The organism is Myroides sp. 1354, from assembly GCF_030324495.1.
Taxonomy (GTDB): Bacteria; Bacteroidota; Bacteroidia; order Flavobacteriales; family Flavobacteriaceae; genus Flavobacterium.
Genome location: NZ_JACAGN010000001.1, coordinates 191,509 through 249,179, shown reverse-complemented (window position 1 = coordinate 249,179; position 57,671 = coordinate 191,509). Strand labels below are relative to the sequence as shown.

The following is a 57,671-nucleotide window of genomic DNA, read 5'->3' as shown; positions in this document are numbered from 1 at the left end:
CAATCCTGAAAATACGACCAATAGTTACAACGGAAAGATTGATACACAAGGAAAATGGGTAAAAATCACTTTAGATTTAAGCGCATTCAACGGAGAATATCACACCGATGGCACCAGAACCTTCATCAGTTTCAAAAATGGAAACAGGGCCAATTACGATTTAGTTATTGATGAGATTCGCTTTGAGGATGGGACACCAGTAGAAGACGATGGTGGACCAGTTGATCCGGAACCAGAGCCAGAACCAGCTCCTGCAGATATCGTGGCCAATTTCAACAATTGGGAGGAGTTTACCAGTAAACTAAGCACACATGGTTTAAAACCCTATGCTACGCATGCGCCTGGACAGGGAAGAAACGGAAAGGATGCAATGAAACTTTCCGGAACAACAACAGCCAATGATTTTGTCTTTACTATCAATGGGAAAGACGCACCAGCAGGAAAGACAAAACTAGTGATCTGGATTAAGGGTACGTCGGACAAAAAATCACTTTCCTTCAACGTCAACAAGCCCGCCGGAGGATATGATCCATTCAATGCAGGAACCGTAACGAATACGAATTTAGATCTTGTTAAATTCACCACCAATCAATACAATGGAACCATTGATACGGGCGGTGAATGGGTGAAATTGACACTCGACTTAAGTGATACAGCCTATAACAGCACAGGCAGTGGAGATGTCTTCTCTTTAAAAACCGGAAGCGCATCTACTTATGAATTACTAATTGACAGTATTTATTTTCAATAAATAAACTACACAACAAATAAAGCTCGGCTAGTCCGAGCTTTTTTCATTTCATCCCTCTCTGCTCTATCTTCTCTCCTCTATCCCATTCTAAAACCCTTCTAAGCCATTTAAAAACAAAAGACAAGACAAACTAACACAAACAAAAAAAGGCGCTTAAAAAGCGCCTTTTTATAAAAGTATAATTTGTTTCGATTAGTTGTTTAATGCTTCTGCACCACCAACAATCTCTAAAATTTCGTTTGTAATCGCAGCCTGACGAGCTTTGTTGTAACTTAACTTCAACTCATTTCTCAATTCTTGTGCGTTATCTGTTGCTTTGTGCATCGCAGTCATACGAGCTCCGTGCTCTGAAGCTACAGAATCAGCAATTGCTTTGAACAATTGTGTTTTTAACGACAGTGGAATTAAAGTTTCGATGATCTCTTCTTTCGAAGGCTCATAGATATAATCAGATGCTGCTGCAGTTGCTTCAGTCTCTATTGGCAATAATGGCAAAAATTGCTCTGTAACTACGATTTGAGTAGCTGCATTTTTAAACTGGTTATATACAATTTGAATAGAATCGTATTTCTCATTCACAAATGCTTCCATTACGTGCTCAGCAATAACTGCTGTGTGATCAAAATCAAAATGATCGTATAATGAACTTTGGTTATCAACAACGTGGAATGATTTTTTAAGGATATCATTTCCTTTTTTTCCAATTGTCAATAAATCAATGTTTGCTCCTTTGAACGTTGTATTCGCTAATACATTAATTTGTTTAATAATGTTGGCATTGAAACCACCACACAAACCTCTGTTTGAAGTTACCGTAATGAACAATACATTTTTTACCTCTCTAACTTGCGAATATACACCTGAATTCTCTCCTTCTAAAGTAGAACTAACATTTTGAATAATCTCAGTTAGCTTCTCTGAATAAGGACGCATAGCTGTAATCGTATCCGTAGCTTTTTTCAATTTTGCTGCAGATACCATTTTCATCGCAGATGTAATCTGCATTGTAGATCCAATAGAAGAAATCCTATTGCGTATTTCTTTAAGATTTGCCATTTGAAAACGTATATAATTCAGAAAGAGAATAAGCTTTTAGGCAAGCTTAAACTCTTTCAAAAAATTCTTAATATTTTGAAGCTAATTCTTTAGCTACTTTCTCTAAAACACTAGTTTGTTCGTCACCGAATTTACCAGCTTTTAATTGATCTAAAACATCTCTGTGACGTGAGTTAAGAGCTTCTAAGAAATCTTTCTCAAACTCTTTTACTTTGTTTACAGGAACATTTCTCAATAAGTTTTTAGATCCAGCATAGATAATAGCTACTTGATCTTCTACTGTATAAGGATCGTTAACTGCTTGTTTCAAGATTTCAACGTTGCGTTGACCTTTTGAAATAACGTTCATTGTAGCTGCATCTAAGTCAGAACCAAATTTCGCGAATGCTTCTAATTCACGGAATTGCGCTTGATCTAATTTCAATGTACCTGCTACTTTTTTCATTGATTTAATTTGAGCAGAACCTCCAACACGAGATACAGAAATACCTACGTTAATTGCAGGACGTACCCCTGAGTTGAACAAGTCAGACTCTAAGAAAATCTGTCCATCTGTAATCGAAATTACGTTTGTTGGAATATAAGCAGAAACGTCACCCGCTTGTGTCTCGATAATAGGTAAAGCTGTTAATGATCCACCACCTTTAACGAAAGGTTTGATTGACTCAGGTAAATCATTCATGTTTTTAGCGATTTCATCATCACCAATAACACGAGCTGCTCTTTCTAATAATCTTGAGTGAAGGTAGAAAACGTCTCCAGGGTAAGCCTCACGTCCCGGTGGTCTTCTTAAGATCAAAGACATCTCACGGTAAGCAACAGCTTGTTTCGATAAATCATCATAAATAATCAAAGCTGGACGACCTGTATCACGGAAGTACTCTCCGATCGCAGCACCTGCCATAGCAGAGTAAACTTGCATTGGAGCAGGATCTGATGCGTTAGCCGCAACGATGATTGTATAATCCATTGCACCTTTTTCTTCTAATGTTTTAGCGATAGCTGCAACAGTTGAAGCTTTTTGTCCAATAGCAACATAGATACAGTAAACTGGTTGACCTGCATCATAGAATTCTTTTTGGTTTAGAATTGTATCGATACAAACCGTAGTTTTTCCAGTTTGACGGTCACCAATAACTAACTCACGTTGACCACGTCCTACAGGGATCATCGCGTCAATCGCTTTAATTCCTGTTTGTAATGGTTCCGTTACTGGTTGACGGTAGATAACACCTGGTGCTTTACGCTCCAATGGCATTTCATATAAATCACCTTCGATAGGACCTTTACCATCAATGGGTTGTCCTAACGTATTTACTACACGTCCTACCATTTTCTCTCCTACGCGTAGAGAAGCGATACGACCTGTTCTTTTCACTGTAGCACCTTCGCTTACACCAACAGAAGAACCTAACAATACAATACCTACGTTATCTTCTTCTAAGTTTTGTACCATTGCCTCTAAACCGTTGTCAAATACAACTAGCTCTCCGTACTCAGCATTTGTCAACCCGTAAACACGAGCAACTCCATCTCCTACTTCTAGTACTGTACCTACTTCTTCTAAAGAAGCCTCAGAGCTAAATCCAGATAATTGTTTCTTTAAAATCGCTGAAATTTCAGCTGGTTTAATGTCCGCCATTTTTATCTATGTTTATACACGAAAATTCGTGCGGTGATTTTTTTTACTTAATTAATTCTCTTTTTAATACTTGTAATTGATTTGCTAAAGAAGCATTGTATTGGATATCTCCAATTTTCAAGATAAATCCTCCTAAGATTGACTCATCTACAATATTTGTAATTACAGCTTCTTTTCCAGGTGCTAAAGCTTTTACTTTTTCAAGTACTTTAGCCTCTATACTAGCATCAATAGGCATTGCTGTAGTAACAGTTACTTTCTCAATACCCTTATACAAATCGTATTGTTTTTGAAACTCTAAAGCGATTGCCTCTAAGATTCCGAATCTACTATTTGCTTTTAATACGTTGAATAATTCTTTTGTCCCTTCTTGAGTAGTTGCAAACACTTCCAATAAAGCGTTTAATTTCAACTGATCTTTAACGATAGGATTCACAAGAAAAGTATTCAACTCCTTGCTTTGAGCGATTGATTGAGAAATAAGGATCATATCCCCATTGATAGCATCAACATTTCCTTTTTCCAAAGAAACCTCAAGCATTGCTTTTGCATAACGTGCCGCAGCTCTTGTGCTTACCATAGTGATATTAGTTTAATTTTACGTCATCTAACATTTTCTCAACCAATTTAGCTTGAGCTTCTTTGTTAGATAATTGATCTTTCAATAATTTTTCAGCGATTTCAATTGAAATAGATGAAACTTGCGTTTTTAAGTCAAGAATAGCCGCAGCTTTCTCGCTTTCAATTGTAGCTTTTGCTTGAGCGATTAATTTTTCACCCTGAGCTTCTGCTTCTGTTTTAGCATCAGCAATCAATTTTTCTTTGATCTCACGAGCTTCTTTTAGTAAAGTATCGCGCTCCGCACGAGCTTCAGCTAATAACTTTTCGTTATCTGCTTTTAAATTAGCCATTTCTCTTTTAGCGTTTTCTGCAGCTGCCAATGCATCAGTAATACCCTCTTCACGAGCTTCTAAAGCATTTACAATTGGTTTCCACGCGAATTTTCCTAAGAGAACAACAATTACTATCATAATAATTAGTTGCCAGAAAAATAGTCCAAAACTGAAATCGTTAATTAACTTATCCATTATCTAAAATTATACTTTTTAATACCTGTTTTGTTTAATTAAAATAAGAAGTTTACCTGTAACCAACCGTTACAGATAAACTCTTTGTACTGACTTGGATTAATTACCTAAGATTAAAGCACCGAATGCTAAACCTTCCAATAAAGCTCCAATGATGATCATTGCAGTTTGGATTTTTCCAGCAGCTTCTGGTTGACGAGCAATAGCGTCCATTGCAGAAGAACCAATTTTACCTAAACCGTAACCAGCTCCGATTACGATTAAACCTGCACCAATGATAGTTGGAATTGTCATAGTATTGAATTTAATATTAATTAAACAAATTTATTTATACTCTAATTTTTATTTTCTCTTTTATTAATGTGCTTCTTCGTGATCATGTTCTGCTACAGCCATTCCAATAAATAATGACGACAACATCGTAAAGATAAACGCTTGTAAGAACGCAACTAAAATTTCCAATACAACTAAGAACGTTGACAAGAAGAATCCGATTCCGATTGCACCACCTGCTCCTAATGCTTCTTTCATTACGAAAATAATTGCAATTAATCCAAATACTACCGAGTGACCTGCTGTAATGTTAGCAAACAAACGCACCATTAAAGAGAATGGCTTAATGATTGCTCCTAAAATCTCAATTGGCATCAACATAATTTTCATTGGAACAGGCACACCTGGCATCCACAACATATGTTTCCAATAGTCTTTGTTTGCAGAAAAATGAACAATTACAAAAGTAAAAATGGCCAAACAAGCTGTTACTGAAATACTACCTGTAACGTTAAATCCTAGTGGAGTTAATCCCAAGATATTCAAAATGAAAATCAAGAAGAATACAGATAACAAATACGGCATAAACTTTTTGTATTTTGCTTTTCCGATATTTGGCACAGCCATCTCATCGCGAACGTAAAGTACTAAAGGCTCTAAACCTCTAGCAATACCTTTCGGCAAATTGTTGGGTCCGTTTTTGTATGTTTTTGCTAATCCTAAGAAAAGGATAAACATTAAAATTGTAGTGAAGATTAAAGAAGCTACGTTCTTTGTAATAGAGAAATCAAGTGGTTTCTCATTGGTAGGGTGGTGTGCTTCATCGTACTCTATTGTACCTTCCGCATCTGTTTTATATATCTTACTGTGATATAACTTGTAGAATTGTCCGTCTTTCTCAACTACTTTTTTTCCGTAGTCAAATTCCGAAGACATGAAGATTTTAAGACCGTTGTCGATTAAGATAACAGGCAACGGAAAACCGTAGTTTTCACCTGTTTCTTCATCCGAAAAGAAAACAAATGAATAATCATCTGCTAAGTGATGCTTAATATGAGCTTGAACTTTCTCAGCTTGAGTCATTTCAGCAGGGTTTTCTATCTTCTCCCCTTCAACGTGCTCCAGGGTTCTTTCAATAGATTGCTCAGCTTCTTGAATTGAGTTTTCAAGCTTTTGAGTAGTAGTTTGCGCGTACGAAAATACCGACGAGGCTGTAAATAAAACAGCTGCTAATAAATTCAGTGATTTCTTGAGAGTCACCATATCTTAACTTCTTGAATATTTTGGTTCCTAAAATTTTGTGCAAAAGTACAATAATTCTTGTATTATCATACCTTTATATCAAACTTTTTTTACTTAGTTTCTTCCGACGTAGTATTCTTATTTAAAATACTATAGGCTACAAATGCGTCCCCGCCAAGGAAAACCAATACAATTGCTAAAAAATTATATTTAAATCCTTCATCTGCCATTTCGTGATTTAATCCATCTTTTGCGAATAAATAACTCGCAATTAATCGCACGGTAATAAATCCTAAAAAGACAAATCCCAAATTATTAGGCAGGCTATTTTTGATTCCGAACATAGCAAAAAAGATGATAATGGAGAAGATAAATTCAAATCCGTAAAACTTTTCTAAACTATATCCGAGTTCGATTAGGGAATTTCCAGCATCGGTAAAAGCCACAACGGCATAATGTAGGGCAAATACCACGACTAATCCAATAAAAAGTTTCAATCCAATTTGTAGGGTTTCCTTGTCCATTTTTTTATTTATTTAACTGATTGACTTGTTTAATTACTTGGTACAAAGCTAAACCTACTCCCAATAAAGTACAAATTTTATTTGCAATTGCGTGTTCAAATCCATACTTATCGTCTAACCAAAGGCCTAATCGGTGTGATAAATAAATAATAATCCCCATCTGGATGGGGATATTTATTAAAGCCAACCACTTATTGGGTGATTTCTTTTGCGTCATTAAGATAATTGTTCATTGCCGACCATTTGGCATTTTACGTCAATCTTTGCTCCGGGTTCAACCGCTAGGCGTCCCACTTTAATGTCACCTTTGATACGAGCAGCAGATTTTACAGTAAGTAAATCATTCACTACAATATTACCTATTATTTCTCCTTCGATCTCACTGTTTTCACAACTGATATTCCCTACAATTCTCGCTATAGGCCCCAACACTAATCGTCCTTTAACAACAACATTCCCCTCAATAACCCCGTCAATTCGAATATCTGCTATCGCTTCAATATCTCCTTTAATCGTTGTTCCTTCAACAATACGATTTGTCTGTCCCAACAAATCTAATCCTGTTCCTTTTGCTTTCTTTTTCGATTTATCAAACATGGTCAACACAATTTAATTAGGGCTCCACACTTCCTGGAGCTTTGTATTCCTGTATATTCTTTTTAATTTGAATCACGCTATAATCCTCTTGCATCACAGGGATATAAGCAGGATCGTCGCCCAAACGGCCAATCATTCGCGTAGCCTCTGCTTTGGATTTAAATCCATGTAAGACATAGAATTTTGTAGTCGTTGTATAATAATCTTCTGTAAACTTCAATCCCGTACCTGCCTCAACACCAGCTAAACGCTGCATATTGGATTTAATCGCTGCAAAATCAGCTATTTTCTCTTTTGGAACTGCTACAATTATTTTCCAATTGTTTGAATCCGCTGTAGCAAACTGTTTGTTTTCTAAAGCAGGAATTACTTGTTCTAACAATTGAGCGGCCTCTCGTCCTTCAGCAGTTGAACTATACGTCAAAGCTAAATAATTCAACGCTTCTTTGTATTTCTTCACCCCCTCTGTTCTGGCAATAATCATCGCATTCAACAACTCAAATTTACTCACGTACGTATCATCGATATTTTCCAAGGCATTTTTCATCAATGCTTTGGCCTCTTCATAGTTCTCGGCTTTGAAGACTTGATAGATGGATGCATACACTTGCTCTGGAGCTAAATCACCATCACTGCCCATACTGAGATTTTGCATCAATTTAGCATATCTAGATTCAGGATAAGTAGCAATAATCTGCGCTTTCATTTGCGCTGCTTTAGCAGGATCAACCTCCTGATACAGTTTATACAACTTGTACATTGTTGGCAAAATCAAACGCTCCTTAGGATCAAACGTCAACAATCGTTCCAATCGATCGATACCCTCCTCAATTTTACCAAATCGTTCACTGTAAATGGCTCCTAATTCAAAATACGCTAAATCCCTATCTTCTTTGAGTTTGGCAATTTGCGTGCTATCTGATGGTATTTTGCCTACATACGTATCCAACTGATAACGCGGATCAACAAAATCGTCCTGTTGTTTTTCTTTTTTCTTTTGATTTTCAGCTAAAGCTTGTTCTTCTTCCTCTTCGTTCATCGTATTTGCAGCCGATTGTACTGCACTCCATCTCCAATTATCACTTAAGGTACGATTACCCCAACGGCGTTTAAAGTCTTGACGCCCTCGTGTTAATGCCTGATTCGAATAAAAATAGAAAGTCGTCTTTCCTCCCATACTTCCGAAATTAGTATCTCCAAAAGATTTTTCTATGGCTTCTCCGAAATTCGCCACATTGAAGAAATCTGCTCCTGAATTATTTTTAGTTCCTAAATTCGCTTGCATTTTTCTAAAATCTTCTTTGCGCAACTGATCGATAAAAGTTTGAAAATAAGCATTTCGCTCTTCTGTTGACAGGGCGACTAAGTTCAAAATACTGTCATTTTTATGGGCAACCACCTCTAAATCGACAACTTCTCGAAGTGATTCTCTTCGTTTGCTAATGCGGAAAGTTTCTTTCGCTTTGGGAGGTAACAACGCTAAAGCACTGTCGTAATATTGTCCTGCAACTGCATAACCCGCTGAATTAAAATAAATATCGGCAATACTCAAAAAATTTCTTGCTTTGAGTTGCTTGTCTTGTTTTCCTTCTTTGGCTGCCGTTTTTAAGTATTCAAGTGCTTTTTCCTGTTGATCAATATCGCGATAAAAAAGTCCAACCTGACGGTTTAACACATCGAGATAAGGTCGATTATCACGATCCTTCAACAAAGTTCTGTATTGTTTTAAAAAGGCTACAGAATCCGTTTTCTTTGCATCTGATAGTTCAAATATTTCAGCATAAGCATGTACTGTATATGTTCTTGGTGCCTTGCGATTCATCGCTATGATATTTTCGAAATAGCGTGTAGCGTCCTCTTTTTTGTCTAAGCGACCGTTTAATTGCCCAAGAATATAATTGTATCTCGCTTTTTCTTCTTGATTAGAAACCAAACCTACTGCGGATTTCAACGCTGTACTTGCGCTGTCTAGTTGTTCGAGATTGATATAGCCTTGTGCGAGCATCGCATAGGCATCCGATTCTACTTGCTTATTCAAACGTCCTTTGCGTTCGCGCAGTAATTCTTTTAAATTTTTGATCGCTAAGTCATCATAACGCAAGCGCAGATTCGTTTTCTCACGCCATACTTTTGCCTCGCCTATCAAATCACTATCTGGGTATTTGTATAAGATATAATTAAAAGCCTCTAGAGCTGGAACAAAACGCCCATCGTAATAACGCGATTTACCCAACAACAAATAGGCATTGGCCATCTGGCTATTGCGTTCTCTTCCTTTGATGTACATGGAGTGTTTTTGAATGGCTTTGACTGCCTTGTTCTCAGAACGTGTAAACCCTTGTCCATCCGTACTTTCAGGATTGCCTAAATCCGTTCCTGCAACAGATAAATTATCTAGAATAGTTCCTTGTTTCGATTCTAAAGACACCCCTTTCTCAAATTCGCGTTCAGGATCTACTTCAATCTGAATGCGTTCAATAGGTAAGATTTCCCAATAATCATCAAAATACCCCTCCTTCAAAGCGTCCAATGCTTCAGTATATGATTCGTTTCCGTGAAATAGGATATTGTACTTTGTCGTCAAAGCATGATATCCTCGATTCAACATCTTATCCTTCTTTACAGAACACGCTATAAAAGATACAATTAGCAGGATGAGTCCTCCTATCCGAATGACAAACTTTGTTTTCAATATCTGGGTTAAACTTTATATAACAACTCTTTTTTGGTGCTAATATTATACACAAGACAGTAAAAATACATCACTTTTTAATACTTTATGCAAATATTGTTAAAAATTACCCGTCTCTCTTTTCTGCTTCAGGAGTTTTCTCCTCCAATTAAAAAACAAAGACAAGAGACCTCTTACTTTTATCTGTGTACTATCTTCTAAAATTAGAAAATAAATCTACGCAAATTACAAAAGAAACAGGGATTATAAATAAATGTTCCTCCTAAATTTACGCAACAAAACACAAAAAAGCAGTGCCCGTTTGACGAACACTGCTACTGCATATAGTGGGACTATTTTTAATTTGCCGTACTAAAAAATCCTTCTAACTCTTGGTATGTTATTTTCTCTGTTAATACATCTTGAACCAACCTGCCTTTTTCAAGAGCGATAATGCGATCCGACACTTCATACGTATGTTGTAAATCGTGACTCGAAATAATAATGGTCATGGTTCTTGTTGCGCGTTTTTTCTTTACCAACTCTTTTAATCGAATTTGGGTAGAAGGGTCTAGATTCGCAAAAGGTTCATCTAGAATAACCAGTTCTGGATTGCCAATAAAAGCTCCTACAATACCGATTTTCTTTTGATTTCCCTTAGAGAAATCGCGAATGTATTTCTTTTGATTGAGTACTTCATCATTAAAAAACGCTTGATGCTCTAAGATAAATTCTTCTACATCTGCTTTAGACCATCCGCGTAAACTCCCTAAAAAGATGAAATATTCTTCTGCAGTTAAGTAACCAATTAAAAAAGTTTCATCTAAAAAAGCAGCCGTATAATTTTTCCATTGCTCTGAAGTGGCAACCAATTGTCCTTTAGAATAAATACTTCCTCCACTAGGTTGAATAAGGTCTAATAACAAACTGAAAAGGGTCGTTTTACCCGCTCCATTATTCCCTACTAAACCAATGCTCTCTCCTTGTCCAATAGTCAAGGTATCTAATTGTAGAACCGTAGTTCCGTTGTATGTTTTACTTAAATTATCTACTTGTATCATAATGTTCACTATTTTTTATAAGCGGCTAAAGCGGCGTATTTTTCACGGGTATAAATTTTTTCAATAAATTGGAAGACATATTGATGCAGGAATATTCCAGCTAATCCAATTAAAATTAGCAAGACAAATCCTCCCCAAAAAGGATAAATCAAGGATCCCACAAAATAGAACAGGATGGGCAATAAAACCTTAGGCAAACTAATCAGCATCACGCGAAGATTAAATGCGTTTTTATCTCCAAACACATTTTTTGCTGCTGTCAGATCCATTGGTGTTTTGAGATAAGCACCTCCCCAAAGCACAAAATATCCATTAATTCCAATATTAAAAATTCCCATGGCAATAATTAAATAAAACAATTGAATATCCACGAAAATATAGAAAAAGCACAACAGTGTAGAAACAAAGGTTCCCAGCGCAATAATCAACCACTTTGACATGAGATAATCGCGGTACAATACATTTTGCGTCATTAATAGAGGGTAATAAGACGAATCCCAACTGGGTACATACTGTCCAAAAAGCATTAAAAACCCACCTGTTGAGAAGAAAGCTAGAAAGACAGAAAATGCCACGGGCATGGCTTCCTTTCCGGATGTATTAAACATAAAAACACCATAAAAAAGAAACAACACACTCATGAGAACCGTTACTCTTGCTCTTTTATTTCTAATGATTAAACGAATATCGTTGCGCAAGAAACTAGCATATCGTCCAAAGCGATCCAGCCAACTCATTTCTAAAACAATTCCTTCTTTAATGTGTACTTTTTCAAGATTATCTAAATATAAACGCTTCACAAAGAAACGATACGTACTCCAAATCAACAATCCCAATACGAGTCCATAAGCAAATATGCTCAGTGGATATTGATAGGCTATTAAATAAAAATATTGTGTATACAGCGTAGGATCGACAATATCGTAATACTGTAAACCGAAACAAAGCACTACAAATCCTATCACACTATAAAAAACAGGGGTATAAGCATTCATTAAAATAGTCACGCAATGCATCATAAACACAATACTGTACACGCCCAATGTCCAAGTCAGGACTGCAAGTACAGGTTCTCCATAAGAGATTGCAACAATAGCAAAGGGAATAAAGAAAAACAATTGAACGATGTTAAAAGCACTCAAAAATGTTTTCCCCACGTAAAAGGTCACAATTTTTGATCGAGGAATATTGAGTATTAAATACGGTTTAATACTTGCCACAGGTCCTTTCTGAAAGAAAAAGCGAAAACTAAGTTCAAATGCAAAATAATAAATCAGATAACGACTGACAATTTCAATCGGGCTTGTATTCGTAAAATACTCTTGAATACCTTGGTATGTTGCAATTCCAGCGAGGAGCATCATACATGCAAAGTAAATAATGGCGAGCCATTTAAACACGAGAACCACAATATCCATATTGCTCTTATTTCCCCTTGCTAAACGCTTCCGCTCTAAGATGAAGAACCAGTTGTACATATACCTGTATTTTTTAGTTGTTACATCATTAGTATAGGTACGTTGCGAAACGTTACACCATTTTTTAAAACTTTCTTTTACAAAAAAACCTTTCACCCTATTGAGTGAAAGGTTCTTTATCAAATCAAAAACCAAAAAACTATCATTATCAACGATTATAATACAAATTTCAGGCCAAACTTTAGGTTGAAAAACAAAAAGTAGAATCGTAGAAATAATTTTATCTTTGCTCAAATTTTATTCGCATGAAAAAAGATATAGAGATACCTCAGGTAACAGAAGTAGAAATTGCAGTGATTAAAGAGTATAACGAAGATTTTTTACAAGATGCTTGGTACGCATATTTATTTAATAATTCAAAAGAGCCTATCGAAGCCATCTTAATTGTATCCAAAGCAGAAGGAGAGTTAAATGGAGAGAAGAAAATTTCTAGTATTTTCAGACATGCATTCCCTAGTTTAGCTGCAGGAGCATCACAAAAAGTAGAACTCTTAGATGAGGCTATTTTTGATTTAGACAATACCTTTATGTTGACTTATTTTCAGGGTAGTAAGTTGTACGATAAAAATTTCGTATTTCCTGCCAAGAGTATTGCAGATGAATCTTTACAAGAGCTTACCTACGCAGATAAAAAAGGAATTACAGCTATAAAATAAGTGTAAACCAAGGAATTACCCCTCTTATTTATACTAATTCCGAATGTTAGTTTTCCTATCTTAGTTCATCAACTAAAACGGTAAAGAGATATGAAACTAAAAAACACTTGTATTGTATTGGGCTTTTTGAGCTTGATGATTAGCTTGCTTTCGTTTAAAAACACAACGACAGTAACCGAAAGTACGGTAGAGCCGACAGAATGGAAAAACCTAACGGTACTTCCAAAAGATATTTCTAAAGAAGATTTAAAGAGTCTCATGAAAGGATACAATGCTGCCTTAGGTGTAAAATGTAGCTATTGTCATGCCGCAGCCGAAGGAGGAGATGGTTTAGATTTTGCCTCAGATGCTAAGAAAGAAAAGGAATTTGCACGACATATGATCGTCATGACACGTAAAATCAATGCTGAAAACTTCAATTGGAACAATGATCCCAATCCGGAGAATATCAATGCGGTAACTTGCAATATGTGTCACAAAGGAAAAGCTAGTCCAAAGAAATAACAATAAAAAAAAGCGACCTGAATTCAGGTCGCTTTTTTTGTGCTCGAATTAGATTTCTTCCTTTTTCTTTGGAGGGAAAAGCAAGGAAAGCACTACCGATAAGGTCAATACACTAGCAATAACAGCCAAAGAAACCAAGGATTCAATATGTACAAAAGGAGAGATAATCATCTTCACTCCGATGAAGGATAAGATAATTGCCAAACCATATTTTAATTTCGAGAATTTATCCATGAAATTAGCTAATAGGAAATACAGCGAACGCAAACCTAAAATAGCGAATATATTCGAAGTATAGAGGATAAATGGATCATCTGGAGCAATAGCAAAAATGGCAGGAATACTATCTACGGCAAAGACTAAATCGGTAAATTCAATAACCATCAACGCTACGAAAAGCGGAGTTACCATTTTTACTCCATTTTTGACCGTAAAAAATTTATCTCCGTCGTATTCATTACTCACTTTAAAGAATTTGTGTACCATACGCACCGCAAAGTTCTTTGTTAAGTCTTGTTCTTCACTGTGATCTTCTTTTGCGAACCACGATTTGATTCCCGATACCAGTAAAAATACACCAAAGATGGTCAAGACAACATTGATTTCCACAACATGACCAAACAATTCAAACGCTGGTAAATAAGTGTGATTAATTAATTCAACTCCTGCGAAAATGAAAATGGCTCTAAACACCAATGCTCCAATAATTCCCCAGAACAATACACGGTGATGAAGTTCTTTGGGCACTTTAAAAAAGGTAAAGACCAAAATAAACACAAAGAGATTGTCAATGGACAAGGCTTTTTCGATCCAATAAGCAGATTGAAAACGCGCAAAATTTTCAAAGTCCATATAGTAATAAATGACACCACTGAACACCATGGCTAAACCAATCCATACTACGGTCCAGATTAAAGCTTCTTTGGTTGAAACGACATGGCTATTTCGATTGAAAACACCTAAATCCAACAAAAGCATAACTAATACTACAATTCCAAAAACAGCCAAAAGGCCAGGGTGATTAATTAAATGATCCATTTTTATTTATTTTTTTAACAGGACAAAACTACTTACTATATTTTCCTCCAAGACAAAACCGCTTAATAGATTCTATGTCAACAATTTACAACTATTTTTCGAAAGGCTTCAAAAACAAAAAAAGCAATACAAACAACTGTTTATCAGTCATTTACATTGCTTTATAATCTCAAAAAACCAACAACGGTCTTTTTTATACTTTTTTTAATCTAATTTTTCTGTCAACTTTCTAAATGTCTTCTTCGGATCCTTTCCATTGTACAAAATATCATACACCGCATTAATAATCGGCGTTTTAGCTCCGTATTTTGCATTGAGTTCATATGCGCTTTTAGTCGCGTAATAACCTTCTGCAATCATATTCATCTCCATTTGAGCTGATTTTACGGTATATCCTTTGCCAATCATATTTCCAAACATGCGGTTGCGGGAAAAAAGAGAATACCCCGTAACTAATAAATCACCTAAATAAGCGGAATTATTGATGTTGCGTTTCATATGGTGCACCTTTTTGATGAATTTCTTCATCTCGCGTATCGCATTACTCATCAATAGGGCTTGAAAGTTATCTCCATACCCCAATCCATGAGCCATTCCGCAGGCAATCGCATAGATATTCTTCAACACAGCGGCATATTCGGTTCCGATAATATCGTCTGTGAGTTTTACTTTGATATAGTGGCTGCTAATGCAACTTTCAATTACTTTGGCATTTTCTTCATTGCGACAAGCTATCGTAAGATAAGACAAGCGTTCTAAAGCGACCTCTTCTGCATGACAAGGTCCTGTAATAACTGCAATATTATCATATGAAACACCATAGGTTTGGTGAAAATGCTCCCCTACAATTAAACTTGTTTCAGGAATAATTCCCTTAATAGCCGAAATGACCACTTTATTTTCTAAACTAACGTATAGTTGTTCCATTTCTTCACTTAAAAAAGCAGAAGGAATGGCGAAAATCACGTAATCCGCGTAAGAAACCGCCTTATTAATATCATTAGTCAGCAACAACTGATTGATGTCAAATTCAACAGAACTCAAATAATTAGGGTTATGATAGTTTACCTTAATTTCTTCTATCGCATTTTCATTTCTCATATACCACGCAATCTGCTGTAGATTTTCACTCAGCATTTTTACGATAGCCGTTGCCCAACTTCCCCCTCCAATTACTGCAAACTTTGGATAATCACTCATAATTTTAGCTTATAACTTGTCAAAAGTAACTAAAAAACTTAATGCAAACAATTGAAAAACTGTAAAACAATACGCCCTAGTTCCAAGACATTTACTTCATTCACTTGTATTCTATGCAAAAATATAGCTTGTAATACTATATTCTAGCAATTCTTTTATAACCTTATACCTTGACGGTATAATAAAGAAAAAAGAGCTGTTGAACAGCCCTTTTTTCCTTTTTTATTTTTTGTAAAAAAGATTGTGATCTATGTATTTCCACACCTCTTTATCTACTAAAGGTTGTACGTTTTTTCCTTCTTTAATAGCATCGCGAATAAAGGTAGCGGATATTTCCATTACTGGTGCATTTTCCACTCGTATGACCTGAGGGTGATGCATCAAAGGACTTTCTTCTGCCCTACTTCGATCCAAACGCGGATAAACATATAGTTTATATTGCTCAAGCAATACCTCGTAATTTTTCCATTTCGGTAAAGAATCTAAGTTGTCCTCTCCCATGATTAAGGCAAACTCGTGTTTGGGAAAGCGCTCGTGCAAATAGGCCATAGTATTGACCGTATAATTGGGTTGAGGCAGATTAAATTCAATATCTGAAGGGCGAATGTAATCGTAATCTGCTGTAGCGAGATTAACCAAGTGTAAACGGTGAAAGTCTTCGAGTAATCCCTTTTTTTTCTTTAGGGGATTATGGGGTGTCACCACCATCCAAACCTCATCTAAATCTGTATATTGAACCAGGTGATTCGCAATCACGATATGTCCTATATGTACGGGATTAAAGGTTCCGAAATACAATCCAATTTTCATTTGCTTTTATTTTACAAAATTGCGTACCAATTGATAAGCCTCTTCTTTAGCTGTATCCAAGTCGTAGTTCTTAATAATCGTATCAAATTGAGGTGCCGTTGCTAATTCTACTGAAGCTTTAGCAATGCGCATATTAATTTTATCCTCACTTTCTGTTGAACGCTTTTTCAAGCGAATTTTCAACTCATCAATACTCGGTGGTTTCACAAAAACAGCAAGGGTTTCATCAGGAAACTTGCGTTTGATACGCAATCCTCCTGCAACATCAATATCAAAGATAACATTCTTTCCTAACGCCCAAATGCGCTCAACCTCCGCCTTTAATGTTCCATAAAAATTATCGCGATACACTTCTTCCCACTCTAAAAAATCATCATTTTTAATGTGTTTTTTAAAGTCTTCCAAAGAAATGAAGTAATAATCTTTTCCGTTTTCCTCTCCTGTTCTAGCCTCACGTGAAGTACATGAAATAGAAAAATCAAGATTTAAATCTCCTTGTTCTAATAAATGGCGTACGATTGTCGTCTTTCCAGAGCCTGAAGGGGCAGAAAAAACGATTAATTTTCCCTTACTCATATTGTGTTTGTGTTGTCTTTATAATACGTTTAATACCTGTTCTTTAATTTTTTCCAATTCGTCTTTCATCTTTACGACAATCTTCTGCATTTCTGCGTGATTTGACTTGGATCCCATGGTATTAATTTCCCTTCCCATCTCTTGTGCAATGAACCCTAATTTTCTTCCATTTGCTTCTGTACCTCCTAACGTTTCTAAGAAGTATTCTAAGTGTTTCGATAAACGCACTTTTTCTTCCGTGATATCTAATTTCTCTAAATAATAAATCACTTCTTGCTCAAATCTATTTTCGTCAATCGTCAACTGCAACTCAGTTAAATTTGCGCGCAAGCGTTCTTTTACGCTTACAATGCGATCTTTATCTAAAAGAGAGACTTGATCCATATACGAAAAGATATTTGCGATACGAGCCCTAAAATCATTTTCTAATGACTTTCCTTCACTAACGCGAAAAGCTTTCATATTTTGAATTGCTTCTTGGATGACCACTTCAATCTCTTTCCATTCTGCTTCGTCAAAATCATTGCGCTCTACTTTCAATGCGTCGGGCATGCGAACAGCCATCTTCATCAACTCCGTTGCATCAGCATTGGGTATAATCGCCTTCATTTGCTCAATGTATGCCAAGACAATAGGTGCGTTTATTTTACTCGATGTTTCCTCTGCCGTAATTTCACAAAACAAAGAAAAATCAACCTTTCCACGTTCTAACTCTAAGGCAATTTGATTGCGCAAAGCCAACTCTTTTTCTCTATAACTCAAAGGCAAACGCACATTTAAATCTAGATTCTTACTGTTAAGCGACTTCACTTCAATTGTGATTTTTTTTGTGGGTAATTGTAAACATGCTTTACCAAACCCCGTCATTGAATGTATCATATTCTTATAGATAATGACTGCAAAGGTAACAAAAACTCAAATATATAGCAGAGAAGTAGTTGGGAAGTTGTGATTTTGTTTTTTGGAACAACTTAACGCTGAAAAGTCTAAGCAGAAAATCAACAAAACAATCGTGATATAAGGTTTGTTTGGAGTAAGTATTGGGATGGTTTGGGTTTCTTTCAACTATCCTTGAAGTTTCCTTGGAGTTTCCTTCGACAAAAAGGTCTATTTTTCCAATCCTCTCATACTATAGTCCAAGGATTGTCGAAGTAAACGACAACTTCCCATTTTCAAACCTATTACAACCCTATTAACAATGGAGTAAAAACAAATCGGCACAAAAAAAGGAAGCCTAAGCTTCCTTTTTAAAACCAACGTTGTACTTAACTGTAACTTTTTTAAAACAAACCAATCTTTAACTACGTTAAGTATTCACCAACTTTCCTACTATTATGAAATAAAAATGTTCTTTTTCAATAGCAATTTTTCCCAACTTAATAATGAACTATACCGGCTCTTCTTTCTGATTGACCCCCTTAATAAACAATTAAAAATCCAAACCAGTATAGCGTAACTTTTCCTCTTATTAAAGAGCTGGAAAACCTCTTAGCAATTCTTTTCTTTTTCATTAGTAAGACAACTTATTTCTCATTTAGTCACATTATTTTTAAAAAAAAATACAACAAAAAACACAAGACTCTAAATAACAACACATTACAAACAAAAAAAATCGAAGTAAAACTTCGATTTTTTTTTATTTTGTTGCTTTTTCAAGCGCTTCTTCGACCACTTTTTTGCTATTTCCAACAAAAACGGCCTCGTCAATTACAATGACAGGACGATTTAAAAAGGTATACTGTTCTAAAATCAAATTTTTATAATCCTCTTCTATTAGATTTTGATCTTTTAATCCTCTTGCTTTATACAGTTGGGCCCTTTTATTAAAAAGCTTTTCATAACTGCCTACTGTTGTATATAGTTCCTGCAATTGATCAGCTGTAACAGGCTCTTTTTTGATATCTTGTAACTCAAATGTTTCAAGATTTGGGATTTGCCCTAAAATTCTCTTACACGTATCACAAGAACTCAAATAGTATATTTTTCTCATCTTTTATACTTCTTTGACGTTAATAATATGCACGGGACATACTTTTTCGGCTTGCTCACAAGCTTCTAAAATAGTATAGTCCGGGGATTTCAACGTATGAAATCCCTTGTTATTTGTAGCGCGAAGCAATACTGTTTTACCGTCTTTTTTCGACATTTGAAAGTGCTGAGGCGCTACTTCTACACAGTAATTGCAACCAATACATTTATCGCGTTGTAAGGTAATTACAATCATTCCGTCGTTACAATTTTGTACATTTTATCTGACAAACGCACACGGAAAGGCAGCTTAAGCGTACAATCGTCTCCTTTAGTAGCTTTTTCTGCAGGTTGCTCATTAACAAACAAATCCTCAATCGTTAATTCTTGAGCTCCAGTACTTGGTCCTGTAATTAAGATGCGATCTCCAACTTTGATGTCATACGCTTCGATTTTGAACTCTCCAATAGAAGCTTTCTGAAAGTAATGAGCCGCTTTTCCGACATATACTTTCTTTTGCGTTGCATTGCTACCTGGATTATCACTCCATTCTCCTAATTTTTGTCCTAAATAGTATCCACTCCAGAAACCTCGATTATACACTGTTTCTAAAGCAATCATCCAATCTGCTACTTTTTCTTTATTATAGGTGCCTTCCGCAATGGCATCAATAGCCTCTCTATACGTTTTAATCACAGTAGCCACATATTCAGGGGCTCTTCCTCTCCCTTCAATTTTCAATACTTTTGCTCCTGCGTCAATCACTTGATCTAGAAAGTCAATCGTACATAAATCTTTTGGAGACATCATATATTCGTTGTCAATCTCAATTTCAAATCCACTTTCCTGATCAATGACCGTATATTTTTTGCGGCAATTTTGTTTACATGCTCCGCGATTGGCAGAAGAGTTATGCGAATGCAAACTCAAATAACACTTTCCAGAAACCGCCATACACAAGGCTCCATGTCCAAAAATCTCAATCTCCACCAAATTTCCTGAAGGTCCTTTCACCTGTTCTCTTTCGATGGCTTCGGTGATTTTCTTCACTTGGCGCAAACTCAGTTCACGTGATAACACAATTGTATCAGCAAATAAGCTATAAAACTTAACAGTTTCAATATTGGTCACGTTCAATTGCGTCGAAATATGCACTTCCAAACCAATAGCTCTAGCTGATGCAATTACTGCTTGATCTGATGCAATAACAGCGGTCAAATCCGCTTCTTTTGCTTTGTTGAGCAAGGTTTTTACCACAGACAAATCATGATCGTAAATAATCGTGTTTAATGTCAAATAGGTACGTACATTTTTTTCTTTACAACGTCTGGCTATTTCGGGTAAATCATCCACTGAAAAATTCACCGTTGAACGCGCTCTCATATTCAATTGATCGACTCCAAAGTACACTGAATCTGCTCCGTTGTCAATTGCAGCTTGCAACGACTCGAAGTTTCCAGCGGGAGCCATCAATTCAACTCTTCCTGAAACTGTCATAGCTTTTATATTTAATCTAGAATTTTAAAGATTTGATCGTTCTTACGCACGCGGAAATTCACCTCCATCGTCATACGGTCTCCTGCTTGCGCAACAGTAACTTCTTGTCCATTCACCAACATTTTTTCTAAAGTCAAACGTTCATCTCCCGTTGTTGGCCCAATGATTGCAATCTTATCACCCAATTTCACCGCTTTATCTAACAAGAATTGTCCTACACTTGCTTTGGTAAAATAGTGTTGTACAGTTCCTACCAATTGTTTGCGTTCTACCTGCTTTTTTCTGATTTGAGTAACCGTGCTCACTTTTACAGGCTGAATATCTGTCGCTCCGTCAACATTTTTCTTGAATTTAAGCGATTCTGAACGTCCTTTTTTGAAAATTAAATTTCCTTTTTGAACGCCTTTTCTCAAATTCTTTTGTTCCTCAACAGGCAATTGAATAATATCCAAACATTCATTCGAACAACATCCGTGCATTTGTTCTGCACATTCATCACATTGAATAAACAACAAATGACAAGCTTCATTGGCACAGTTCACATGGACATCACAAGGTTTTCCACATTGGTGACAATTGGCAATTACGTCATCTGTAATTCGCTCACCCAAACGATGATCAAATACAAAGTTTTTTCCGATGAATTTACTTTCTAATCCTTCGTCTTTTACTTGACGGGTATACTCAATGATTCCACCTTCTAGTTGGTATACATTTTTAAATCCGTGGTGTTTGAAATAAGCAGAAGCTTTTTCACAGCGAATTCCACCTGTACAATACATCAACAAGTTTTTATCTTCTTTGATTTCTTCCAGTTGATCTTTAATGATTGGCAATGATTCGCGGAATGTATCAACATCAGGTGTAATTGCACCAACGAAATGGCCGACTTCACTTTCATAGTGATTGCGAAAATCCACTACAACAGTGTTGGGATCTTCCAGTAGCTGATTAAACTCTTTTGCTCGTAAGTGGATTCCTTTATTGGTTACATCAAACGTATCGTCGTTTAATCCATCCGCAACGATTTTATTTCTAACTTTTACTGTTAGTTTTAAAAAGGATAAATCGTCTTGTTCTACCGCAACATTTAGGCGGATTCCTTGCATGAAATCATACGCTTCTAACGTCTGACGGAAGGCTTCGAATTTCGAAGCGGGTACAGACATTTGTGCGTTGATACCCTCATGAGCTACATACGTACGACCTAAGGCGTCTAATGCATTCCATGCTAAGAATAAATCATCTCTAAATTGTTGTGGGTTTTCGATTTTGGCATACGCATAGAAAGACAAAGTCAAGCGGTTTTCTCCCGCTTGTTCAATAAGTTCTGCTCTTTCTTCTGCGCTTAATGTGTTATACAGTTGCATGCTATATAAATTTAAGTGTAGAATAAATAAAAAAACGAAGATGAAATTCTAAATGGAAGAATTTCAAAGTGCAAAGATACGCTTTTGATTTAAAAAACAAATACTAAAATACAAAAGGCTGATGTATAACACTACACATCAGCCTTTTATAAAATTATACCTTTTTATTCTAAACGCTTAAGCGGTAAGTCTTCAATGGGGTTAATAATTAAAGGGAAACGCTCTACTTTTACTGCGCTGCTATCTAGACCGAACGCTTTCTCTTCTGACAAAGAGATCTTTTTCAAGAAGTCATAGAGATCCAAGATAATCTTCTCCTTCATCGGCAGGTCGTTATCGTAGGACAATTCTTTTTCAATCAATACATACTCAAAATCGCCGATGGCATCAATTTTATGTAAAGATTCATAACGCGTAGTAATGTCGATCTCTCCTTGAAGCATAAGCTCAGTCACGACTTGTTTCATCAGCACATTGATGCGTTGCTCGTTGCGGAATCCCAAGTAGAAATCAATGCGCAAAATATTCTGATGGGTCCCATATTTTACAACCTTATATTCTAATTTGTACGGTTCATCCACTACATTCACATGCACGAACCAATAATTATCTGCTCGTTTAGGTCGGCGATTAATGATGGAGAACATAGCTTTGTATTCTATTTTTGACGGGTTATAAGCATTCGTGAGATACACTAAATTGGTTACGTATTTCGGCATGCTTTGATCTTGACTTAAATCCGTCAAGATATCTTGATAATCAACAATATTGACAAGATCAGTATAATTGCGTCTGATTTTTTTTCCTAAATAATTCACGGTCATAACCGCAGCGAGTACCCCAGCAATAATCACCGTCACATATCCTCCATGGGAGAATTTCTGCACATTGGAGATAAAGAAGGAAACTTCAATGGACAAGTAAATGATTTCCACTAGGATGATAATGATTAATGGCACTCGTTTTAACACCATAAAATACCCCAATAAAATGGTAGTCATAATCATACAAAGTGTAATCGCCAAACCATAGGCAGCCTCCATATTTCCAGATTCTTTAAAGTGTAATACGACGAAAACACATCCTATAAAAAGCAAGAAGTTAATGGATGGAATATAGAGTTGACCGCGGATATTTGTTGGGAATTTCACGCGTACTTTAGGCCATAAATTGAGTCGAATTGCTTCGTTAATTAGGGTGAATGACCCACTAATTAACGCCTGAGAAGCAATAACAGCAGCAAGCGTTGCAATTCCGATTCCGAAAGGCAAAAACCAATCTGGCATAACGAGGTAAAACGGGTTTGCAGGTTGATCCGAATTCGGAGTCAAGTCCATCAACGTTATACCCGCATGTTCAATTAACAAAGCCCCTTGTCCAAAATAACTCAAGACCAACATGGTCTTGACAAACATCCAACTAATGCGGATATTCTTTATTCCACAATGTCCTAAATCACTATATAATGCTTCAGCCCCCGTGGTACACAAGAAGACAAATCCCAAGACCAAATAACCTTCCGAGTGGATGGTCAACAAGTGAAAAGCATAGTATGGATTTAATGCTCTTAACACACTGAGATTGTCAATTAAATGACTAAATCCTAAAATTCCGAGCATCAAAAACCAAATCATCATCATGGGTCCAAAAAAACGACCAATCGTTTTGGTCCCAAACTGTTGAATAAAGAAAATTCCGACTAAGATTCCTATCACAATGGGGATCGTTGCCAATTCCGGTTGATAAATTTTCAATCCTTCAACGGCAGAAGAAATAGAGATTGGCGGGGTGATGATTCCATCTGCCAGTAAGGCACTACCACCGATGATCGCCGGAACAATTAACCAAGGCTTTTTGAGTTTTTTCACAAGTGTAAAGAGTGAAAAAATTCCCCCTTCCCCATTATTATCCGCTTTAAGCGTCAAAAAAACATACTTTATCGTGGTTTGCAACGTTAAGGTCCAAAACACACAAGAAATTGCACCCAAGACGACTTCTTCTTGAATAATAGCTTTACCCATAATGGCCTTCATCACATAGAGTGGAGAAGTTCCTATGTCGCCATAGATAATTCCTAAAGTTACTAAAAGCGTGCCCAGTGATACGCGATCGAGATGCGTCGATTTTGATTGTGACATCACAAAATAAGATTTTAAATAATTGAATCCCGTGAACTTGACGTATAAATTTTCCACAAAGGTATAAACTAAGCCTTAACAAAAACCAAATTGAATATGAAATTTACAATCAAAGCCAACTTTGACAAATAATTTCTAAATTATACCCCTACATTTTTATTTATTTTTTACACAGGATACTGAATTACTAAAAAAATAACAGCGTCCCACTTCCCTTTTGCGATAGATTGAAGCTAAAACTAAAGCGTAGAATACACAAAAAAGGTTGAATTCTCAAGGAATATCAACTTTTGTCAACATACTGACGAAAAAAATAGAGCAACTATTCACTTTATTCTTGCTACAATTTGTAGCATAATTACATTTCAATCAAAATCTCTAATATTTTTATCTTATTTTTACATCAGTTAAGAATCAATATTTCAAAAAAATGAGTGCAGATAAAGAAGCTAAATTAAAAGCCTTACAGCTTACGTTAGATAAATTAGACAAAACCTACGGAAAAGGAACTGTAATGAAATTAGGAGATACAGCTGTGGAAGAAGTTGAAGTAATCTCTTCAGGTTCATTAGGTGTAGACTTAGCTTTAGGTGTAAATGGATATCCAAAAGGAAGGATTATTGAAATATATGGACCAGAGTCGTCTGGTAAGACAACATTAACGCTACACGCTATTGCAGAAGCACAGAAAGCAGGTGGTATTGCTGCATTTATTGATGCGGAGCATGCTTTTGACCGTTTTTATGCACAAAAATTAGGTGTAGATATTGACAATCTTATTATTTCTCAACCTGATAATGGGGAACAAGCCTTAGAAATCGCAGAGAATTTAATTCGTTCTGGAGCCATTGATATTGTAGTTATTGACTCGGTTGCAGCTTTAACTCCAAAAGGAGAAATTGAAGGAGATATGGGAGATTCCAAAATGGGATTACACGCTCGTTTAATGTCACAAGCTTTGCGTAAATTAACATCGACAATTAGCAAAACGAATTGTACGGTATTTTTCATTAACCAGTTGAGAGATAAAATTGGGGTTATGTTTGGTAGCCCTGAGACTACTACGGGAGGTAACGCATTGAAATTCTATGCTTCTGTTCGTATTGATATCCGTCGTTCAACACAAATTAAAGATGGAGAAAATGTTATTGGTAACCGTACTAAGGTTAAAATTGTAAAGAACAAGGTTGCTCCTCCTTTCCGTACTGCTGAATTTGACATCATGTATGGTGAAGGAGTTTCTAAAGTTGGTGAAGTATTAGACCTAGCTGTGGACTATGAAATCGTAAAGAAAAGTGGTTCTTGGTTCAGTTATGGAGACACTAAATTAGGACAAGGTAGAGATGCTGTAAAATCTTTGATTAAAGACAATCCAGAATTAATGGAAGAGTTAGAACAAAAAATCAAAGAAGAAATCAAAAATAGAGAAGCTTAATCTAAGTTTTCAATTCATTAAAAATAGCCTCAAAATCAATTGATTTTGAGGCTATTTTAGTATATTTTCAAAATGAGATAAGACGAAAGAAACATTCCTCCTACTAAAAGAAAGAAACTAATCCAATCGACCACTACATTTCTATTCTTTTGAGTAAACGAACGATAACTGATAAAACACAAACAGAGGCCAACATACACACTGAGGAAATAATGACTATACACAATTAAATACGATGCCCACAAGTAATCTGCAAATACAATAAACAATATCCAAACCAAGAATATAGGCAAATTGAATAGTGCACTTTTAAAGGCAATCCGCAAAAGGAAAAATTTATTGTTCATAATCTAGAGCTAACAATCTCACTTAGCATTTACAAAAAAAATACCAAACTTCTCTAAATTCAATAAAAAGTACCTTATCGTCTTGTCAACCTAGTAATAGCGTTTTCTTTTTTCTTCCCACTGTGCTACAACCTCATAGATCGTTTGATACGCTTGATCTTTCACTACTTTTTTGTGCTCCTGGCTAATTCCTTTCGTTTCAATTGGAGGCAGAATAACTACAGGCACCCGACCAGGTTTACCAATGCCCCATTGAAAAGGAAAATAATATTTGAGATAGCCCATTGCGATAGGCACCAGAGGAATCTGGTGATCAATAGCTAAGCGAAAAGCCCCATCCTTAAAATGATCTAGGACAATATGAGTATCATCTGGAACCCCTCCTTCAGGAAAAATACAGATACTCAACCCCTTATTTAGTTTTGCCTGGGCACTTTGAAACACTTGATACCTGCTTTTAGAATCTTTTCGATCAACTAAAATACACGTCTTTTTATAGAAAAATCCGAAGATAGGCAACTTGGCTAATTCCTTTTTACCAACAAAAACGAAAGGATTGTCTTTAATCAATAACAACATCATCATAATATCCATCATAGAGGTATGGTTGGCAATAAACATATAGCTTTTTCCCTTTTCTAAAGCATAAGATGCTTCAATCTGATAAGACATTCCCATACCGTAAAAAGTCAATCTAGCCCATAGACGAGCTACTTTATAAAAAGCAGGATACGTGTGATCCGACCAGATGGTTACAAGAAGTAAGGGAGACAACAAAAGGATGACGATAAGCATCCATAGGTAAAACCAACAGCGCCATAAAACACTAAAAAACGTGCGGATGTATTTCATTCAACAATGCATTTTAAAATTGCTTGCAACCTATCAAAAGTAAAAAATAAAGAAATGTTAAACCAAGGAAAAAGAAAAAAAGAAAAACAATCCCGACAAATGCTCTATCTTTGCTATTATTATAAATACAAACACGCAATGGCTAAAATTCTAACAGGAGTTCAAAGTACAGGAACTCCACACTTAGGGAATCTCTTAGGCGCAATTCTACCTGCAGTAGAAATGGCAAACAACAAAGAGAATGAGTCTTTTATTTTTATTGCGAATTTACATTCAGCAACACAGATAAAAGATGCAAAAACATTACAGGAAAATACCTATAGTGTTGCGGCTACATGGCTTGCTTGTGGTTTAGATGTTAATCATGTAACTTTTTACCGCCAGTCTGACGTGCCGCAAACGACAGAGCTTACTTGGTACTTAAGTTGCTTCTTTCCTTTTCAACGATTAACCTTAGCCCATTCTTTTAAAGATAAAGCAGAGGTTCTTGCAGACGTTAATACCGGATTATTTACCTATCCAATGTTAATGGCTGCCGATATTTTATTGTATGATGCTAATTTTGTTCCTGTAGGAAAAGATCAATTGCAACATTTAGAAATTACACGTGATGTTGCTGCGCGATTCAACCACCAAATGGGAGAAACTTTCGTTTTGCCAGAGGCAAAAATCTCTGAAGATGTGATGATTGTACCAGGTCTTGATGGAAACAAAATGAGTAAATCGAGAAATAATATCATCAATATTTTTGAGAACGATAAAACGTTGAGAAAACAAGTGATGAGTATTGAAACAGACAGTACTCCATTAGAGGAACCTAAGAATCCTGATACTTGTAATGTATTTACCATCTACAAGTTATTAGCGACACCAGCGGAAATTGCACAGATGCGAGCAAAATACGAAGGTGGAAATTACGGTTATGGACATGCCAAACAAGAATTATTCGAACTGATTGTTGAAAAATTCAAAGATATACGTACCAAATACGACTACTACATCAATAATTTAGAAGAAGTAGATCGACTATTACTGACTGGTGCATCAAAAGCCTCTGTAGTAGCAACAGGAACGCTAAACCGCGTTCGCGAAAAATTGGGCTACGCTACAAGATAAAAGACAAGGGCATTCTAAAGAATGCCCTTTCTTATTTATATCCTTACACCAATTCGAAGTACTTACCAGGCAAAGGTCGAACGAGTCCTTGCAATTCCAATTGAAGTAAAATAGTACTCACCTTGTAAATAGGAAGACTACAATTCAATGCAATAAGGTCAATTACATCTCTCTGCGTCTGACACAAATAGTCGTAAATGATTTGTTCATCTGCATTGAGATTGACAAATAACAAGGGCTGAATCGCTTTGGTTTTCTCCTTGTTTTTGTTCCAATTCAAACACTCAATTAACTCTAGAGGATCACTGAGTAGTTGGGCGCGCTGGGTGCGAATTAATTCATTACACCCTTGACTCATGGGATCGTCAATTCTTCCAGGTACAGCAAATACATCGCGATTGTAATCGTTTGCAAAGGTAATCGAGCTCATAGAGCCTCCTTTTATCGCACTTTCCACAACAAGAGTAGCTTGACTACTCCCAGCAACTAAGCGATTGCGCTGAATAAAATTTTCTCTTTCAATTCTACTCTGCACCGCAAATTCGGTCAACAGTCCCCCTTTTTTAAGCATTTTTTTAGCAATTGCCCCATGCTTTGCAGGGTAAATTTGATTCAATCCATGTCCTAAAACACCATACGTTTCCAAACCAAAAGCAAGTGCTTGTTTGTGTACACAAATATCAATACCGTAAGCCAATCCGCTGATTATAATTGGGTTATATCCTTGAACAGCCTCCATGAATTTCGCACAGAAATCCAAGCCTCTGGTTGAAGGATTTCGCGTACCAACGATACTCACAACATTGCGAGACGACCAATTCTCTGTCAAATTACCTTTTGCAAATAACAAAAGCGGACTATCTTCACATTGCCGCAAATAGTAGGGATAAGCTTTGGCTTGATAAAATAGAGGCGTAATCTTTTCTTGCTCTATTAGCTTTACTTCTTTTTCTGCCCAAGAAAATCCTTTTTTAGCTTGTATTTGAAGAGCCAAAGATGCGGCAACACGTTTGGACACTAATTCGTGATAGGAGGCGTCAAAAACGCCTTTAGCTGTCCCAAAATTTTCAATCAGTCGCTTTCCTATAATAGGTCCTACTCCATTTACTTTGGTCAAGGCTAAAGTGAAAAACAAATCTTCTTCTTTCATTAGAATATGTTAATTAATTAAATTTTATTACCTTAGTACAGCTAACATCAAAAACCTAACCATTCAGTACCAATCAATTAACGAGTAACTGTTGGTCTATAAAAATGTTAATAAAAAAACGGTTCCAATTATTTGCTAAACCATTGGTTTAGACTACTTTTGTATTATGAAGATGACTCAATACATATCAGCCTTATTATATCGTTATCCATGCGTTATTGTTCCTGGATTTGGTGCTTTTATCACTGAAATCCAATCGTCTTTTTACGATGTGGAAAAGCAAATGTTTTTCCCTCCTCAAAAGCGTATTTCTTTCAATAGAAATATTGTGAACAACGATGGACTATTAGCAAATCACATTGCAACGCAAGAACAACTTTCGTATGAGGAAGCTGTGACGCGTATTCAAGCAATGGTTGCTGATTGGAATAATACGTTGACTTCATTTGATTCTTTAAACTTAGAATCCATCGGAATCTTCAGCTATAATGAAGAAAAAAGCTTGCAATTTGATCCTATTCAAAATCAAAATTACTTGGCTACTTCTTTTGGGTTATCTGCGGTAGGCGTTCAAGCTCTTTCAAGAGCAGAAAAAGAAACTACACCTGTTATCGCTATAGAATCGGTTACTGGAAAAACAAGACGTACAGCTACGTTCTTTAAATATGCATCTGTTTTAGTACTTACTTTAGGCATTGGAAGTGTTTTAGTGCAAAATGGCTATACGGCTTATGTAAATGACCAAACCTTATCGATTGAAAACAACGTTCAATCCCAAGTTCAAAATAAGCTTCAACAAGCAACCTTTATTATTGAACCTTCAATGGAGGCCATTGCATTGCCCGTAAAAGACGAAAGTGTAGTAGTAGCAACACCTTATCATTTAGTGGCTGCAGCTTTCCGCAGTGAAGAAAATGCAGCTGTAGAGGTTGAAATCTTAAAAAAGAAAGGGTTTAACAACGCTTCTTTCTTAGGTCGCACGAAATATGGTATGTATCCTGTGGTATACGGAAGTTTCTCCACCCAGGAAGAAGCAAAAGAGACTTTAAAGGAAATTCACCGTACGACAAATAAAGAAGCTTGGATTTTTATTAAATAATACGTTAAATATACCAACCGAACGCGAAACGTTCGGTTTTTTTTTGCTTTGTCTTTATCTTTGCTAAAAATATATTTTTATGACGGCAAAATTAGTATCTGAATCTGCGACTATCATCAGTGATTTAGTTCTTCCAGGAGAGACCAATCCATTGAACAATATGTTTGGGGGTGAGCTATTGGCGCGTATGGACCGAGCGGCTGGGATTGCTGCTAGAAGACATTCAAGAAGAATATGTGTAACGGCATCTGTCAACCACGTAGCGTTTAATAAACCAATTCCCTTAGGCAGTGTTGTAACCATAGAAGCTAAGATTTCTAGAGCCTTCACTTCGTCTATGGAAATCTATTTGGACGTGTGGATTGAAGATCGTGAGTCTGGAAATAAAACCAAAGCAAATGAGGCTATTTATACTTTTGTAGCTGTAGACGATATGGGAAATCCTGTCCCTGTACCGGAATTAATTCCCGAAACAGAATTAGAACACCAACGTTTTGAAGCGGCTTTGAGAAGAAAACAATTGAGCTTAGTATTGGCAGGGAAAATGAAACCTAGCGATGCTACAGAATTAAAGGCTCTTTTTAATTAATAAAACAAACGATGAAAAAAATTTTATTGGCTTTAGCAATGACCTTTTGCTTGCTGCAAACCACGGCAATTTTCGCTTGGGGAACAACAGGACACCGCGTCATTGCAGAGATAGCAGAAAGAAACTTAAACAACAAAGCGAAAAAAGAACTCAAGAAAATCATTGGCAATCAACAGTTGGCATATTGGGCAAATTGGCCTGATTTTATCAAATCGGACCCTACTTGGAAATTTGCTGATAGTTGGCATTATGTCAATATGCCTGGTGATTTAAGTCGCCTTGCTTTTGATCAAGAATTAAGCAATTCTACCGATGAAAATCTTTACAAAAGAGCGCTATTATTGATTGATGAATTAAAAAGTAACACCCTTACTTTAGAGGAAAAACAACAGAAATTGTATTTCTTGATTCACATCATCGGCGATGCTCATCAACCACTACACATTGGAAGATCAGAGGATTTAGGTGGAAACAGAGTGAAAATTGAATGGTTTAGAAAACCGACAAATTTACATAGTTTATGGGATTCTGCCCTGGTTGATTTCGACAAATACAGCTATACAGAATATGCTACTGTTTTAGATATTCACGATAAAACATACAACCAAAATTTGGTTCAAGGAAGTTTAGCTGATTGGATTTACGATTCTTATTCTATTGCGAATACACTTTACAACAGCGTGGAAGAAAACGAAAATTTAAGCTATCGCTACCACTTTGATTTCAAAGATACTGTAGAAGAACAATTGTTGAAAGGAGGTCTTCGTTTAGCGAAACTATTAAACGAGATTTACAAATAAAAAAAAGAGCAAGGTGACTTGCTCTTTTTTTATGCTATTTAATTATCTACTACTTCTTGAATAAGAGGAAGATGATCCACTGCTACTACTTCTAGAACTAGAACTAGAGCTTGACGAACTGCGCGAATAGCTTGGACTACTACTTCCTGAGCTATAGCTTGACGAGCTACGTGAATAACTTGGGCTACTGCTTCCTGAATTGTAACTAGACGAACTACGTGAATAACTTGGACTACTGCTGCTTGAGTTAGATCTAGACGAACTTGAGCTAGATGAACTGCGGGAATAGTTTGGATTACTACTGCTGGAATTGGAATTCGATGAACTTGAAGAATTACTTCTCGAATAGTTTGAACTAGTATTTGCATTCGAACTAGATGAATTAGAACGAGAATAGTTGGAATTTGAGTTTGAGTTTGAATTCGCACTACTGTTGCTATATCCACTACGAGAATAATTTGAACTACTTCCATCTCCTGAACCATTTACTGCTTCTCCTCTTTTATAGGAATTATCTGAGCTTGATGCGGATGAACTTCTCGAATAGTTATTGTCTACGCGATTAATATCACGGGTATAACCACTTGTTGCAGATGAATTGTTGCTTCTTGAATACGAATTGTTACTAGCCTCTGCGTAAGCACTTCTGGAGTTAGCTAACTCACGACTGTTTGAATATCCATTATTTCTTTCATAGAATGATCGATTGGGATTTGATCGCTCGTAATAATCGCGTCTCACATCGTTATACATCGTTCTTGTGCTTCTACTGTAATAGTTGTTGGTATACACATATCGGTTGTTGTAGTTGATGTGGTTGTGCACGTGTACGATATACGTTGGTGTGGGATATGGCGAATAGTAAGAGTAGTACGAAGGATAATATCCCCAATACCACGAAGAGTAATAAGGACGATACGACACTCCCCAGAATAAACTAAATACAGGAGGTGTTGCAACGTATACTGGTTCATAAATATAATTTGGACCATACAAATAGCTGTTTCCGACAATTTGCATGGAAACTTGATTGCGGCGCTTATTTTTCTCGATTTCTATCGTAGCAATATCTTGATACATATCGCGTCCTAAAACGGCTTGAATAACGATTAAATGGGCATTTCCTTCTACTACTTCAATCACGCGGAGATAGTCTACATAACCATCGTTGTTTAAATCGAGGTTATTGATACGCAGACTAGGGTCATTCAGGCGGTATTCAAAGTCTGCTAGATCTTTTGAATCCCCAAAAATAGAAGCAACTGCCTGTAAATCCAAGTTATCACTAATGTCATAACTCTGGGCAGTTACCACTGTATTTTGCGCTTGCGCTTGTGTGACAAACACAAACAACAAGACCATTATATTGTAATATAAAAACTTCATCTTTTTCTACTGTTTAAGTTAAACACTTGTTCTATTTCAAATAATGTGCCAACAAATTATAACTAAGGTACAAAAAAAGCCCTTACCGATATGGTAAGGACTTCTTAAAATATACTAAACTTAAATCTTTCAATTATTTCAAGATAACAAACTCACTGCGTCTGTTGATGGCGTGCTCTTCTTCTGTACAGTTTGCTTTACAATCAATCTTCGGCATACTTGGTCCATAACCTTGAGATTCTAAACGATACGCCTCAATGCCTTTGGACAATACGTATTGTACCGTTGTTTTTGCGCGATTCTCCGATAACTTCTGGTTGTAGGTTGCACTTCCGCGGTTATCCGTATGTGAACCAACTTTGATGCGCATCTGTGGGTTGCGCTTCATCACTTTCACCAACTTATCCAACTCCAAGGCCCCTTGTTGCGTGATGTTGAAGCGGTCAAATTCAAAGTAAATATCTCCTAAGATAATCTCGTCTTTCGTTACGATTACTTCGATTGGTCTTAAACCAACATTAACTAATTGACGACCGCCTTTGCGGTTCAAAGGAACTTCTATTGACTTGCCTTCAAAGTCATCCATGTCAACTTGTAAGTGGTAAAATTTCCCACAATCCACAACGTATTCCACAATTCCGCGGTGATCCGTAAACTTCGTCTCGACCAAGTTCTTGCGATCGTCGTAAATATCTACACGTGCGCCTGTCAAGATCTTGCCGGTGTCTTTGTGTGTTACCGTCACGTACATCTCGGTATTACAAACCGGTTTCGCTTTGTAAATATCATCGCGTCCGATGCGGTTCGTAGAGAAAAATCCAATGTCTTTCCCAGGATAAAATGAAAAAGCAAAATCGTCTTTAGCCGTATTAATCGGAGATCCTAAATTCTTAGGCTCTGCTTGGGGAATAGCCAAGTCGACCACATAAACATCCAATCCTCCAAAGCCCTTGCGGGAATCTGAAGCGAAATACAACTTCCCTTCCTCTGAGATAAATGGAAATGATTCTCTCCCTTCGGTATTGATTTGACTTCCCATATTCACTGGAGTACCGTAGTTACCTTCTTCATCGATGTCTACTTTCCAGATATCCGTGCTTCCCATTGTACCTGGCATATCAGATGAAAAGTACAACACACGACCATCTTTGCTAACACTTGGGTTACTCACCGAGTAATCGCTGCCGTTAAAAGGTACAGGTTCAAAATCCGTCCATTTCCCTTTTTTCTTCGTTGCACGGAAGACACTTACCTTACCTAACTTTACGAGCTTCGCTTTGTTCTTCGTGTATTTCCCTGCGCGGAAACTCTCCGTAGCAAAGTACATCGTCTGACCATCACCTGTAACAGTCGCTGGTCCATCGTGATACTTCGAGTTCAACTCCGATACGGGTTCTACATCATACAAAGGATCCTCTGCATTTTTGTATTTCGCCTGAAACATATCCAAGTAACCTTGGTTGTCCCATCCGTATTTGTTCTTTGATTTATTCCCTTTACGCGTAGAGGCAAAATAAAGCGTATCTCCTACTGTTAAAAACGCTCCAAAGTCATTCCCTTGACGGTCATTGATCCCTGACTCTTCAAAAGTAAACAACTCCTCTTGAGCGCGTAAGCGAGGAATATAATCCGGCTCGCGCATAAAAGAAATGGCGCGTTGATCCTCCGGATTCAGCTCCGCAAATTTGCGCATCGCTGCATTGGAAGACTCATAACGTCCACTCGCCTTTAACATCTGAGCATAGCGATAGTACAACTCAGAATCTAAACTCGGATCTTTCTCCAATGCTTTCCCATAGTACTTCGCTGCTTCTACCGTATTAAAGATATTGTAATAACAATCTGCTAATTGTAAATAAATATAATTATCTGTCTTAGCTCCGCGGATTAACTTCTGATACACTTTAGCCGCATCGACAAATTCGTAGCGGTTGTAGTGTTCATTGGCAATCTCTAAAGGGGTTTTTACTGGCTCTTGAGCAAACATACTCTGAGTCGCCAAAAAACCACTTAATAACAGCGCTAAATAAACCTTTCTTATTTTCATTCTTTGCTTTTTATTCGATTAGAAATAACGTGAGGAACTAGAAACTTTCTTAGACAAGAAAATGTCGTATAATACCATAAACTCGTGAGAACCTTTGGCTACTTTGTTGATGTCCGAAGTGATGTAATCATAAGCATATCCAACGCGTAGTTGGGGTGTAACGCGGTAGTTGATCATACCACCTACTGCATCTTCTAAACGGTAGCTAACTCCTGCCTCAATCTTGTTCAAATACATCACGTTCACATTCAAATCAAAAGAAACTGGTGAATTCATCGCGTATTTAATCATCGTAGAAGGTTTTAATTTCCAGTCCTGATCTAAATCAAATACATATCCTCCATTCAAGTACATGTGAATCTCGCGTTGACCAAAGTTCTTCCCATCGTAGTTCAAATAGTATTCTTTGATTAGGTTTGGTACTCCTAAACCGATAAAATACTTATCTGTATAGTAGTAGGCTCCAATACCCGCATTGAATAACGTCGATTTGCTGTCCTCGCCAAAAGCAGGGTCATTCGGATCGATCGTATAACCATTTCCAACTTCTGAAAATAAATCAGCACTATGGAACGTTGCGCCTGCTTTTATCCCCAAAGCCAATTTGTGTGCTCCTCCCAACTCTAAAGTATAAGAAAAATCTCCATAGATGTTATTCTCTGTAACCGGTCCGATGCGGTCATTGATAAAAGACAACCCAACACCCACTTTTTTACCAACTCGACTGTTGATGAAAAAAGTTCCTGTTTCTGGTGCTCCATCAAATCCCGCCCATTGTTTGCGGTACAAAGCTCCCATAGACACCGCATCTTTAGATCCTGCATAAGCGGGATTCACAACACTCATGTTGTACATATACTGGGTGTATTGAGGGTTCTGTTGGGCTTGAACGTCAAGGCCGCTAAGTAAACTCAGTACTCCTAATGTTAAATATATTCTTTTCATATACGGTTTAATTTTATAAATAGTAGTAAAACAACTGTGCGTGAAAGATCACACACAGTTGTTTGTTTGTATTAATAATTAATTTGTACCCAACCTGTAATTGTTTTCTGCACCGTTTCAATCACGTAGAAATACGTTCCTGATGGTAGTTTATTACCAGATTTATCTTGACCAGCCCATTCTACAGTATATCCTAACCCATGAGCATAAACTTCTCCTCCATTACGATTAAATACTTTGAAACTCTTCACTTTATAATTTGAAAGATCGAAATAATCGTTTTTACCATCGCCATTTGGTGAAATACCTCTTGTGATTAAACAATCAATCTCGTCTGATTTTAAGCTTATTGTTTGCTCTTCATAACATCCATCAATTGTCTCAATAACAACGCTGTAATCTCCTTGTTCACTTACCACAATTTCTTGCGTATCGGCAGTAAATCCAGCAGGACCAGTCCAAGTAAACTTCGCTTGATCGTTCTTAATATTACCAAGCACATCAATAACTCTCAAGTAGTATTTACCATCATAGCAATCTCCATCTAATGCAATTTCGAAACGATCAAAGATAGTAATTGTCACTTTATGACTTACAGGCTCTCCACACATATTACTTGGCACTCCATAGAAATACTCTACTTCATATACTCCTGCAATACTTGCCGCTACATTAATAGCACCTGTTTCTCTATTCAGCGATAGTCCTCCTTTAGGTTCTTTACTAGGATCTTTTGGATTTGTATGACTAATCGTCTTATAAGTAAAGTAACCTCCTAAAGTAAATTCAGCACCTGGTGTAATTGGCAATTCCTCAATATTATTAATACAGATTGGTCCATCATATGAGAACTCTGCATTAAAGTAAGCTGTTGGTTTAATGCTCAATGCAATTTCAAAATATCCCCTACATTCTTCATTTTTCTCGCGATAAACTTCAACGAATATAGATTCATTTCCAGCAGATTGATATAAATCATCCATTTCAAAAGCATTGGTTTTTGCATTAAAATCTGCCAACGTATGGTAATATTTATGCTTAATCGTTTGTGCTTCTGAATGACTAGCAATAGCTTCTTCTACTATTGATTTCACCTCAAACATGGCATAACCTACATTTTCGATATCACATAGTTCAATCTTTTTCGGCAATGTAAGTCGAATTGGATCATAAATTGTGATTACTACTTCATCTTCAGGATTTTCTTCACAAAGATCTTTTTCAACACGTACACGGTAAGTACCAGACTCTGTAACTACTAATTTATTGGTATTAAATAAAGCGGGATCAAGCATTTCTCCATCTTTAAACCAAGTATAAGTCATATCTTCTGTTGATCCAGCTGCAGAAATTTTAGCTTTAATTTCATACGAACTTCCTGAACATAAATATTGATCTTCTCCTAAATCTACTTCACATAAGAATTTACAATCTGTCGTACCTGCATCAGGATCACCAACATTTCGTTGTGCTAATTTAATAAATCCAGGTCTTCTTCCGAAGTTAGTAATTAGAACAGCATAAATTTGACCTCTACGAGCACCATTAATAGTCATGGTTTCAATATTTCTACCATCATAACTACAATCAACAATATTTCCAACAGGATAATTACTTGTAGTCGATGTATTATTAGGACAATTGACACCTGCAGGACATGGTCCTAAAACTGATTCTGCACAAGCTTCATCTAAATTATCAAACGGTCCAAAAGCTACAAAGTCAACATCTAATACATCTCCATTTGCTTCTCCATTCGCATCAAAAGAAGTACTTTGTATAATATCAAATACCAAATCTCCATCAGTATCTATTTTCAAGAAATACCAAACAGGATATGGAACTGAACCTAAACACGCAATTCTAAGCCCGTCTCCTAAAGGAAATTCTACAGGAGTATTATCTCTATTGTTATTCGGGAAGATAATACCTCCAGGTCCTGCACAAAATGGATTTGAATCTAAAATACTAGTACTATTTGTACGTACTACAATTTTTCTCCACATACTAAATTTACCATCTTCACAAACATTGCGTACATAAAAATAATATGTTTCATTTACTGTTAATCCATTAGCTGTATATTCAGGTTGAGTAACTCTCAAAATATTCGCAGGATCAGGGTTTGCTAAATCCGTTGTTTCAAGTGCAATTTCCCACTCTGTCATTCCTTGTTGAGAATCCCATCCGAAATTGATGTGTTCACTTGCCGCACATGCTGTTAATCCAGTAACTGGCGGGCATGTTTCTACTTGCAGGTTAATATTATCAACCGCAGCAGCAGGGTCAGTACCACCACTACCATCATTTCTCCATTCAAAAACAAGGCGCAATGTTGAACCGGCAAAAGCTCGTAAATCAACTGCTTCAGTAACATTTGAAAAAGTCTCTTGTCTGTTGTAATTTTCACCGATTTGAATACGGTTTACTCCAGCAGTTATTTGTTGTCCTACTGTAGGATTGAAAGTATTAGATACAACCCATACTCTCAAGTAATCAAAGGTAGATTCTCCACTTGCACGCCAATCAAAGCTAAGACTTCCTGCACTAACTCCAGCAGGTACAATAACATCTCTATAAGCGTGCGTAACAGTAACTATTCCATTATTATAACTATTTGTTACTCCATTATCTTTTGACACATAAAGCGAATGAGTTCCGCCATTATTTACAGCAGTTCCAACCACCCATTTATTAATAGAGTTACTAATTAACGTCCAATTATTATCCCCTTCGAAATCTTCTTCATATGGCATTTCTGCAGGAATTTGACCTGTCATTGCAGGTAAATGTACCCAGAAACTTTTATCTGTTGCACTACAAACCGTTCTAACCCAAATATAATATTGTGTATTTGGATTTAAACCAGTAATTGTATACGGATTATCTGTTGTAACTACAGATCCAGTAACTGTTTCACCTGGAGTTGTTGCTGTAGTTGCATAATACACTTCATACTGTGTTTGTCCCGCCACAGGAGTCCATGCCAATGTAATGGAAGTTCCTGTTGCAGTAGTTGTTCTAACATCTGTTGGAGGATAACACGTCACCGCTCTTACTTCAACATTATCAATAGCTGCTGGTGGTTGAGTACCTACACTGCTATCTTGACGCCATTCAAATACCAAACGCATAGTTTCTCCAGCGAATACTCCTGCATTTTGAATCATTTGTGTTCTTCTAAACGTATCATTTGCATTATATTCAGCACCTAATTTGATTCGATTTGCTACGGCTGTGATTTGAGTCCCAGCAGTTGGTACAAACGTAGTAGGAACCAACCAAACTCTAAAATAATCATTCGTCGTTCCTTCACCAACACAACGCCAATCAAAAGCAATGCTAATATCTGTTGTTCCCGCAGGAATTGTAAGATCACGATACGCATGCGCTACAGTTGACACACTAACATCATATGTATTTGTTGTTCCATTATCTTTTGAAATATACAAAGATTTTGCTCCACCATTTTGTGCAGCAGTTCCTACCACCCACTTATTAATTGAGTTACTTCCTTTATTCCAATTATCTTGTCCTTCAAAACCGTCATTATACGGTAAAGTACCTGGAACTTGCCCTGTAAAAATTGGCAATTGCACCCAGAAACTCTTATCTGTAGGACTACAAACGGTTCTCACCCAAACATAATATTGTGTATTCGGTGCTAAACCTATGATTGTGTAGGGATTGTCAGTTGTAATGACAGATCCTGTAACTGTTGCCCCAGGATTCACAGCTGTTGTTGTATAATATACCTCATACTGTGTTTGTCCAGTTGCCGCTGTCCATGCTACTGTAGCCGTAGTTGATGTAATTGCATTCAACTGCAAAGCAGTTGGAGCAGAACAAGTAATAACAGAAACTTCTAAATTATCAATAGCCCCTGGAGGTTGAGTACCACCACTCGTATCTTGTCTCCATTCAAATACCAAACGCATGTTTTGACCAGCAAAAGCAGTAGCATTTACCACTAATTGCTCTCTCAGAAATTGTGTATTTGCATTATATTCTGATCGGCCCAATCGAATTCTATCTGCTGCTGCTGTGATTTGAACTCCTGTTGTCGGCTCGAAAGAAGCGGGAACGGCCCATACTCTAAAGTAATCCCATGTTCCACCTTCTCCAACACAACGCCAATCAAAGTTAACCGCAATTTCTGTTGTCCCAGTAGGTATAACTAAATCGCGATATGCATGAGCAACACCAGTACCATTAACATTATAGGTATAATTCGCACCACCATCTTCAGAAATATATAAGGCTTTCGTTCCGCCATTATTCACAGCCGTTCCAATAACCCATTTATTAACAATGTTACTTTTCTTATCCCAGTTATCAGCTCCTTCAAAATCATCCATATAAGGTAGAGTGGCTGCTATTTGATTGGTTCGAATTGGCAATTGAACCCAAAAACTTTGATCTGTATCAGAACAATGTGAACGCATCCATACATAATAAGTTGTCAAAGGAGTAACCCCTTCAAATCGATGTGAAGTCCCAGTAACAGAGACTAACGTAGCATCTGCCGCAGGTGCTTCTGCCGTTGTTCCAAGATATAAATCATAGTTTGTTACCCCGGCTGCAGCCGTCCAACTCACGGTAAAAGCATTACCCTCATTCGCTGTAATAGTTATAGCTGTTGGAATTTTACACGTAATTTCAGGACCAAACGTCAACTTTAAATTAGGACGATTTGTTGTTGCTGAAAGATTAATTGTAGGTGCAGTATTATCCGCACCGGCCTCAAAATGCATATTTGTAGCTGCAGATGATTTAATAACTAAACCATTGATTCCATCACCATTACCGTTACCGCCAAAATTTGTTTCAACTAATACTAATAGATTTTTATTACCTCCTGTATAGTTAAAAGAATTATGCAAATCTATGGTGTTGAATCCAACACTGGTAGGCGTAAACCTTCCCTCATAAACAACTGCTGCTCCTTGAATAAAAGAACTCCAATTTCCAGCAACTAACGCTGTGGACTCTACTTCTTTTAGGTAGATTTTAACAGGTCTTTCTCCTTTAATAGCACCAATATCCCATGCAAGTTTATTGATAAAACCTACTTGGTTAATCTCAGCAGATGTATAAAGTGCTGCAGAACGTGAATAGCCATGATAGCTGCTCAATGGCTGCCTCATAGTAGCCGTACCTGTGCCGACTTCTACCTCTTGCCCATACGTGAAAAATACGCTCAGCAAGAAGCAGAAAAGCACTGCAATTTTGTTCATACGTTTTAAGTTTTAAGTTAGTTAACGTCAAATATAGAATTTTTTTATACAAAGATTAACAAAACAAGATTTTCCAGACTCCTCAAACCCTTACCAATAAAGGATTTTTATTAGCAATCAAGCGTATTAATAAATAAAACGAGACACAATATTCTTTTTTTTAAGTTAAAAAACTATCATCATAAAACATAAGCCCTAAAATAATTAAAATATAGTTTTTTTCACAAATTCAAACAAGTTCTCAGAATTTCAATCATTTAACATTTTTCCCTACTCTCTTATTCAAATAAAAAAAGCCCCTACCATGTAAAATGGTAAGGACTTCTTAAAATATACTAACTTAATACTTAAAACTTCTATTATTTCAAGATAACAAACTCACTGCGTCTGTTGATGGCGTGCTCTTCTTCTGTACAGTTTGCTTTACAATCAATCTTCGGCATACTTGGTCCATAACCTTGAGATTCTAAACGATACGCCTCAATGCCTTTGGACAATACGTATTGTACCGTTGTTTTTGCGCGATTCTCCGATAACTTCTGGTTGTAGGTTGCACTTCCGCGGTTATCCGTATGTGAACCAACTTTGATGCGCATCTGTGGGTTGCGCTTCATCACTTTCACCAACTTATCCAACTCCAAGGCCCCTTGTTGCGTGATGTTGAAGCGGTCAAATTCAAAGTAAATATCTCCTAAGATAATCTCGTCTTTCGTTACGATTACTTCGATTGGTCTTAAACCAACATTAACTAATTGACGACCGCCTTTGCGGTTCAAAGGAACTTCTATTGACTTGCCTTCAAAGTCATCCATGTCAACTTGTAAGTGGTAAAATTTCCCACAATCCACAACGTATTCCACAATTCCGCGGTGATCCGTAAACTTCGTCTCGACCAAGTTCTTGCGATCGTCGTAAATATCTACACGTGCGCCTGTCAAGATCTTGCCGGTGTCTTTGTGTGTTACCGTCACGTACATCTCGGTATTACAAACCGGTTTCGCTTTGTAAATATCATCGCGTCCGATGCGGTTCGTAGAGAAAAATCCAATGTCTTTCCCAGGATAAAATGAAAAAGCAAAATCGTCTTTAGCCGTATTAATCGGAGATCCTAAATTCTTAGGCTCTGCTTGGGGAATAGCCAAGTCGACCACATAAACATCCAATCCTCCAAAGCCCTTGCGGGAATCTGAAGCGAAATACAACTTCCCTTCCTCTGAGATAAATGGAAATGATTCTCTCCCTTCGGTATTGATTTGACTTCCCATATTCACTGGAGTACCGTAGTTACCTTCTTCATCGATGTCTACTTTCCAGATATCCGTGCTTCCCATTGTACCTGGCATATCAGATGAAAAGTACAACACACGACCATCTTTGCTAACACTTGGGTTACTCACCGAGTAATCGCTGCCGTTAAAAGGTACAGGTTCAAAATCCGTCCATTTCCCTTTTTTCTTCGTTGCACGGAAGACACTTACCTTACCTAACTTTACGAGCTTCGCTTTGTTCTTCGTGTATTTCCCTGCGCGGAAACTCTCCGTAGCAAAGTACATCGTCTGACCATCACCTGTAACAGTCGCTGGTCCATCGTGATACTTCGAGTTCAACTCCGATACGGGTTCTACATCATACAAAGGATCCTCTGCATTTTTGTATTTCGCCTGAAACATATCCAAGTAACCTTGGTTGTCCCATCCGTATTTGTTCTTTGATTTATTCCCTTTACGCGTAGAGGCAAAATAAAGCGTATCTCCTACTGTTAAAAACGCTCCAAAGTCATTCCCTTGACGGTCATTGATCCCTGACTCTTCAAAAGTAAACAACTCCTCTTGAGCGCGTAAGCGAGGAATATAATCCGGCTCGCGCATAAAAGAAATGGCGCGTTGATCCTCCGGATTCAGCTCCGCAAATTTGCGCATCGCTGCATTGGAAGACTCATAACGTCCACTCGCCTTTAACATCTGAGCATAGCGATAGTACAACTCAGAATCTAAACTCGGATCTTTCTCCAATGCTTTCCCATAGTACTTCGCTGCTTCTACCGTATTAAAGATATTGTAATAACAATCTGCTAATTGTAAATAAATATAATTATCTGTCTTAGCTCCGCGGATTAACTTCTGATACACTTTAGCCGCATCGACAAATTCGTAGCGGTTGTAGTGTTCATTGGCAATCTCTAAAGGGGTTTTTACTGGCTCTTGAGCAAACATACTCTGAGTCGCCAAAAAACCACTTAATAACAGCGCTAAATAAACCTTTCTTATTTTCATTCTTTGCTTTTTATTCGATTAGAAATAACGTGAGGAACTAGAAACTTTCTTAGACAAGAAAATGTCGTATAATACCATAAACTCGTGAGAACCTTTGGCTACTTTGTTGATGTCCGAAGTGATGTAATCATAAGCATATCCAACGCGTAGTTGGGGTGTAACGCGGTAGTTGATCATACCACCTACTGCATCTTCTAAACGGTAGCTAACTCCTGCCTCAATCTTGTTCAAATACATCACGTTCACATTCAAATCAAAAGAAACTGGTGAATTCATCGCGTATTTAATCATCGTAGAAGGTTTTAATTTCCAGTCCTGATCTAAATCAAATACATATCCTCCATTCAAGTACATGTGAATCTCGCGTTGACCAAAGTTCTTCCCATCGTAGTTCAAATAGTATTCTTTGATTAGGTTTGGTACTCCTAAACCGATAAAATACTTATCTGTATAGTAGTAGGCTCCAATACCCGCATTGAATAACGTCGATTTGCTGTCCTCGCCAAAAGCAGGGTCATTCGGATCGATCGTATAACCATTTCCAACTTCTGAAAATAAATCAGCACTATGGAACGTTGCGCCTGCTTTTATCCCCAAAGCCAATTTGTGTGCTCCTCCCAACTCTAAAGTATAAGAAAAATCTCCATAGATGTTATTCTCTGTAACCGGTCCGATGCGGTCATTGATAAAAGACAACCCAACACCCACTTTTTTACCAACTCGACTGTTGATGAAAAAAGTTCCTGTTTCTGGTGCTCCATCAAATCCCGCCCATTGTTTGCGGTACAAAGCTCCCATAGACACCGCATCTTTAGATCCTGCATAAGCGGGATTCACAACACTCATGTTGTACATATACTGGGTGTATTGAGGGTTCTGTTGGGCTTGAACGTCAAGGCCGCTAAGTAAACTCAGTACTCCTAATGCTAAATATATTCTTTTCATATACGATTATTTTTTTAGAAACAACTGTGTGTAAAATCACACAGTTGTTTGTTTGTATTAATAATTAAGTTGTACCCAACCTGTGCGTTGTGCTCCATTAGAAATGATGATGTAATAATACGTTCCTGATGGTAATTTATTACCCGATTTATCTTGACCAGCCCATTCTTTTTGATACATACCTTTCGAGTAAACCTCCACACCATTACGGTTAAAAATTTGAATCTTCGAAACTCCATAACCACTCAAATCAAAGGAATCATTGACACCATCTCCATTTGGTGAAATTCCCTTCGGAATTGGACACTCATCAAATTCAACGGTAAAACTACTTTGATCCACACAAACAGCTCCTTTTTTACCTTCATTAGTTGCAAAAATATAAATCGTCTGTGGTTCATAGATTGGCATTCCCGCTGGTAACTCTTCTCCTTCTCCATTTGGCAAAGTATAGTATTTATTATACTTAGACAATTCTGGTAATTGATAAATCTCACAGGTCAATACCATATCTGCTATTTGGTCCGCAACGGGCTGTTCAACAATTTCTAAAACGAATTGCGATTGTCCATAACATCCATTTCCTTCTCCCTCTTCAATCTCTTCTCCCTCTTCTGTTAGCCCTTTCGATTCTTTATAAATATAAATATCGTGAACCCCAAGCTCGCTGAATATACTACCTCCTTCATATTTTGTTCCTTCTCCATAAGGCTTAGTATAATAAGCTTCTCCTTTCTCTAATTTAGGCAGTAAATAGGAACCACATACCGTTTGATCTTTTAAAATAGTTACTTCTAATGGCTCGTTTACTCCCAATTTAAATGATTGATATTCTATACATCCTGTAAGTTTATTCTTCAATTTAATAAAGATTGGTTTACTAGCTCCCTTGTATTTAATAATCTCCTTTAAAACATTCTTATCAGCATCTCTATCTTCTTCTGTTTCAAAAAAGGTTAAATCATATCTCGACGGATCAAGATTTCCAAAAATTTCAGCATACGTATCTTTCAAATCAAAGATATTTTCTTCCCCTGGTTTTCTGGTACAATCTTTTAAATCGGCTACTTTACCTATTTCAAAATCTTCTTTTAAGAAAATAAACTCTTTCGTCATCACCGTTTCTTCCTCTCCACAAATTTGATAGATGGCTTTAGCCGTATATTTTACTGTTTCACTAACTTCAACATCAATTGTAGTCTCTGTAGAGAAAAACTCATCGTTTTTCTCCCATAAGAATTCAGCTGTCGAAGCTCCATCAGGAGTAAAGCGCCAAGCTTCATTTTGAGCAGACCAACGACCTGTATTGCGTCCTGGAGGCGTAATTCCTTTCGTCGCATCTGCATTTTGAAGTCCAATAATAGCATTTCCTTGCCATCTATCACAAGCTGCACTTCTATTTTTTACATAAACTTCAATAATATTTGACCCTTCATACATCACGATTTGAGAAGTTTGCGTACTACCTTCAATATCATTTGGATCATAACCACAACCAAACATTCCCAATTGATACACATTAAATACTAGTGTTCTACAAGGGGATTTACCCATAATTTGGTAATTGATTGAGCGACTTGCAGGAGAACGAAGTGGCGTACTTGGATCTGTATCTTGAAATACCCCCATAATAGAATTTAGAGTAGGTCCACGATTTCCACCTGGATTACTTGGAACAGGAGAAACTGGTTCATATGCAGCAAAAGATCCAGGAGCATAAACTCCCCCTGGCACCACACCTTGAATACTAAAACTAATCGTTCCATTCGTATTAATCAATATCTTTCTATATTGATTGCCATAAAAACAAAATTCAAATCCCAAATCAATCACATTTGACCATATATCATCGGCATTAATTTGAATCGCATCTCCTCCTTTGAAAGGGAAAGGTGGTTTATATTCAATAGGTTCTACTTTATATTCATTTGTTTTCTTAATGTCATAGTAAGAAGCCTCTAATTTAAAATTAAACGATCCCTTCTCACAAATGATATACTCCCCTTTTTCATTGGGCTCAAGTCCTTCAAGCCCCTCAAACTCAATCTCTGCTTTTACTTTCGTGCAGCCTGGAGGTGGAATAAAAGAGACAACACCTGGTCCAGTCCATTTTTTGTCATTTCCATTCCCCGTACAAAGTGGTCGAACATAGAACTTATAGAAACGCTCAGCTGGATTTGTCGGATCTGGATCGACGAAAAGATAACTCGTTTGATTGACAATAATTCCTCCTGGTGTTGTATTATTTGGAACTATAGGGTTCTCTAATTCAAAAATAATAACTTCCCATTGTGTTTCAGTACCAAACGCGTCCCAAGTTAACAAGGCACTTTGCGGTGATGCATCCTCTACCGCTTCTGCTTGAAGATTTCTCACCTTTGGACAATTGCCTTTTTCAATTTTTATATTGTCGATAGCAGCTGGTGGTTGTTCCCCTCCAGTTGCATCTTGTCTCCATTCAAAAACCAAGCGCATCACCCTTCCTTGAAAGGCAATTAAATCAAGATCCTGAATCAAGAAAGTAGTAAAGTTGGCTTGTAAATTAAACATCCCTCCTACTTGAATACGATCTGTTGCTGCCGTAATTTGCTGTCCTTCTATTGGCATAAAAGAACCTGGAACTAACCACACTTTAAAATAATCGCGTCTCGTTGTTGCACCTTCTCCTACACAACGCCAATCAAAACTTATATTGGTTTCAGCTGTGCCCATTGGCACCGCAATATCGCGATAAGCATGTACTACCGTAGCCTCAGTAATATCATATGTATTAGTTGCTCCTCCGTTATTCGTAATATAAAGCGAACTAGCACCTCCATTATTTACCGCTGTACCAACTACCCATTCATTTAAAACTTTAGTGACTGGCTCAATAAAATCCCATTCCATTGCGCCTTCAAAATCTTCAACATAAGGCATCTCTGCTGGAATTTGCCCCGAATTAAACTTCAATGGCACCCAGAAACTTCTATTATTATCCCCACAAACCGTTCTAATCCAAACAAAATAATTTGTTCTAGCAGTTAATCCTGTTATTGTATACGGATTTTGAGTCGTAATAATCGATCCTGTAACCGTTTCTCCTGGAGGAGTATCCTGAGTTGAATAGTAAATTTCAAATTTATTCTGTCTTGGAACGCGAGTCCAAGCTACTTGTACCGAAGTCCCACGTGTCTCAACCACTCTAAAGTTTGTTGGTGCAATACAATTCTTGGCTGTGACTTTTAGATTATCAATCGCCACAGGTGGTTGATTACCATTGGCGTTATCTTGTCTCCATTCAAAAACCAAGCGCATATTTTGACCCGCATAAGCTGTCGCATCAAAAATGATATCTTCCGTTTTAAACGTGTCTCTTCCATTAAACTGTGCGTTGCCTAATCGAATTCTATTTGTACCGACAGCAATTTGCGTTCCTATAGACGGTATGTAATTTTGAGGTACTACCCATACTCTAAAATAATCTGAAATGGTCCCTTCTCCTACACAACGCCAATCAAAATTCACTTTTACCTCTTGTGTACCTGTCGGGATTCTAAAATCCTTATAAACATGAGAAACCTGAGCTCCAGTAACGTTATAGGTATTTGTTTCTCCGTAATTCTCACTAATATACAACGCCTTCGATCCACCGTTGTTCACGGCTGATCCAACGAACCATTTATTTTTTGAATCATTCTTTTTATATTCAAAATTTGTCGTCCCTTCAAAATCTTCGCTATACGGTAAATCTTCGAGTACCATATCAGTAGCCAATATTTTTGGTCCTTCCCAAATCCCTGCGTTTGTAGCTGTACAATTTGTACGTACCCACACTAAATACTGTGTTCCAGGGTTTAGACCTGTAAACGTATGTGTTGTGTTGGTTGTTCTAATCGCTGTGCGAATCGTACCTGTATCTGGAAGAATACCATTTGTAGTAACCCCAGGCTCTCCAGGTATTCCTGGTTTTTCTTGTATAAACAAATCATAGGATTCTGCATTGGTTGCAGCCCAGGCAATCTTTCCTCCTGTAGATGTAATATCAGATACCTGAATCGTATTCAGATCAACTTTCTTACAGAAATAAGGTTTAATCGCTATATTATCAATAGCTGGAGGTGGATCTTCTCCGCCGCTTGAATCTTGTTTCCATTCAAAAACAAGACGCATTTTTTGTCCTGCAAATGGAGCAACATGAACGGATGCATTTTCTCTTAAGAAAACAGCATTATCATAATATTGACCTCTGCCAATCTGCACTCTTGTGGCATTGGGTGTAATCTGCGCTCTAACTGTTGGCGTAAAACTCGCAGGAACGAGCCATACTCTAAGATAATCTTTTAACCCACTTTGTCCTAAACAACGCCAATCAAAACTAACTTTTAAATCTTCAGCTCCTTCTGGAATTTGAATATTCATAAATGCATGTGAAACTTGTACACCTACATTATTATATGTATTTGTATTTCCTCCATCTTTACTAATGTATAGAGACTTTGTTCCTCCATTGTTTACTGCACTTCCGATGTACCATTTATTATTGGTATCGTTGGTGTAATAAAAATGTTCCTCCCCTTCAAAATCCTCTGCAGCTGGCAGTACAACAAGATCTTCAGGAGTCGTAAATTCTAAACCTTCACTGTACAATGAGTTTTGATTATTCGCACAAGTTGCGCGAACATATAAGACATAGTCCGTAAGCTGAGTCAATCCTCTAACTACAAATGGACTTGTGCTCATATCTGTGATTGTTCCAGATGCTACTAAACCTGTATTTCCCGAACCAGGTAATCCTTGTGTTCTAATTTCATAAGAAAACGAAGTTGTTGTTGTTTGAGAAGTAATCGTAAAACTTATACTTCTCGCTTTTACAGTATCTTTTACAGCATGGATGCCGTAACAACTAATTTCAGGACCAAAAGTCACCTTGATATTTGGTCTACTCGAAACAAAAGATAAATTCCCTGGCGTATTGATATTATCTACTCCAAGAGTTAAATGTTGCTTCACACTTGTCGACGCCTTAATTTTTAATCCTTCCGCATCATCAATTCCTGCACGGCCTGCATTCGTTTCTACTAAAACCAATACGTTTTTAGTTCTGTCTGCATAATTAAAACTTCGATCCAAATTAATGGTACGATAACCGATTGTATTTTTGGGACTAAAAGTTCCATTATAAACTAAAGTTGCTCCAGTAGTCAATGTCGACCAATTAGCAGCGACTAAAGTATCCGCTTCTACTAATTTTAAATATATCTTCACAGGTCTACTATCACCCATCTTCCCGATATCCCATGCTAGCTTATTAATAAAACCGGTTTGATTAATCTCAGCAGCCGTATATAAGGCTGCAGAGCGCTGAAAACCGAAATAGCTAGACAGAGGATGCTCTTGAGCAATCGTACCTGTGCCAATCGTTACTTCTTGCCCGTAAGTGAAATATACACTCAACAAGAAGAAGAAAAGCACTGTAATTCTTTTCATGTGTATTCGTTTTAGGTTAGTTACTGTCAAATATATAATTTTTTTTATATTAATATTAACAAAACATAAATTAATACAAATCATATTATTATCTTTTTTTAAATAAAAAATACCCAATATCTCAACTCATTATAATTATAATCTAATTTTCGTTACCAACAGAAAGACAAAAACCAAATAAAACCCTCTATTTTATTAACACTATACGCTTTTTTGATTGATCAATGCTCTATAAAAAAAAACGCTCTATCTCCTTTTTTTAAAAGCTTCCTCCCCACTTTCATCGACAAACTATTGCTTGACAAAAGCATCAACCCATATTTTTTTACTAATTTTGTCTACATAGACAATAGTTATATGATTGAAAGAGAAGAAATAAATTTTGAAAGATCTGTTATTGTAGGTATTATCAATAGAGATCAAGATGAAGCGAAGTTAAATGAGTACTTGGATGAATTAGAGTTTTTAACTATTACAGCAGGTGGAGAAGTACACAAGCGTTTTAGTCAAAAATTAGATCAACCCAATGCAAAAACCTTCTTGGGAACGGGGAAAATGGAGGAGATTAAATCTTATATTGTCGAACACGATATTCACACGGTAATATTTGATGATGAACTTTCACCAGGTCAGCAAAAGAACATTACTCGAATGCTCGACTGCAAAGTCTTGGATCGAACGAACTTAATTTTAGACATTTTCGCTCAGCGCGCACAAACTTCATACGCGAGAACGCAGGTAGAACTCGCTCAGTTTCAATACTTACTTCCTCGTCTATCAGGTATGTGGACACACTTAGAAAGACAACGTGGAGGTATTGGGATGCGTGGTCCTGGAGAGACAGAAATAGAAACTGATAGACGTATCGTTCGCGATAGAATTACCTTGTTGCGTGAAAAATTAAAGGTCATTGACAAGCAAATGGCTTCTCAACGCAGCAACCGTGGTGCTATGGTTCGCGTGGCCCTTGTTGGATATACCAACGTGGGAAAATCAACCTTAATGAATGCCATCGGAAAAAGCGAAGTTTTCGTTGAAAATAAATTATTTGCCACTTTAGATACTACCGTTCGAAAAATTGTCATTGGCAATTTGCCTTTCCTTCTTTCCGATACGGTTGGGTTTATTCGCAAGCTTCCAACCCAATTGGTTGAGTCGTTTAAAAGTACACTAGATGAGGTTAGAGAAGCGGATTTACTCTTGCATGTAGTAGATATCTCCCACCATGATTTTGAAGATCACATTGCCTCTGTCAATGATATTCTCAAAGACATCAAAAGTGATGATAAGCCAACCATCATGGTATTTAACAAGATTGATGCCTACCATCCAGAAGTGATTGCTGAAGATGATTTAATGACAGAACGCACCTCGCGTCACTATTCAATTGAAGAATGGAAAAAAACATGGATGAATAAAGTAGGAGCAGAAAACGCTATTTTCATCTCGGCAACGAACAAGGAAAACTTTGAGGAATTTAGAAAAAAAGTGTACGAGACCGTTCGTCAAATTCACATCACTCGATTCCCTTACAACAATTTCTTGTATCCAGATTTCGACCATTTAATTGAAAATGAAGAAGATAAAATTTAACTTTTATTTTAGAACACAGCTAAGATAAAATTTACTACTTTTATTCTTCCGTTAATCAAACGCCATTTCGTTATGCTTATATCAATCTTAACTAATACTAATTTCTCTTCAAATTTGAATTGCATCTGCACTTCGAAGGGGAATTACTATGGATTGAGAATAGGCTAATATTTATATTATTTATTCAACGTTTCAAGGCTCCTCATTCGAGGGGCCTTTTTTTATTCTATAACTTTATAACTGGTACTATTATGCGTAAAAAAGAAATTTTACAGACCGAGAAATCAATTGCCTTAATTAAACAAAGCTTTGCTGCAAAACTAAGCGAAGCACTAAATTTGTATCCTATTTCATCTCCTATGCTCGTTGCTGAGGGGACCGGAATTAATGATGACTTAAATGGCGTTGAAAAAGCAGTTTCTTTTCCTGTAAAATTCTTATCCTCTAATGCCGTAATTGTACACTCTTTAGCCAAATGGAAGCGAATTCGCTTGCAAGAGCTAGAATTACCGCTTTATGAGGGAATTCTCACCGATATGCGTGCCATACGTGCCGATGAAGCGTATAGCCCCATTCACTCCATTTATGTTGATCAGTGGGATTGGGAATTGAGAATAGCACCACACAACCGTTGTTTAAGCTATTTGAAAGCCGTTGTGCGCCAGATCTACCAAGCACTAAGGGAAACGGAAGCGATTGTTTGGCAAGAGCTTCAGATTGCCCCCATACTTCCCGAAGCAATTTCCTTTATTCAGGCAGAACAACTCTTGCAGCTCTACCCGACCTTAAGTCCGAAAGAAAGAGAACAAGCCATCGTCAAAGCGCATAAAGCCGTTTTTATTATTGGCGTCGGTCATCCATTATCCGATGGACAACCTCATGATAGTCGCGCCTCAGATTACGATGATTGGAGTACGGCTACAGAAGATGAATATAAAGGGCTTAACGGCGATTTACTCGTTTGGCATCCGGTATTGGAACAAGCAGTTGAGTTGAGTTCCATGGGAATACGCGTAGACAAAACGACCCTACAACATCAGTTGGAACTGACAAACACCACAAGTCGAACAAATTTACTCTACCATCAATTGGTGTTACAGGATCAAGTGCCTTTAAGTATTGGCGGAGGAATCGGTCAATCGCGCTTGTGTATGTTTCTCTTGCGAAAAAAGCACATAGGAGAAGTACAGGTTAGTTTATGGCCGACAACAGTTAGAGAACAAGCGATACAGCAAAACCTCGATTTATTGTAATGAAAAAAGCGGTCTCTCATCAAGCCCGCTTTTTTTGTTTATTTAGTCTTTCAATATCTTTATTTCTTCGCCTTGATTTGTTTTTAAAATATACATCCCTTTTTTCAAATCAGATAGGTCCATTTTAATCTCTTCTTGTTTCACTTTTACTTCAACTTGCTTCACAACCCTTTGACCTAAATCGTAAATTGTAAACTGCGTAGCATTCGTATTTCGAATGGAAATAGTACCGCTTACGGGGTTCGGATATGCAACAAAATTTTCCTCTGGACTAAGGTTATTTAAATCAATTTCATCTAAGCAGATGTTAAAAGGATCTGTAGGATCTCTAGGATCATACCCTCCATCTTTCCAGCTATGAGTTGAGATACAACACCAAGTACTCCATTCTGTACAAGATGCTTTTACTCTAATTCGCATGCATTTAGCTCCAAGAACCGCAATTATTGGAGCTGCATTATGTGATAGATAAGGTTCATTAACTTGAATGCTATAGATCTGTCCAGTGACTAAAGATGGAAAATAGGCACCTAAACAACAGTATCCATCATAAACGTATTCAACAGTATATGGACCTCCTGCATCGTCCCATCTCACAAAGCCAGATCCACCTGGAGTCATTCCCCAATATGGATCATGCGCAATAGCAAGAGTTAACGGCCCTGGATCAGTAACGCTAATATCTGCTCCTTCGTTAGTAGACTCAGCTTCTAAAAGGTAGGTATAACCAATGGTATTAGTAAACACAGCTTCTACTTTCACCTCATATCTTCCACGAGGAAGTAAATTAGGAAATGCTATCGAATAACTAAATGTCCCACCACTAAAATGATTTAATGTAATATTTGAAGGATTAATAAAAACGGGATTTCCATTACTATCTAGTATCTTTATATTTGAACTCGTGTAGGTAGTACCAAGAGGAGCATTATAAGTTCCTGTAATCGTCACTTTTTCTGGGTTGCAAACATTATCATTTGGATTTAAATCTATAAATCCAAATTGAGATTCATTGCAAGGATCCCCCATTCGGATATTATCTAAGTACACAACTCCTACATCTCCACCCCATCCGCAATCTGCAATCACAAACTGAACTTTGATATCTTTTCTGTTTACGTATTCTTCAGGAATTACAATGGTTTGACAATAAAAATCTTCCGTATAAAAAAGATGATTGTTGACTTTGGTCAAAATCAAATCGTTTAATGAAGCTTTGGCACAAAAAGGAACGGAAGATATAATATTATTATTGACGTCCAATAAACGGACAGTAAAGAAAGGCTGTACATCATCTTGTGTAATATGTGGAGAGTTTAAAACCGCCAAATAATCAAAGCTGAGGTATTTGGACGTCGGTCTAAAGGTTTGGGTATAGGAGGTAATGTCTTGTCCTCCTCCTTGATTATTTAAACGAAGGGAATATTTGCCCCCATTCGGTCCAACACAAGGATAAGCAATACCATAACTGCTCAGAATAGGCTCATTAATTGCAGTCATAATAGACGCTTTTGCTGCGGCGTTATTCAAAAGACTAGGTGGAGTAAAAACACTGCCAAAAGTAGCGCCGATATTGCATTCAACAACATTAAATGCAATGTTATTTTGATTTCGATATACCGCAGAGTTCAGCGGAATAGAGGTAAAACCTTGTTCAAAATCGTTAATCATCTGCGCATAACTTCCACTGGAGCAGAGCAACAAAAATAAAAGTAACAATATTTTTCTCATAATTAGTTATTTTTAGTTAAAAACTCAAGTGAATTTATGTAAAAAAACTCAAAAAACAAATACTTGTATTTTTTATAATTTTAAACTTTACATTTTTTTCATAAAATTAATAAAAAATCAATTTGATAGAAACGAATGGCAATATGCCTACTCTAGGTGAAAAATGCGAGATAGAGGCTTTAGATTTTATCCCTTTATGTTTGATAAAAAAACATTTTGAAACTAAAAAAGGGCTATCTCGAAGAGACAGCCCTTTTTCTATTCTTGTAAAATCTACAATTAAAACGTATAGTTTACTCCTAAACCAACCATTTCGCGTAATTGGAATCCTTGGTATGCTTTATCATCGTAAATTGCTTGGAAAGTCACATTTGTAGATAAATACTTGTTTACTTTCAAAACAACATTCAATTGATAATCTAATACCACGTTTTCTGGTTTTTCTAAATAGTTAGAATACAGGTTTAAGATATTCTCAATAGAAACATTTTCCATTGGATTAAATTTGTAGTATCCATTAACTGCCATCCCCAGTTGGTACTCCATTGTTTTACCTTTTTCTACCCCAAAAGCATCTCCAAATTCAGTAAAATGCTTGTGAACCATGATAAAACGAGAGGTTGCTGGCGCAATGTTTACTTTTAGGTTGTCATCGTGTTTCCACAATAAACCAGGTCCTATTTGCAAATAAGCAGGTGACATAAAGTGCGTATTCTTATTCCCGTCTTTATCCCAACCAGAATCCATCTGTGTCTTAAAGTTCATGAATAATGAATAGTACCATTTTTCTGTCATTTGCTTACCAAGTAAAGAGGTGATTTCCAAACGGTCATCCGTTTTCTTTTCTTTTTCCCCTTTCAACTTTGTTAGACCATAACTAACTTGAAATTTGTTGTCCCAAGTCCAGCCTTCTTTTTTGTAGTTCAAATCGTAATTCAAGTTTACATTTCCAGCAAGGTTATTGTCCCCACCTGCTTGCCAATTTGAAAAACTAGATTGATTTGCAATAAGTGCAAAATTCCCTTTTGAAGTCCAATTTTTTTGCACTTCAGTACCTTCAGCTTCCTGAGCTTGTGCGGAATACAACATAAACACAGCAGCAATGCTAAGCAAAAATTTTTTCATAATTCTGTTATTTTAACACGAAAATAACAATAATGCACGGAAAACACAAAAAAAAATCACTTTTTTGCTAAACGTTTGTAAACAGGAACAGCTGAACAAGCTTCACCAAACATTACCGAACGCGCGGTATTCATCATCAATTGAGTCGCTAAAACATAGGCCTCCTCTGGGATAGCCTTCTTCGAGCAACCTTTGATAATCACAGGTAAATCCTGGTACTCACTGTAATCTATAGCAAATAATAGCTCTTGGTAAATTGACTTTTCCAAATGGTTTTTATCACCCAGAAATACGCGTTTTGCCACAGGTTGTAAATAACTCGTTAAAAGCATATAGGCCCAACCCGGTAAAATTGCATCAGTAGAGCAATACAATCCGACATAAGCGTCTTGATAACTGCTCCAATCAATTTCTTTTAAAGCCGCTCTAAAGTCTTTTTCACGCAAGACAAAGCCTTCGTATAGCCATTGTGCAATGTCTACTTCCATCCTTGGGTTTGTTGGATACATATCCTCCAAATCAAAGATTTTCAACGCGCTATTGGCTACTTTATTTACAATTTCTCCTTCCATATTACAGTAGTCCCAACTCTAATTGTGCTTCTTCACTCATTAAATCCTTAGACCAAGCAGGTTCAAATGTTAGTTCAATTTCAACGTTATTAACGTTATCAATCGATTTTACCTTCTCCTCTACCTCCATAGGCAATGTTTCTGCCACAGGACAGTTTGGTGACGTAAGGGTCATCAATATTTTAACATCATGGGTTTCATTGACAAATACGTCGTAAATCAACCCTAATTCATAAATATCTACCGGAATTTCTGGATCGTAAATTGTTTTTAATATTCTTACGATATTCTCTCCTAATTGTTGTACGTCTATTTCTTCCATACTAAAACTCTTTCTTTGAATTAAAATTATTGGGCTTGAAAAGCCAAAGCATACATGCGAATTTGTTTAATCATTGAAACTAAACCATTAGCACGTGTTGGTGATAAATGTTCTTTCAAACCAATTTCATCGATAAAAGACAAATCTGCTTCTACGATATCTGCTGGTTTTTGATTAGAAAAAACACGAATTAAAATGGCAATGATTCCCTTTGTTAAAATAGCATCGCTATTCGCAGTAAATACAACTTTTCCGTCTTTATTTTCAGCGTGTAGCCACACTTGAGATTGGCAACCTTTAATCAAGTTTTCTTCAACTTGATACTTGGCATCAATGATTGGAAGTGTTTTTCCTAGTTCGATGATGTATTCATAACGTTGCATCCAATCTTCAAACATGGAGAATTCATCCATGATTTCTTCTTGTGCTTCTCTTATAGTCATATTCTCGTAATTTCTATGTTGAATTAGGAAAGCATTTGTTGCGCTTTGCGCACCGCCTCCACTAAAATGTCAATTTCTTCTTTGGTATTGTAAAAACTAAAGGATGCTCTAATTGTACCAGGAATTCCAAAGAAATCCATAATAGGCTGTGTACAGTGATGTCCTGTACGAACAGCAACCCCCAATTTATCGACAATTACACCAATGTCATACGGATGTAATCCTTCAATATTAAAGGAAATCACGGATGTTTTATTCGCTGCTGTTCCCACAATACGCAAACCTTCAATTTCCAATAAGCGCTTTGTGCCATACATCAAAAGTTCGTGTTCATAGGCTTGGATATTGTCAAATCCCAATTGATTTAAATAATCCAACGCATAACCTAAAACAATTCCCCCAGCGATATTTGGCGTACCTGCCTCAAATTTATGAGGTAAGCAAGCATAGGTGGTCTTTTCAAAGGTCACGGTCTTAATCATCTCACCCCCTCCTTGATATGGAGGAAGTTTATTCAACCAAGCCTCTTTTCCATATAATACTCCTGTACCCGTAGGTCCACATACTTTATGTCCTGAAAATACGTAAAAATCACAGTCTAAATCCTGTACATCTGGTTTAATATGGGGTGTAGCTTGTGCACCATCAATCAACACCGCTGCACCAACTGCATGCGCCTTAGCGATGATGTCTTTAATTGGATTAATCGTTCCAAGGGCATTAGAAATATGAGAGACTGCCACTACTTTTGTATTTGTAGACAACAAAGCCTCGTAAGCCTCCATGATCAACTCGCCTTTTT

Annotated in this window: 47 protein-coding genes (2 of these 47 only partly in view); 10 read left to right on the top strand and 37 right to left on the bottom strand. The window is 36.9% G+C overall.

What is annotated here, in order from left to right:
• Window positions 1-751, top strand: partial view of a DUF5689 domain-containing protein gene (locus tag HX004_RS01105; RefSeq protein WP_286440480.1) — the final stretch only. Its footprint begins 1,211 nt before the window's first position; only the last 751 of its 1,962 coding nucleotides appear in the window; its start codon lies beyond the left edge, outside the window; its stop codon occupies window positions 749-751.
• 192 nt (window positions 752-943) lie between these two features.
• On the opposite strand, the gene atpG is transcribed toward HX004_RS01105, so the two are convergent.
• The 12 genes from atpG to HX004_RS01045 form a co-directional block, all read right to left on the bottom strand.
• Complete coding sequence (atpG, locus tag HX004_RS01100; RefSeq protein WP_286440479.1) at window positions 944-1,807, bottom strand: ATP synthase F1 subunit gamma; 864 nt, start codon at window positions 1,805-1,807, stop codon at window positions 944-946.
• A 67-nt stretch (window positions 1,808-1,874) separates the two neighbouring features.
• The gene (atpA, locus tag HX004_RS01095; protein ID WP_286440478.1) at window positions 1,875-3,449 is read right to left on the bottom strand and encodes a F0F1 ATP synthase subunit alpha; all 1,575 of its coding nucleotides are present in this window, start codon (window positions 3,447-3,449) and stop codon (window positions 1,875-1,877) included.
• A gap of 43 nt (window positions 3,450-3,492) precedes the next feature.
• On the bottom strand, window positions 3,493-4,029 hold the full coding sequence (atpH, locus tag HX004_RS01090; protein ID WP_286440477.1) for an ATP synthase F1 subunit delta: 537 nt from the start codon (window positions 4,027-4,029) through the stop codon (window positions 3,493-3,495).
• Window positions 4,030-4,036: 7 nt separating this feature from the next.
• A complete protein-coding gene (locus tag HX004_RS01085) occupies window positions 4,037-4,537 on the bottom strand; it encodes a F0F1 ATP synthase subunit B (RefSeq protein ID WP_286440476.1) in 501 nt (166 codons plus the stop codon).
• Window positions 4,538-4,636: 99 nt separating this feature from the next.
• Complete coding sequence (locus HX004_RS01080) at window positions 4,637-4,831, bottom strand: ATP synthase F0 subunit C (RefSeq protein ID WP_002988855.1); 195 nt, start codon at window positions 4,829-4,831, stop codon at window positions 4,637-4,639.
• Window positions 4,832-4,894: 63 nt separating this feature from the next.
• Window positions 4,895-6,073 carry a F0F1 ATP synthase subunit A gene (gene atpB / locus HX004_RS01075; protein ID WP_286440475.1) on the bottom strand — a complete coding sequence of 393 codons (1,179 nt, stop codon included), beginning with the start codon at window positions 6,071-6,073 and terminating at the stop codon, window positions 4,895-4,897.
• A gap of 89 nt (window positions 6,074-6,162) precedes the next feature.
• Complete coding sequence (locus HX004_RS01070; RefSeq protein WP_286440474.1) at window positions 6,163-6,576, bottom strand: DUF6168 family protein; 414 nt, start codon at window positions 6,574-6,576, stop codon at window positions 6,163-6,165.
• A 4-nt stretch (window positions 6,577-6,580) separates the two neighbouring features.
• Complete coding sequence (locus HX004_RS01065; RefSeq protein ID WP_286440473.1) at window positions 6,581-6,793, bottom strand: AtpZ/AtpI family protein; 213 nt, start codon at window positions 6,791-6,793, stop codon at window positions 6,581-6,583.
• Complete coding sequence (locus tag HX004_RS01060) at window positions 6,793-7,173, bottom strand: bactofilin family protein (RefSeq protein WP_286440472.1); 381 nt, start codon at window positions 7,171-7,173, stop codon at window positions 6,793-6,795. The genes HX004_RS01065 and HX004_RS01060 overlap by 1 nt, the downstream gene beginning before the upstream one ends.
• Window positions 7,174-7,189: 16 nt before the next feature.
• Complete coding sequence (gene porW, locus HX004_RS01055; protein ID WP_502888448.1) at window positions 7,190-9,865, bottom strand: type IX secretion system periplasmic lipoprotein PorW/SprE; 2,676 nt, start codon at window positions 9,863-9,865, stop codon at window positions 7,190-7,192.
• A gap of 338 nt (window positions 9,866-10,203) precedes the next feature.
• Window positions 10,204-10,905, bottom strand: coding sequence for an ABC transporter ATP-binding protein (locus tag HX004_RS01050; RefSeq protein ID WP_286440470.1), 702 nt, complete (start codon window positions 10,903-10,905; stop codon window positions 10,204-10,206).
• Between the two features lie 8 nt (window positions 10,906-10,913).
• Window positions 10,914-12,383: a DUF5687 family protein gene (locus tag HX004_RS01045; RefSeq protein ID WP_286440469.1), complete on the bottom strand. Its 1,470-nt coding sequence runs from the start codon at window positions 12,381-12,383 to the stop codon at window positions 10,914-10,916.
• 245 nt (window positions 12,384-12,628) lie between these two features.
• On the opposite strand from HX004_RS01045, the gene HX004_RS01040 reads away from it, so the two are divergent.
• Both HX004_RS01040 and HX004_RS01035 read left to right on the top strand, forming a co-directional pair.
• Complete coding sequence (locus HX004_RS01040; protein ID WP_286440468.1) at window positions 12,629-13,039, top strand: hypothetical protein; 411 nt, start codon at window positions 12,629-12,631, stop codon at window positions 13,037-13,039.
• Window positions 13,040-13,129: 90 nt separating this feature from the next.
• The gene (locus HX004_RS01035; protein WP_286440467.1) at window positions 13,130-13,543 is read left to right on the top strand and encodes a c-type cytochrome; all 414 of its coding nucleotides are present in this window, start codon (window positions 13,130-13,132) and stop codon (window positions 13,541-13,543) included.
• Window positions 13,544-13,591: 48 nt separating this feature from the next.
• Here the strand turns inward: HX004_RS01035 and HX004_RS01030 are convergent, their stop codons facing one another.
• From HX004_RS01030 to HX004_RS00985, 10 genes are all read right to left on the bottom strand, one after another.
• Entirely contained in the window at window positions 13,592-14,581 is a 990-nt protein-coding gene (locus HX004_RS01030; RefSeq protein ID WP_286440466.1) for a TerC/Alx family metal homeostasis membrane protein, read from the bottom strand.
• A 204-nt stretch (window positions 14,582-14,785) separates the two neighbouring features.
• Window positions 14,786-15,781, bottom strand: a complete 996-nt coding sequence (locus HX004_RS01025) for an NAD(P)H-dependent glycerol-3-phosphate dehydrogenase (protein ID WP_286440465.1) — start codon at window positions 15,779-15,781, stop codon at window positions 14,786-14,788.
• Window positions 15,782-16,003: 222 nt separating this feature from the next.
• The gene (gene nadD / locus HX004_RS01020; RefSeq protein ID WP_286440464.1) at window positions 16,004-16,591 is read right to left on the bottom strand and encodes a nicotinate (nicotinamide) nucleotide adenylyltransferase; all 588 of its coding nucleotides are present in this window, start codon (window positions 16,589-16,591) and stop codon (window positions 16,004-16,006) included.
• A gap of 6 nt (window positions 16,592-16,597) precedes the next feature.
• Window positions 16,598-17,167, bottom strand: a complete 570-nt coding sequence (gmk, locus tag HX004_RS01015; RefSeq protein WP_286440463.1) for a guanylate kinase — start codon at window positions 17,165-17,167, stop codon at window positions 16,598-16,600.
• 18 nt (window positions 17,168-17,185) lie between these two features.
• Window positions 17,186-18,034, bottom strand: a complete 849-nt coding sequence (locus HX004_RS01010) for a YicC/YloC family endoribonuclease (RefSeq protein ID WP_286440811.1) — start codon at window positions 18,032-18,034, stop codon at window positions 17,186-17,188.
• Between the two features lie 769 nt (window positions 18,035-18,803).
• Window positions 18,804-19,157 (bottom strand): arsenate reductase family protein, encoded by a 354-nt coding sequence (locus HX004_RS01005; RefSeq protein WP_286440461.1) that lies wholly within the window; start codon window positions 19,155-19,157, stop codon window positions 18,804-18,806.
• A gap of 3 nt (window positions 19,158-19,160) precedes the next feature.
• Window positions 19,161-19,391: a ferredoxin gene (locus HX004_RS01000; RefSeq protein WP_286440460.1), complete on the bottom strand. Its 231-nt coding sequence runs from the start codon at window positions 19,389-19,391 to the stop codon at window positions 19,161-19,163.
• Entirely contained in the window at window positions 19,388-20,632 is a 1,245-nt protein-coding gene (locus tag HX004_RS00995; RefSeq protein ID WP_286440459.1) for a peptidase U32 family protein, read from the bottom strand. The genes HX004_RS01000 and HX004_RS00995 overlap by 4 nt, the downstream gene beginning before the upstream one ends.
• An 11-nt stretch (window positions 20,633-20,643) precedes the next feature.
• Complete coding sequence (trhO, locus tag HX004_RS00990) at window positions 20,644-22,002, bottom strand: oxygen-dependent tRNA uridine(34) hydroxylase TrhO (protein ID WP_286440458.1); 1,359 nt, start codon at window positions 22,000-22,002, stop codon at window positions 20,644-20,646.
• 164 nt (window positions 22,003-22,166) lie between these two features.
• Entirely contained in the window at window positions 22,167-24,140 is a 1,974-nt protein-coding gene (locus HX004_RS00985; RefSeq protein WP_286440810.1) for a KUP/HAK/KT family potassium transporter, read from the bottom strand.
• Between the two features lie 430 nt (window positions 24,141-24,570).
• On the opposite strand from HX004_RS00985, the gene recA reads away from it, so the two are divergent.
• On the top strand, window positions 24,571-25,575 hold the full coding sequence (gene recA, locus HX004_RS00980) for a recombinase RecA (RefSeq protein WP_286440457.1): 1,005 nt from the start codon (window positions 24,571-24,573) through the stop codon (window positions 25,573-25,575).
• 437 nt (window positions 25,576-26,012) lie between these two features.
• Here recA and HX004_RS00975 read toward each other — a convergent pair whose 3' ends face one another.
• On the bottom strand, window positions 26,013-26,774 hold the full coding sequence (locus HX004_RS00975) for a lysophospholipid acyltransferase family protein (protein ID WP_286440456.1): 762 nt from the start codon (window positions 26,772-26,774) through the stop codon (window positions 26,013-26,015).
• A gap of 138 nt (window positions 26,775-26,912) precedes the next feature.
• Between HX004_RS00975 and trpS the strand changes: the two genes are divergently transcribed.
• Entirely contained in the window at window positions 26,913-27,890 is a 978-nt protein-coding gene (trpS, locus tag HX004_RS00970; protein ID WP_286440455.1) for a tryptophan--tRNA ligase, read from the top strand.
• Between the two features lie 43 nt (window positions 27,891-27,933).
• On the opposite strand, the gene dprA is transcribed toward trpS, so the two are convergent.
• On the bottom strand, window positions 27,934-29,040 hold the full coding sequence (gene dprA, locus HX004_RS00965) for a DNA-processing protein DprA (RefSeq protein ID WP_286440454.1): 1,107 nt from the start codon (window positions 29,038-29,040) through the stop codon (window positions 27,934-27,936).
• 172 nt (window positions 29,041-29,212) lie between these two features.
• Between dprA and HX004_RS00960 the strand changes: the two genes are divergently transcribed.
• The 3 genes from HX004_RS00960 (at window position 29,213) to HX004_RS00950 (ending at window position 31,528) form a co-directional block, all read left to right on the top strand.
• On the top strand, window positions 29,213-30,139 hold the full coding sequence (locus HX004_RS00960; RefSeq protein ID WP_286440453.1) for an HU domain-containing protein: 927 nt from the start codon (window positions 29,213-29,215) through the stop codon (window positions 30,137-30,139).
• Window positions 30,140-30,218: 79 nt separating this feature from the next.
• Window positions 30,219-30,728, top strand: a complete 510-nt coding sequence (locus HX004_RS00955; protein ID WP_286440452.1) for an acyl-CoA thioesterase — start codon at window positions 30,219-30,221, stop codon at window positions 30,726-30,728.
• A gap of 11 nt (window positions 30,729-30,739) precedes the next feature.
• The gene (locus HX004_RS00950; RefSeq protein ID WP_286440451.1) at window positions 30,740-31,528 is read left to right on the top strand and encodes a S1/P1 nuclease; all 789 of its coding nucleotides are present in this window, start codon (window positions 30,740-30,742) and stop codon (window positions 31,526-31,528) included.
• A gap of 42 nt (window positions 31,529-31,570) precedes the next feature.
• Here the strand turns inward: HX004_RS00950 and HX004_RS00945 are convergent, their stop codons facing one another.
• The 7 genes from HX004_RS00945 to HX004_RS00915 all read right to left on the bottom strand — a co-directional run bounded on the left by HX004_RS00945 (window position 31,571) and on the right by HX004_RS00915 (window position 49,830).
• On the bottom strand, window positions 31,571-32,914 hold the full coding sequence (locus HX004_RS00945; protein ID WP_286440450.1) for a hypothetical protein: 1,344 nt from the start codon (window positions 32,912-32,914) through the stop codon (window positions 31,571-31,573).
• 133 nt (window positions 32,915-33,047) lie between these two features.
• A complete protein-coding gene (locus HX004_RS00940) occupies window positions 33,048-34,961 on the bottom strand; it encodes an OmpA family protein (protein ID WP_286440445.1) in 1,914 nt (637 codons plus the stop codon).
• A gap of 18 nt (window positions 34,962-34,979) precedes the next feature.
• Window positions 34,980-35,906: a PorP/SprF family type IX secretion system membrane protein gene (locus HX004_RS00935; RefSeq protein ID WP_286440449.1), complete on the bottom strand. Its 927-nt coding sequence runs from the start codon at window positions 35,904-35,906 to the stop codon at window positions 34,980-34,982.
• A gap of 71 nt (window positions 35,907-35,977) precedes the next feature.
• Window positions 35,978-41,143 (bottom strand): fibronectin type III domain-containing protein, encoded by a 5,166-nt coding sequence (locus HX004_RS00930; RefSeq protein ID WP_286440447.1) that lies wholly within the window; start codon window positions 41,141-41,143, stop codon window positions 35,978-35,980.
• Between the two features lie 359 nt (window positions 41,144-41,502).
• Window positions 41,503-43,416 (bottom strand): OmpA family protein, encoded by a 1,914-nt coding sequence (locus HX004_RS00925; RefSeq protein ID WP_286440445.1) that lies wholly within the window; start codon window positions 43,414-43,416, stop codon window positions 41,503-41,505.
• Window positions 43,417-43,434: 18 nt separating this feature from the next.
• Entirely contained in the window at window positions 43,435-44,361 is a 927-nt protein-coding gene (locus tag HX004_RS00920; protein WP_286440443.1) for a PorP/SprF family type IX secretion system membrane protein, read from the bottom strand.
• A 57-nt stretch (window positions 44,362-44,418) separates the two neighbouring features.
• A complete protein-coding gene (locus tag HX004_RS00915; RefSeq protein WP_286440441.1) occupies window positions 44,419-49,830 on the bottom strand; it encodes a T9SS type B sorting domain-containing protein in 5,412 nt (1,803 codons plus the stop codon).
• A gap of 357 nt (window positions 49,831-50,187) precedes the next feature.
• On the opposite strand from HX004_RS00915, the gene hflX reads away from it, so the two are divergent.
• Together hflX and asnA are read left to right on the top strand one after the other, a co-directional pair.
• Window positions 50,188-51,423, top strand: a complete 1,236-nt coding sequence (hflX, locus tag HX004_RS00910; protein WP_286440439.1) for a GTPase HflX — start codon at window positions 50,188-50,190, stop codon at window positions 51,421-51,423.
• Between the two features lie 251 nt (window positions 51,424-51,674).
• Complete coding sequence (gene asnA, locus HX004_RS00905; protein WP_286440437.1) at window positions 51,675-52,676, top strand: aspartate--ammonia ligase; 1,002 nt, start codon at window positions 51,675-51,677, stop codon at window positions 52,674-52,676.
• Window positions 52,677-52,718: 42 nt separating this feature from the next.
• Here asnA and HX004_RS00900 read toward each other — a convergent pair whose 3' ends face one another.
• From HX004_RS00900 to HX004_RS00875, 6 genes are all read right to left on the bottom strand, one after another.
• Window positions 52,719-54,407, bottom strand: a complete 1,689-nt coding sequence (locus HX004_RS00900) for a T9SS type A sorting domain-containing protein (protein WP_286440435.1) — start codon at window positions 54,405-54,407, stop codon at window positions 52,719-52,721.
• Window positions 54,408-54,686: 279 nt separating this feature from the next.
• Entirely contained in the window at window positions 54,687-55,532 is an 846-nt protein-coding gene (locus HX004_RS00895) for a DUF3078 domain-containing protein (protein WP_286440433.1), read from the bottom strand.
• Between the two features lie 56 nt (window positions 55,533-55,588).
• The gene (locus HX004_RS00890; protein WP_286440432.1) at window positions 55,589-56,104 is read right to left on the bottom strand and encodes a DUF2480 family protein; all 516 of its coding nucleotides are present in this window, start codon (window positions 56,102-56,104) and stop codon (window positions 55,589-55,591) included.
• Between the two features lies 1 nt (window position 56,105).
• The gene (locus tag HX004_RS00885) at window positions 56,106-56,426 is read right to left on the bottom strand and encodes an iron-sulfur cluster assembly protein (protein WP_002988779.1); all 321 of its coding nucleotides are present in this window, start codon (window positions 56,424-56,426) and stop codon (window positions 56,106-56,108) included.
• A gap of 26 nt (window positions 56,427-56,452) precedes the next feature.
• Window positions 56,453-56,869 (bottom strand): SufE family protein, encoded by a 417-nt coding sequence (locus HX004_RS00880; protein WP_286440431.1) that lies wholly within the window; start codon window positions 56,867-56,869, stop codon window positions 56,453-56,455.
• A gap of 23 nt (window positions 56,870-56,892) precedes the next feature.
• On the bottom strand, window positions 56,893-57,671 hold the 3' portion of the coding sequence (locus HX004_RS00875; RefSeq protein WP_286440430.1) for an aminotransferase class V-fold PLP-dependent enzyme. The gene runs 436 nt beyond the window's last position; the window shows 779 of its 1,215 coding nt (coding positions 437-1,215); its start codon lies off the right edge, out of view; the stop codon is at window positions 56,893-56,895.

Bases quoted from the DNA above. Each gene is read 5' to 3' on its own strand.
- HX004_RS00975 (WP_286440456.1), bottom strand. From the start codon at position 26,774: ATGAAATACATCCGCACGTTTTTTAGTGTTTTATGGCGCTGTTGGTTT.
- HX004_RS00960 (WP_286440453.1), top strand. From the start codon at position 29,213: ATGACTCAATACATATCAGCCTTATTATATCGTTATCCATGCGTTATT.
- HX004_RS00925 (WP_286440445.1), bottom strand. From the start codon at position 43,416: ATGAAAATAAGAAAGGTTTATTTAGCGCTGTTATTAAGTGGTTTTTTG.
- HX004_RS00950 (WP_286440451.1), top strand. From the start codon at position 30,740: ATGAAAAAAATTTTATTGGCTTTAGCAATGACCTTTTGCTTGCTGCAA.
- HX004_RS01065 (WP_286440473.1), bottom strand. From the start codon at position 6,793: ATGACGCAAAAGAAATCACCCAATAAGTGGTTGGCTTTAATAAATATC.
- HX004_RS01005 (WP_286440461.1), bottom strand. From the start codon at position 19,157: ATGAGAAAAATATACTATTTGAGTTCTTGTGATACGTGTAAGAGAATT.
- HX004_RS01010 (WP_286440811.1), bottom strand. From the start codon at position 18,034: ATGACGGGGTTTGGTAAAGCATGTTTACAATTACCCACAAAAAAAATC.
- hflX (WP_286440439.1), top strand. From the start codon at position 50,188: ATGATTGAAAGAGAAGAAATAAATTTTGAAAGATCTGTTATTGTAGGT.
- HX004_RS01025 (WP_286440465.1), bottom strand. From the start codon at position 15,781: ATGAGTGATTATCCAAAGTTTGCAGTAATTGGAGGGGGAAGTTGGGCA.
- atpA (WP_286440478.1), bottom strand. From the start codon at position 3,449: ATGGCGGACATTAAACCAGCTGAAATTTCAGCGATTTTAAAGAAACAA.
- HX004_RS00920 (WP_286440443.1), bottom strand. From the start codon at position 44,361: ATGAAAAGAATATATTTAGCATTAGGAGTACTGAGTTTACTTAGCGGC.
- HX004_RS00940 (WP_286440445.1), bottom strand. From the start codon at position 34,961: ATGAAAATAAGAAAGGTTTATTTAGCGCTGTTATTAAGTGGTTTTTTG.
- HX004_RS01035 (WP_286440467.1), top strand. From the start codon at position 13,130: ATGAAACTAAAAAACACTTGTATTGTATTGGGCTTTTTGAGCTTGATG.
- asnA (WP_286440437.1), top strand. From the start codon at position 51,675: ATGCGTAAAAAAGAAATTTTACAGACCGAGAAATCAATTGCCTTAATT.
- HX004_RS01040 (WP_286440468.1), top strand. From the start codon at position 12,629: ATGAAAAAAGATATAGAGATACCTCAGGTAACAGAAGTAGAAATTGCA.
- HX004_RS01030 (WP_286440466.1), bottom strand. From the start codon at position 14,581: ATGGATCATTTAATTAATCACCCTGGCCTTTTGGCTGTTTTTGGAATT.
- HX004_RS01080 (WP_002988855.1), bottom strand. From the start codon at position 4,831: ATGACAATTCCAACTATCATTGGTGCAGGTTTAATCGTAATCGGAGCT.
- gmk (WP_286440463.1), bottom strand. From the start codon at position 17,167: ATGAGTAAGGGAAAATTAATCGTTTTTTCTGCCCCTTCAGGCTCTGGA.
- HX004_RS00985 (WP_286440810.1), bottom strand. From the start codon at position 24,140: ATGTCACAATCAAAATCGACGCATCTCGATCGCGTATCACTGGGCACG.
- HX004_RS00955 (WP_286440452.1), top strand. From the start codon at position 30,219: ATGACGGCAAAATTAGTATCTGAATCTGCGACTATCATCAGTGATTTA.
- trhO (WP_286440458.1), bottom strand. From the start codon at position 22,002: ATGCAACTGTATAACACATTAAGCGCAGAAGAAAGAGCAGAACTTATT.
- HX004_RS01070 (WP_286440474.1), bottom strand. From the start codon at position 6,576: ATGGACAAGGAAACCCTACAAATTGGATTGAAACTTTTTATTGGATTA.
- HX004_RS01085 (WP_286440476.1), bottom strand. From the start codon at position 4,537: ATGGATAAGTTAATTAACGATTTCAGTTTTGGACTATTTTTCTGGCAA.
- HX004_RS00885 (WP_002988779.1), bottom strand. From the start codon at position 56,426: ATGGAAGAAATAGACGTACAACAATTAGGAGAGAATATCGTAAGAATA.
- HX004_RS01045 (WP_286440469.1), bottom strand. From the start codon at position 12,383: ATGTACAACTGGTTCTTCATCTTAGAGCGGAAGCGTTTAGCAAGGGGA.
- HX004_RS00880 (WP_286440431.1), bottom strand. From the start codon at position 56,869: ATGACTATAAGAGAAGCACAAGAAGAAATCATGGATGAATTCTCCATG.
- recA (WP_286440457.1), top strand. From the start codon at position 24,571: ATGAGTGCAGATAAAGAAGCTAAATTAAAAGCCTTACAGCTTACGTTA.
- HX004_RS00945 (WP_286440450.1), bottom strand. From the start codon at position 32,914: ATGAAGTTTTTATATTACAATATAATGGTCTTGTTGTTTGTGTTTGTC.
- HX004_RS01000 (WP_286440460.1), bottom strand. From the start codon at position 19,391: ATGATTGTAATTACCTTACAACGCGATAAATGTATTGGTTGCAATTAC.
- nadD (WP_286440464.1), bottom strand. From the start codon at position 16,591: ATGAAAATTGGATTGTATTTCGGAACCTTTAATCCCGTACATATAGGA.
- atpH (WP_286440477.1), bottom strand. From the start codon at position 4,029: ATGGTAAGCACAAGAGCTGCGGCACGTTATGCAAAAGCAATGCTTGAG.
- trpS (WP_286440455.1), top strand. From the start codon at position 26,913: ATGGCTAAAATTCTAACAGGAGTTCAAAGTACAGGAACTCCACACTTA.
- dprA (WP_286440454.1), bottom strand. From the start codon at position 29,040: ATGAAAGAAGAAGATTTGTTTTTCACTTTAGCCTTGACCAAAGTAAAT.
- HX004_RS00900 (WP_286440435.1), bottom strand. From the start codon at position 54,407: ATGAGAAAAATATTGTTACTTTTATTTTTGTTGCTCTGCTCCAGTGGA.
- atpB (WP_286440475.1), bottom strand. From the start codon at position 6,073: ATGGTGACTCTCAAGAAATCACTGAATTTATTAGCAGCTGTTTTATTT.
- HX004_RS00890 (WP_286440432.1), bottom strand. From the start codon at position 56,104: ATGGAAGGAGAAATTGTAAATAAAGTAGCCAATAGCGCGTTGAAAATC.
- HX004_RS00995 (WP_286440459.1), bottom strand. From the start codon at position 20,632: ATGACAGTTTCAGGAAGAGTTGAATTGATGGCTCCCGCTGGAAACTTC.
- HX004_RS01050 (WP_286440470.1), bottom strand. From the start codon at position 10,905: ATGATACAAGTAGATAATTTAAGTAAAACATACAACGGAACTACGGTT.
- HX004_RS01060 (WP_286440472.1), bottom strand. From the start codon at position 7,173: ATGTTTGATAAATCGAAAAAGAAAGCAAAAGGAACAGGATTAGATTTG.
- HX004_RS00895 (WP_286440433.1), bottom strand. From the start codon at position 55,532: ATGAAAAAATTTTTGCTTAGCATTGCTGCTGTGTTTATGTTGTATTCC.
- HX004_RS00915 (WP_286440441.1), bottom strand. From the start codon at position 49,830: ATGAAAAGAATTACAGTGCTTTTCTTCTTCTTGTTGAGTGTATATTTC.
- HX004_RS00930 (WP_286440447.1), bottom strand. From the start codon at position 41,143: ATGAACAAAATTGCAGTGCTTTTCTGCTTCTTGCTGAGCGTATTTTTC.
- atpG (WP_286440479.1), bottom strand. From the start codon at position 1,807: ATGGCAAATCTTAAAGAAATACGCAATAGGATTTCTTCTATTGGATCT.
- HX004_RS00935 (WP_286440449.1), bottom strand. From the start codon at position 35,906: ATGAAAAGAATATATTTAACATTAGGAGTACTGAGTTTACTTAGCGGC.